This window comes from Bacillus sp. AFS053548 (assembly GCF_002575105.1).
GTDB lineage: Bacteria > Bacillota > Bacilli > Bacillales > Bacillaceae_G > Gottfriedia.
Genome location: NZ_NUHI01000026.1, coordinates 115344 through 173014, shown reverse-complemented (window position 1 = coordinate 173014; position 57671 = coordinate 115344). Strand labels below are relative to the sequence as shown.

Here is a 57671-nt window from a genome sequence, read left to right as displayed (position 1 = left end):
AATCGATCACGTTATCCCAGCAAACGACGATGCTATTAGAGCTGTAAAACTTCTTACATCAAAAATGGCAGATGCGATTCTTGAAGCGAAACAAGGCGAAGAAACAACTGCTTAATGAGAAATTGAAAGGTGATAAGAGGTTTTAGCCTTTTATCACCTTTTTTTAAGGTTAAAATAATCGAAAATTGTTTACCTTATAAAACGATTGAATAAAATAAACTTACATATAGGAGATGAAATATCATGGCAATTACTGCACAAATGGTAAAAGAATTACGTGAAAAAACTGGCGCTGGTATGATGGATTGCAAAAAAGCATTAACTGAAACTGAAGGTAACATGGACAAAGCAATCGACTACCTTCGTGAAAAAGGGATCGCAAAAGCTGCTAAAAAAGGTGACCGTATCGCTGCTGAAGGTTTAACTTTCGTTGAAGTAGCTGGAAACGATGCAGTATTAATCGAAGTAAACTCTGAAACTGATTTCGTTGCGAAAAACGAAGGTTTCAAAGAATTAGGTTCTGTTCTTGCAAAACATATCGTTGCTAACAAACCTGCAACTGTTGAAGAAGCTTTAACACAAACAATGGAAACTGGTGAAACTGTTGAAACATTCATCAACCATGCAATTGCTAAAATCGGAGAAAAACTCTCTTTACGTCGTTTTGAATTAGTTGCTAAAACAGATGCTGATGCATTTGGTGCTTACTTACACAGTGGCGGTCGTATCGGTGTTCTTTCAGTAGTAGAAGGAACAACTAAAGAAGATGTTGCTAAAGACGTATCTATGCACATCGCTGCAATCAACCCTAAATATATCTCTCGTGATGCTGTTTCTCAAGAAGAAGTTGAGCATGAGCGTGGAATTTTAACTCAACAAGCATTAAACGAAGGTAAACCTGAAAACATCGTTGCTAAAATGGTAGAAGGACGTATTGGTAAATACTTCGAAGAAATCTGCTTATTAGATCAATCTTTCGTTAAAAACCCAGACGTTAAAGTAGGTCAATTCGTAAAAGCTGCTAACGGAACTGTTAAATCATTCGTTCGTTATGAAGTTGGAGAAGGCTTAGAAAAACGTGAAGATAATTTTGCTGAAGAAGTAATGAATCAAGTAAAAGGTAACTAATTTAGTTACTTTGAATGAAAATAGGGGACACTATGTGTTCCCTATTTTTTAAAGAAACGTAAATACATAGATGTACGTAAATGGAGGGTATTATGAGTAAAGCAAAGTATAATCGCGTAGTATTAAAACTTAGTGGTGAAGCACTAGCAGGCGGACAAGGATTTGGAATTAATCCATCAGTTATTAAATCAATTGCTGAACAAGTGAAAGAAATTGCAGAACTAGATGTTGAAGTTGCAGTAGTAGTAGGTGCTGGTAACATTTGGCGTGGAAAGACAGGTAGCGAAATGGGTATGGACCGAGCTACAGCTGACTACATGGGAATGTTAGGTACTGTAATGAACTCATTAGCACTTCAAGATAGTCTTGAAACACTTGGTGTACAATCTCGTGTACAATCATCAATTGAAATGCGTCAAGTTGCAGAACCATATATCCGTCGTAAAGCAATTCGTCATTTAGAGAAAAAACGTGTTGTAATTTTTGCTGCTGGTACAGGAAATCCTTATTTCTCAACTGATACTACTGCTGCATTACGTGCTGCTGAAATTGAAGCAGATGTTATTTTAATGGCAAAAAATAATGTAGACGGAGTATATACAGCTGACCCATCAATCGATAAAACTGCTGTAAAATACGAAACTCTTACATATTTAGACGTATTAAAAGAAGGTTTAGGTGTAATGGATTCAACTGCATCTTCTTTATGTATGGACAATGATATTCCATTAATTGTATTCTCAATTATGGAAGAAGGTAATATTAAACGTGCCGTACTTGGCGAAAATATTGGAACAATAGTAAAGGGGAAATAAAAATGTCTAAACAAATCATTTCTTTAGCAAAAGAAAAAATGACAAAAGCTGTTTCTGCTTTCTCTAGAGAATTAGCAACAGTACGTGCTGGCCGTGCAAACCCAGCTATTTTAGATAGAGTTTTAGTTGAATATTATGGTGCTCCAACACCAATCAATCAAATGGCAAATATTTCAGTACCAGAAGCAAGATTATTATTAATTACTCCATACGATAAAACAGTCATTAATGATATGGATAAGGCGATTCAAAAAGCTGACTTAGGCTTAAATCCTTCAAATGATGGAACTGTAATTAGAATTAGTTTCCCACCATTAACAGAAGAGCGTCGTCGCGACTTAGTAAAAGTAGTTAAAAAATCTGCTGAAGATGCTAAAGTTGCAGTGCGTAACATCCGCCGTGATGCAAATGATGATCTGAAAAAAGCAGAAAAAAATGGTGAAATTACTGAAGATGAATTACGTGGTCTTGTAGAAGACATTCAAAAACAAACAGATTCACATATCGAAAAAATCGATGGAATCACAAAAGAAAAAGAAAAAGAGATAATGGAAGTTTAATACTGCATTGCAAGGTATATCTTACTAGCGCTTAGAAAAATAATGAATTTTTCACATTATGCTATTACATAATTTCATTATTGCATTATAATTAAATAAACTAAGCGCTTTGAGTAAAAAGACCCTCTGTTTAAGGGGGTTTTTTTACTCAATGCTTTAATTAGATATACTTAAACGGAGGATTAAAGATGTTTAAATTAATTTCTTTTTTTAAAAGAAATAAAGAAGAGAAAAATGTACCTCCAAGTTCGCAATTAAATGGGGTCGACGGAGTAATTCCTGAGCATGTTGCAATAATAATGGATGGTAATGGTAGATGGGCACAAAAGAGGAAACTACCAAGGGTTAAGGGACACTATGAGGGAATGAAAGTAGTTCGAAAAATTGCAAGAACTGCTAGTAAATTAGGTGTAAAGACTTTAACGTTATATGCTTTTTCAACTGAGAATTGGAAAAGACCTAAAACTGAAGTAGAATTCTTAATGAAGTTACCACAAGAATTTCTAGGGACATTTTTACCTGAATTAATCGAAGAAAATGTGCAGGTAAGATTAACTGGAAATAAAGAGCAATTACCAAGCTATACTACAGAAGCAGTATTAAGAGCAGTAGAGGAAACTAAAAATAATACAGGTATGGTATTAAATTTTGCCCTAAATTATGGATCTAGAGACGAAATTATTTCTGCAGTTAAAAAGATTTCTTCAGATGTATTGGATAATAAAATAATTAAAGAAGAAATTAATGAAGACTTGTTTAATCGATATTTAATGACTAGTGATTTTAAAGATCCAGATTTGTTAATTAGAACTAGTGGTGAATTAAGAATTAGTAATTTTATGCTTTGGCAAATTGCTTATTCTGAACTATATTTTACAGATGTTTTATGGCCCGATTTTACCGAAGAGTGTTTAATTGATGCGGTAAAAGAATATCAAAATCGAGCAAGAAGATATGGTGGTATTTAAGAAAGCGGTGAACGAACTTGAAACAGCGTATTATAACAGGAGTTATAGCTGGAGCATTATTTTTAGGATTAGTAATATTTGGTAGATGGCCGTTTGGATTACTTGTATTTGCACTTGGTACAATCGGTTATTTTGAATTGATTAGAATGAAAAAGTTTAATTTATTTAGTGCACAAACAGTACTTGGATTAATCTTAACATGGGTAGCGATTACACCAAATGATTTATCAAGTAGGATTTTTCCTATAGAAATCGGTAAAACGGAAATTTCAATTGTACTAATCCTATTACTTTTATCATATACGGTAATTACAAAGAATACATTTACTTTTGAAGATACTTCTTTTGTAGTACTAAGTAGTTTATATGTAGGATTCGGATTTCATTATATGTACGAAATGAGAAATATGGGAATTTCTTACTTCTTCTTCCCATTATTCGTAATTTGGGCAACTGATTCAGGTGCATATTTTATTGGGAAAGCCACAGGTAAAACTAAACTTTGGCCTGATATTAGTCCTAACAAAACGATTGAAGGTTCAATAGGTGGAATTATTTGTGCTGTAGTAGTTGCAGTAATTTTATCGATTATGTTAACTTTAAATCATTCAATACTATATTTAGTACTAGTAGCTGTTCTTGTTTCGATTTTTGGTCAATTAGGTGATCTCGTACAATCTGCATATAAAAGGTACTACGGTGTTAAAGACTCAGGAAATTTATTACCTGGTCATGGTGGAATTTTAGACAGATTTGATAGTATCATTTTCACATTGCCAATCGTCTATTTACTATTTGCGTTATAGTATTAGTTTTTGTATTTAAGGAGACATATGAAAATGAAGAAAATCAGCTTACTAGGAGCAACTGGTTCAATCGGTATACAAACACTCGATATTATTAGAAATCAATCAAATGATTTTGAATTAGTCGCGTGTTCAGCTGGAAGAAATATTGATGAATTATATAAGATTATTTTAGAATTTAACCCAAAACTAGTTTCAGTTGCAGGTAAAGAAGAAGCTGAAAAACTGGCGAGCTTAGGGATCACTTCGAAAACCAAAGTTTTATATGGTGAAGCAGGTCTGATCGAAGTTGCAGTACATGAAGAAAGTACAATACTTGTTAACGCTGTTGTTGGAAGTGTAGGTTTAGTTCCAACTATGAAAGCAATTCAAAATGGTAAAACAATCGCATTAGCGAATAAAGAAACATTAGTAACAGCTGGTCATATTGTAATGGCTGAAGCAGAAAAATTTGGTGTCTCAATTTTACCAGTAGATAGTGAGCATTCAGCAATCTATCAATGTTTAAATGGTGAAAACCCTAGTGAAATACATAAATTAATCATCACAGCTTCAGGTGGTAGTTTTAGAGATAAAACAAGAGATCAATTAAAGGATGTTACAATTGAAGATGCGTTAAACCATCCAAATTGGTCAATGGGTGCAAAGATTACAATTGATTCTGCTACAATGATGAATAAAGGATTAGAAGTGATAGAAGCACATTGGTTATTTAATATGCCATATGAAAAAATTGATGTAGTACTTCATAGAGAAAGTGTTATTCACTCTATGATTGAATTCGATGACGGAAGTGTAATGGCACAATTAGGAACACCTGATATGAGAGTACCAATCGCCTATGCACTTAACTATCCATCAAGAAAACCAGTTAAAAATCATAAGCCATTAGATTTAATTAAATTTGGGACACTTCATTTCCAAGAAATGGATTTTAACAGATTTAAATGTTTGGATTATGCTTATCAAGCAGGAAAAGTTGGCGGTAGTTTACCAACTGTATTAAATGCAGCAAATGAGGAAGCGGTAGCTGCTTTTCTACAGAATAAAATATCATTCTTACAAATTGAGAATTTAATAGAAAACGCTCTTGAAAAACACAATGTAATAAGTAAACCTTCATTAGAAGAAATTCGTAACATTGATGAACAAACAAGGCAATTCGTTTCATCACTAATAAAGTAAGGGTGGTAATTAGATGAATACAGTTATAGCGTTTGTTGTAATTTTTGGCGCACTTGTATTTTTTCATGAACTAGGACATCTATATTTTGCAAAACGTGCTGGTATATTATGTAGAGAATTTGCGATTGGATTTGGTCCAAAGGTTTTCTCATTTTATCGAAATGAAACTACATACACAATAAGATTATTACCGCTTGGTGGTTATGTTCGTTACGCTGGAGAAGATCCAGAAATGGTACAAGTAAAGCCTGGATCACATATCGGTTTACAATTTAACTCAATCGGGGAAGTTACTAAAATTGTAGTTGATCAGTTTGATCGTTTCCAAGATCTTCGTTTTGTTGAGGTTGATTCAATAGATTTAGAGCATAAGTTAGATATCATTGGTACTGAAGAAGGAACTGAAGGCGTATCAAAATTCAATGTAAATGAAAAAGCGTTCATTTATAGTGAAGGACAAGGTCACCAGATTGCTCCATATAACCGACAATTTAATAGTAAATCTGTAGGAAAAAGAGCGATTGCCATTTTTGCAGGCCCAATGATGAATTTTGTTCTAGCTTTAGTGATTTTTATATTATTGGGATTACTTCAAGGAACTCCCGTAAATGATGCTAAAATTGGTGAATTACTTCCAAAAGGTCCAGCACAAACTGCTGGTCTAAAAGAAGGCGACATTGTTTTATCAATTGATAATAAAGATGTTTCAAAATGGGAAGAAGTAGTTAAAATTGTTAGAGAAAGCCCAAGTAAAGAATTATTATTTAAAGTGAAAAGAGATAACAAAGTTATTTCGATTCCAATCACACCTAAATCAGAAACTATCGATCATAAAGTTAATGGTTTAATCGGTGTATATGCACCTGTTGAAAAAAATGTTTTTTCTTCGGTTAAATATGGTATAACTGAAACAGTTGGGTGGACAAAAGAAATTGTATTAGCAGTTGGCCATTTAGTATCTGGTCAATTCTCAATCAATAATCTTTCGGGTCCAGTTGGTATTTATCAAGTAACAGATCAAGCTGCACAATCAGGTATTTTCTACTTAATGAAATGGGCAGCGTTTTTAAGTATTAACCTTGGTATTATGAATTTATTACCATTACCAGCTCTTGATGGAGGAAGACTAACATTTTTTGCAATAGAAGCATTAAGAGGTCGTCCAATAGATCGCCAAAAAGAAGGTGTCGTTCACTTTATTGGTTTTGCGCTATTAATGTTATTAATGATCATCGTAACTTGGAACGATATTAAAAGATTTTTCTTATAAGAAGCTCTGTTTAATTTAATCGTGTAATTTCATGAATTTTGTTTAAAGAATCCGCGACTTACTTGCTTATAATACGGGCTTAGTGACATATTGTTTGTCAATTAGCCCGTTTTAAGTGGGAGCGGATTGTTATCTTACAAGGTCTTTTTAGAAATGTTGTTTGTATTGTATAGATGTAGCTTTTAAAACAATTACAAAATCTATTTTTAAAAATATTTATTAAAAAGAATATAAGAATAAAAGAAAAATATGAGGTGAATCCTTTTGAAACAAAGTATCGTATATAGTCCAACTCTTCGTGAAGTACCATCAGATGCAGATATAAAAAGCCATCAATTATTATTAAGAGCTGGTTTTATTAGACAAAATGCATCTGGTATTTATAGCTTCTTACCTTTAGGTAATAAAGTTCTTCAAAAAGTTGCAAATATCGTTCGAGAAGAAATGAATAATGCTGGTGCGATGGAAATGTTAATGCCATCAATGCAAGCGCAAGAATTATGGGAAGAATCAGGTCGTTGGGATAATTTTGGTCCAGAACTAATGCGTTTAAGAGATCGTCATGGTAGAGGATTTGCATTAGGAGCAACACATGAAGAAGTTGTTACTTCCATTATTCGTGATGAATTAAAATCATATAAAAAATTACCGATTACACTTTACCAAGTACAATCCAAATTCCGTGATGAAAAACGTCCTCGTTTTGGACTACTTCGCGGGCGTGAATTTTTAATGAAAGATGCATATTCTTTCCATGCATCACAAGAAAGCTTGGATGAAGTATATGATCGATTATTTACGGCTTATAGCAACGTATTTACTCGTTGTGGATTAAATTTCAGAGCGGTTGTTGCTGATTCAGGAGCGATGGGTGGAAAAGATACGCATGAATTCATGGTGTTATCTGATATTGGTGAAGATACAATCGCATTTTCTAATGAATCTAGCTATGCAGCAAATATTGAAATGGCACCAGTTATGACGAATTACGAGCCATCTGATGAGAAATTAGAAGAAGTTCAAAAAGTAGAAACGCCAAATCAAAAAACAATCGATGAAGTAATTGAATTCTTAAACTTACCGATTGAAAAAAGCATTAAATCAATTATTTTCAAAGCAGATGAAAGTTTTGTACTAGTGCTTGCTCGTGGTGACCACGAAATCAACGATATTAAATTAAAGAATTATTTAGGTGCACATACAGTAGAGCTTGCTTCTAAAGAAGAAGTAAAAGAACTAATGAACTGTGAAATAGGATCACTAGGTCCAATTGGAGTAAAATCTGATTTATTAGTATTAGCAGATAATGCAATTAAAGGTATTGTAAATGGTTGCTGTGGAGCAAATGAAGAAGGTTATCACTACATTAACGTAACTGTAAATAGAGACTATGATGTTAAAGATTTCGTAGACTTAAGATTTATTCAAGAAGGTGACTTATCACCAGACGGTAAAGGAACTATTTCATTCGCAAAAGGTATTGAAGTAGGTCATGTATTTAAATTAGGTACAAAATATTCTGAGTCTATGAATGCAACATTCCTTGATGAAAATGGGAAGTCGAACCCGATCATTATGGGATGCTATGGAATTGGTGTATCTCGTACATTAGCTGCAATTGTAGAGCAATATAATGACGAGAAAGGTATTGTCTGGCCTAAAAACCTAGCTCCTTTTGATGTACATGTCATTACTGTAAATACAAAGAATGAAGAGCAAGTAAATTTAGCAGACGATATTTATAAAACGTTAAAAGAGATTGGACAAGATGTATTATTAGATGACCGAAATGAACGTGTAGGCGTAAAATTTGCAGACGCAGATCTTTTCGGAATTCCTGTACGTGTAGTTGTTGGTAAAAAAGCCGCAGAAGGAATTGTAGAACTTAAAACAAGAGATGGACAAGTTAGTAAAGAAGTAGAAATTTCTAACCTTGTGAATGAAATAAATATGTTAAAATAAAATAAAAGTGGAAGCGACACCTTATGGGAATCGCACACAAATAAAAAGTACCTCTTATTTATGGAGGTACTTTCGATTTTTTTACACATATACTGCAATTTTAATAAGGTTGGTGAAAAAATGGGACAAACACGTCAGGAGCGGTTTCAGCTATTATTAGATCAGCTTCAATTTCCCGAAGATATGCGAGATCTGTATTTTAAAAATGGGGAAATCGTAAATCTTGAAGTAAATAAAAGCGAAAAAAAATGGCAGTTTACTTTTAAAATAGATAATGTTTTACCTTTTGCAACATTTCAAGTATTTGTAACAAGTTTATTAAGAACTTTTAAACATATAGCAGAGGTTTCAGTCGTTATTAATACAGAAAATCCAAAAATAGATGAACAAAAAGTAATTGATTATTGGTCATTTATGATTCAATCTGTTGAATCGAAATCCCCTATATTACAACATATTGAATCTGCCTTACCTTCAGTTGAAAATAATAAAGTAATGATCGATTTAAATAGTCTCATTGAAGAGAATGCTTTTACAAATCGATACGTTCCTCAGCTGCAAGATTTATATCAAAAAGTAGGTTTTCCTAAGTTGTTTTTTGAGAATACGATTAAAGACAATGTTGAAGAAAAAACTGAGTTTCTAGAGAAAAAAGCCGAAGAAGATCGCAAACGAGCGATGGAAGTACTTGTTGAATTAGAAAAGAAAGAGGCTGCTGAAGAAGCTGATGGAGATGAGCCTCAAGGTCCTCTTGTTGTTGGATATTATATTAAGGAAACTGAAATTAATACAATCTCTTCAATCATTGAAGAAGAAAAACGAGTAGTTCTCCAAGGCTATGTATTCGATTCTGAAATTCGTGAACTTAAGAGTGGCCGTGTTTTAATTACTTTCAAAATTACTGATTATACTAGCTCAATACTAGTTAAAATGTTCTCTAGAGATAAAGAAGATATCCCGATGTTAAATAAAATTAAAAAGGGTATGTGGGTAAAAGTTAGAGGGTCAGTACAAAACGATACATTTGTACGTGATTTAGTCATGATTGCAAATGATATAAATGAAATTACACCAGATGAACGCAAGGACGAAGCTCCAGAAGGAGAGCGTAGAATTGAGTTACATGCTCATACACATATGAGTCAAATGGATTCAGTCGTTTCAGCAGGTGATTTAGTCAAACAAGCAGGTAAGTTTGGACATGAAGCAATTGCAATAACGGATCATGCAGTTGTTCAATCTTTCCCTGAAGCATTTGGAGCAGGTAAAAAACACGGTGTAAAAATACTATATGGCGTTGAAATAAATTTAGTAAATGATGGTGTACCAACAGCATATAATCCATCTCATATTTCATTAGAGGAAGCAACCTATGTTGTATTTGACGTAGAGACAACAGGTCTTTCTGCTGTTTATGATACGATCATCGAGTTAGCTGCTGTAAAGATTCATAAAGGTGAAATCATTGACCGATTTGAACGATTTGCAAATCCACATCATCCACTATCTGCAACTACGATTGAATTGACGGGAATTACTGACGAAATGGTAAGAGATGCCCCAAATGTTGATGTGGTACTTCGTGAGTTTAAAGAGTGGATGGGTGACGATATATTAGTAGCTCATAATGCTTCATTTGATATGGGCTTTATTCAAATGGGCTTTAAAAAATATGAAATTGGTATTACAAATAACGGTGTAATTGATACGCTTGAATTAGCTAGAACTTTATATCCAGATTTTAAAAACTTTCGATTAAATACACTTTGTAAAAAATTCGATATTAACTTAACACAACATCATAGAGCGATTTACGATGCTGAGGCTACTGGGTTCTTACTCCTAAAAATGCTAAAAGATGCAGCAGAGCAGGATATGTATTATCATGATGAGCTAAATAATAACATGGGGAAAGGCGATGCTTATAAACGAGCAAGACCATCACATGCAACACTATTAGCTACGAATGAAACTGGATTAAAAAACTTGTTTAAAATTGTTTCATATTCTCATATCCATTATCATCATCGAGTTGCAAGGGTTCCTAGATCATTATTAGTGAAACATCGCGAAGGAATATTAGTCGGATCTGCATGTGATAAAGGTGAAGTTTTTGAGGCAAGTGTACAAAAATCTCCTGAAGAAGCAGAAAAGCTAATGGAGTTTTATGATTATATCGAAGTATTGCCGCCAGAGACACTTTTACATTTAGTGGAATTAGAAATTGTTCGAAATGAACAACATTTAAGAGAAGTAATTTCAAAGCTTGTAAAAATGGCTGAGAAGGTAGAGAAAATTGTAGTTGGTACTGGTAATGTTCATCACTTACAAAAAGAAGATCAAATTTATCGAAAAATTTTAGTTGGTTCTCAAGGTGGAGCAAATCCATTAAATCGACATCGATTACCAGACGTTCATTTTAGGACAACCAATGAGATGCTATCTGCATTCGCATTTTTAGGAGAAGAAAAAGCAAAAGAAATAGTCGTTACAAATACTCAAAAAATTGCTAGTTTAATTGAAGATATTAAACCAATTAAAGATGACTTATATACTCCAAAAATTGAAGGTGCCGAAGATGAAGTTCGTGATATGAGCTATCAAATGGCAAGATCTATTTACGGAGAGCAATTACCAGAACTTGTAGAAGCCCGTCTTGAAAAAGAGTTAAAAAGTATTATTGGACATGGTTTTGCCGTAATTTACTTGATTTCGCATAAACTCGTAAAAAAATCATTAGATGATGGGTATCTAGTAGGTTCAAGGGGATCTGTAGGTTCATCATTAGTAGCGACCATGACAGAAATAACGGAAGTAAATCCACTTCCTCCACATTATGTCTGTCCAAATTGTAAGCACTCAGAGTTTTTCAATGATGGATCAGTAGGTTCTGGATTCGATTTACCGAACAAAGATTGTCCAAAATGTGGTACTGCATATAAAAAAGATGGTCATGATATCCCTTTCGAAACCTTCCTTGGATTTAAAGGGGATAAGGTTCCTGACATCGATTTGAATTTCAGCGGTGAATATCAACCAACTGCTCATAACTATACAAAAGTACTTTTTGGTGAGGACTATGTCTATCGTGCAGGTACAATCGGTACTGTAGCTGACAAGACAGCATACGGTTATGTAAGAGGATATGCAAATGATCATAATCTAAATTTACGTGGTGCTGAATATGATCGATTAGCTATGGGATGTACAGGTGTAAAAAGAACAACTGGACAACATCCAGGTGGAATTATTGTAGTTCCAGATTATATGGACATTTATGATTTTTCACCGATTCAGTTCCCAGCTGATGATGTAAAGTCTGAATGGAAAACGACACATTTTGATTTCCATTCAATCCATGATAATTTATTAAAACTAGATATTCTTGGACATGATGATCCTACCGTTATCCGTATGCTTCAAGACTTAAGTGGAATCGATCCAAAAACGATTCCAACTGATGACCCTGAAGTTATGAAAATATTTGCTGGACCAGAACCTTTAGGTGTTTCAGGGGAACAAATAGGCTGTAAGACAGGTACTTATGGAATTCCTGAATTCGGAACAAAATTCGTTCGTCAAATGTTGGAAGATACGAAGCCATCTACCTTCTCAGAACTAGTTCAAATTTCTGGTTTATCACATGGTACAGATGTATGGCTAGGAAATGCTTCTGAATTAATTAACAGTGGAACTTGTACACTTTCTGAAGTAATTGGTTGTCGTGATGACATCATGGTTTATTTAATATATCAAGGATTAGAACCTTCATTAGCATTTAAAATAATGGAATCTGTTCGTAAAGGTAAGGGAGTACCAGCAGAGTGGGAAGAAGAAATGAGGAATAATAAAGTACCTGCTTGGTATATTGATTCTTGTAAAAAAATTAAGTACATGTTCCCAAAAGCCCACGCTGCAGCATATGTTTTGATGGCAGTACGAATTGCATATTTCAAAGTTCACCATCCAATTCTTTATTATGCTGCATATTTTACAGTACGAGCTGAAGATTTCGATATCGAAGCGATGATTGCTGGTCCAAGTACGATTAAAGCTAAAATAGAAGAAATTGCGATAAAAGGATTAGATGCATCAGTAAAAGAGCGAAGTTTAATGACTGTACTAGAGTTAGCATTGGAAATGTGTGAAAGAGGTTTTTCATTTGAAAAAATGGATTTATATCGATCTAGTGCAGATGAATTTTTAGTAAATGGTAACAAATTAATTCCACCGTTTAATTCGATTCCTGGATTAGGAACGAATGCGGCTAAAAATATTGTTGCGTCTAGAGAAGACGGAGAATTCCTTTCGAAAGAAGACTTACAACAAAGAAGTAAAATTTCAAAAACTGTATTAGAGTATTTAGATAAACAAGGCTGTTTACAAAACTTACCAGATCAAAACCAATTATCACTTTTCGATGGCTTTTAACAGTTTGCAAAACTTGGGAATTATGGTATAGTAGATACAGATGTAATTTAGCACGGGATTTTTCTTGAAGAGCAGGGGCAACCTGCTCTTTCTTATTACCCTTATGACCCAATTCATCTCTTTCGCAATTATTGTAACTTAAATTTTAAGTTACAATAATTGCGTAAATTGGAAATACTAAAGATAATTTCCCTGCTAAATAGCAGGGAATTTTCATCTTGTAATGTTTGGAAGGAGGATACTTCTTGAGTAAGAAGGTCACAGAGGTTGTATCAGAATTAGCACAACCAATAATTGAACAACTAGGATTAGAGTTAGTTGATGTAGAATACGTAAAAGAAGGAAAAGACTGGTTCCTTCGAGTATTTATAGATAGTGAGTCTGGAATTGATTTGGAGCAATGTGCTGCCGTAAGTGAAAAACTAAGTGAAGTCTTAGATGAAAAAGATCCAATTGAAAACCTATATTTTTTAGATGTTTCATCACCAGGTGCTGAACGTCCTTTAAAGAAAGAACAAGATTTTATTAAAGCAATTGGAAAACAAGTTTTCATTAAAACTTATGAACCAATCCTTGACGAAAAGAAATTTGAAGGGAAATTAATTTCATACACGTCAGAGGAAGTTCAGTTAGAGTTAACAATTAAAACAAGAAAAAAAATGATTACAATTCCAACACCAAAAATCGCAAGTGCAAGACTTGCTGTTACGTTTTTCTAAGTAGGGGGTACTTTTAATGAGTTCGGAGTTATTAACAGCATTAGAAATAATTGAAAGAGAAAAAGGAATTAGTAAAGATGTCGTAATTGAAGCGATTGAAGCAGCTTTAATTTCAGCATATAAACGTAATTTTAATCAAGCACAAAATGTTCGAGTTGATTTTAACCTACATAACGGTTCAATTCGTGTTTTCGCAAGAAAAGAAATAGTAAGCAATGTGTTTGATACACGTTTAGAAATTACAGTTGAAGAAGCACAACAACATAATCCAAACTTTATGGTAGGAGATATCATTGAATTAGAAGTAACACCTAAAGACTTTGGACGAGTTGCTGCAACTACTGCTAAACAAGTAGTAACACAAAGAGTTCGTGAAGCAGAACGCGGTGTAATTTATTCAGAATATATTGACCGTCAAGAAGATATGATGACAGGTACAGTTCAACGTATCGATTCACGCGCAATTTATGTTAACTTAGGTAAAATTGAAGCAGTACTTCCTGTAACAGAACAAATTCCAACTGAGAAATATAGAATCCATGATCGCATTAAAGTATTTGTTACAAAAGTTGAAAAAACATCAAAAGGTCCACAAATTTTTGTATCACGTACTCACCCTGGATTATTAAAGCGTTTATTTGAAACAGAAGTACCTGAAATTTATGATGGTGTTGTAGAAATTCGTTCAGTAGCGCGTGAAGCAGGTGACCGTTCTAAGATTTCAGTTTATACAAGCAACCCTGATTTAGATCCAGTAGGTGCTTGTGTAGGTCAAAAAGGTCAACGTGTACAATCAATTGTTAATGAACTAAAAGGTGAAAAAATTGATATTGTACGTTGGTCTTCAGATCCAGTTGAATTTGTTGCAAATGCATTAAGCCCATCTCAAGTTATTAGAGTTTTAGTAAATGAAGAAGAAAAAGCAACTACAGTAGTAGTACCAGATCACCAATTATCTCTTGCAATTGGAAAAAGAGGTCAAAATGCTAGATTAGCTGCGCGTTTAACAGGTTGGAAAATTGATATTAAATCACAGTCTGATGCAGATAAAATTGGTATTGACTATACATCTCCAGCGCAAGAAGTAACTGTATCTAATGATGATTTCGATGCTTACGCTGACGACTTTAATGAGGAGTGAGTAAACTCATGAATCGAAAAATTCCTTTACGTAAGTGTGTTGTAACACAAGAAATGAAACCAAAAAAAGAATTAATCAGAATTGTTCGTTCTAAAGAAGGAGAAGTATCCATTGATCCAAGTGGAAAAAAATCAGGTCGTGGAGCTTACTTAACAAAATCTGTTGAAGTTGTAAAACAAGCGCAGCAAAAAAATACTTTAGAACAGCAATTAAACGCTAAAATTGATGCTAGTTTATATGAAGAACTTTTAGCTTATATTGAAAAGGAAAAAGCATGACAAACAAAGGATTGTCTTTATTAGGACTTGCAGCTAGAGCTCGTAAAGTGGTTTCAGGCGAAGAGTTAGTTGTAAAAGAAGTCCAACAAAAAAGAGCAAAACTAGTTATTTTGTCAAAGGATGCTTCCGATTTAACCGCGAAGAAAATTAAAGACAAGACAACTTTTTACAATACTCCACTTTGTTATGTTGAAAATCGTTTTGAATTAGGGCACGCTATTGGGAAAGACGCTCGAGTGGTCGTTGCAATTACTGATCATGGATTTGCAACAAAACTTCAGACATTATTAAATTAATGGACTAATCTGGGGGTGAACGTATGACGAAAATTAGAATTTATGAGTATGCTAAAAAGCAAAATGTTTCAAGTAAGGAAATTATTGAAAGACTCAAGGATTTAAAAATCGAAGTAAAGAATCATATGGCCACAATTGCAGAGGATATTGTTGAAAAATTAAATAAGAGTTTTCAACCAAAGTCTGTAGAGATTAAGCAACCCCAAAAAGCTGTGTCCAAATCTTCTTTTAAGGTAATTCCTGCATTTAATGTAGAAGCTAGTGAAGAGCTTGATTATGAAGTAGACTATCAATTAGAAGATACGAAAGAAAAATCAAAAAAGAACAGTAATAAAAAGAAAAAGACTGATAGCCAAAAGCAAAGCAGTCAAATTGAAGATCGACAAACGACAGGGATAAAGAAAGGCAACCAAAATATGAATCATAAAAATAACTCAACCGAGAACACTTCGAATAAAATTATCTTCTCAGGTTCATTAAAAGTATCTGAGCTTGCAAAAAAATTAGGTAAAGAACCATCAGAATTAATTAAAAAATTATTTATGTTAGGCATTATGGCGACAATTAACCAAGACCTTGATAAAGACACGATTGAATTATTAGCAAGTGACTACGGAGTTGAAGTTGAAGAGGAAGTTATTGTTGATGAAAATGACTTCGAAAGCTTTATTGATGAAGCTGACGATGAAGCTAATCTACAAGAACGTCCACCAGTTGTAACGATTATGGGTCACGTTGACCACGGTAAAACAACTTTACTTGACTATATTCGTAAATCAAAGGTAACTGCTGGAGAAGCAGGTGGAATTACACAACATATCGGTGCTTACCAAGTAGAAATCGAAGGAAAGAAAATTACGTTCTTAGATACGCCTGGTCACGCCGCATTCACTACAATGCGTGCACGTGGAGCACAAGTTACTGATATTACAATTATCGTTGTAGCAGCTGATGACGGTGTTATGCCACAAACAGTTGAAGCGATCAATCACGCAAAAGCAGCAGAAGTACCTATTATTATTGCCGTGAATAAAATGGATAAAGAATCTGCAAACCCAGATCGCGTAATGCAGGAATTAACTGAACACGGTATTGTATCAGAAGCATGGGGTGGAGACACAATCTTCGTTCCTATTTCAGCATTAAACGGTAACGGTGTTGATCAGTTACTTGAAATGATTCTTTTAGTTAGTGAAGTGGAAGAATATAAAGCAAATCCTACACGTAAAGCACTAGGTACTGTAATTGAAGCTGAATTAGATAAAGGTAAAGGTTCAGTTGCAACTTTATTAGTTCAAAATGGTACATTAAAAGTTGGAGATCCAATTGTAGTTGGAACTTCATTTGGCCGTGTACGTGCGATGGTAAATGACTTAGGTCGTCGAATTAAAGAGGCTGGTCCATCAATGCCAGTTGAAATTACTGGTTTAAATGAAGTTCCTCAAGCAGGTGACCGTTTTATGGTATTTGCTGATGAGAAGCGTGCGCGTCAAGTTGGTGAAGCACGTGCTTCACAAGCAGTTCTTCAACAACGTAGCGAAAGCTCAAAATTATCTCTTGAAGATTTATTTGCTCAAATTCAAGAAGGTAATGTAAAAGAAATCAATCTAATTGTAAAAGCAGACGTTCAAGGTTCTGTTGAAGCAATGGCTGCTTCATTACAAAAAATTGAAGTAGAAGGCGTAAAAGTTAAAATCATCCACACAGGCGCTGGTGCGATTACTGAGTCTGATGTAATTTTAGCTTCTGCATCTAATGCGATTATTATTGGGTTCAACGTACGTCCTGATGTAAATGCAAAACGTACTGCAGATTTAGAAAATGTAGATATTCGATTACACCGTATTATTTACAAAGCAATTGAAGAAATTGAATCTGCGATGAAAGGTATGTTAGACCCAGAGTTTGAAGAAAAAGTAATCGGTCAAGCAGAAGTTCGTCAAGTATTCAAAGTATCAAAAGTTGGTACAATTGCTGGATGTTATGTAACTGATGGAAAAATTACTCGTGACAGCGGTGTTCGTTTAATTCGTGACGGTATTGTTGTATTCGAAGGTCAATTAGACACATTAAAACGTTTCAAAGATGACGTTAAAGAAGTAGCGACAAACTACGAATGTGGTATCACGATCGAGAAATACAATGATATTAAAGAAGGCGACGTAATCGAAGCTTACGTAATGGAAGAAATTAAACGTAAATAACGAAAAGTGGAAAAAGCTTGCCCAGCTCTGAAGGGAATATCTCCGACAACTTGAAGAAGTGGTGGTTTGTCCACTTCGAAAGTAGTTGGAATATTACCGAAGAGCTAGCTTTTGGAACTAGACATTATGAAAAGTGAAAGCGACTCGTTTAGCCCCGACAAGCATAAGACAAGGACCAGATAAGGTTGGTTTTTAACCTTAACTGGTCATTGACTTATGACCTCGAGGGGCAAGTCGCTGGAACTAGACATCACAATATCTTCTATTAAAAGTTGATTTTAAAACTGGAAATAAATAATGGACTTATCACAAATGAATAAGTTCAGCATAATAAATAATTATTTATACAATTAGTTAAACTAATCGTATGAAAGCACGAATTGTTTTGCTTTGTAAGATTGAGGTGAAAGTATGAAAGTAAGAGCACATCGTGTTGGAGAACAAATGAAGAAAGAACTTGGTGAGATTATCGGTAGAAAAATTAAAGATCCAAGAATCGGCTTTGTAACAGTTACTGATGTTCAAGTAACAGGTGACCTTCAACAAGCTAAAGTCTATATTTCAGTATTAGGTGACGATGAACAACGTCAAAATACATTAATTGGATTAGCGAAAGCAAAAGGATTTATTCGTTCTGAAATTGGTCAACGTATTCGTTTACGTAAGACACCAGAATTAATTTTTGAATTTGATGAATCAGTCGATTATGGTAATCGAATTGAGACATTGCTAACTCAAATTAATAAAGAGAATAACTGATAATGAATGGATAGGCGAGTGATTCGTCTATCCATTTTTCATCATGCTAAAAAATAAACGATAGGTGATAAGATGAATGGCGTAATTGCACTGAATAAACCAGCGGGTCTTACCTCTCATGATTGCGTCTTTAAAATAAGAAAGATTTTAAAGACAAAAAAAGTCGGTCATACAGGAACCCTTGATCCAGAAGTAACGGGCGTCTTGCCGATCTGTGTAGGTGAAGCTACAAAGCTAATACCATATTTAACCGATGATCGAAAAAAATATATTGGTGAAATTACTTTAGGATTTTCTACAACAACTGAGGATGCTCATGGAGAAATTATTGAGCAAAAGATGGTTGATCGAGTTATTATCCGTGAAGAGATTTTAAATGTACTAAATCAATTAACAGGAGATATTAGTCAAACTCCTCCTATGTACTCTGCTGTTAAAGTAAATGGTAAAAAGCTATATGAATACGCTAGGGCTGGAATAGAAGTAGAACGTCCAACTAGAACGGTTACAATATTTGAAATCATTTTACTTGATGATCGAGAAGTATTCGAAGGAGATACAATTTCTTTTAAATTTGAAGTTTTCTGTAGTAAAGGTACATATATTAGAACTTTAGCTGTTCAAATGGGTGAACTTTTAGGGTTCCCTGCTCATATGTCTTATTTAACTAGAACAAAAGCAGGCGCATTTACGATTGATGATTGCGTTACTTTTGCTGAATTAGAAGAAAATGCTAATGATTTTACTTTAGATCGTGTAATGTTATCGATGGAGCAGGCTCTTAATGAGTATCCACGTCTAACTGTGACACCTGAAGAAGAAGTAAGAGTATTTAATGGTGGATTTTTTCCGAATACGATGAACTGTAATGAAGGGGAATATATTGCAGTCTACAACGAAAATAATAGAATTATTGCAATGTATACTCCAAACCCTAAAAATAATAATGTAATTAAGCCAACAAGAGTATTTCATAACCAATAGAAAAAACTATATAAATTTTATTCATTGTTCTATAATGGGAAAAGAGACTTGATTATAGAAAAGGTGATATATATGACAAAAATAATAAAAATCACCCATCCTCATTCAATAAAAAAAGAAGATTGTAAAGAAACGGTCTTAGCACTTGGCTTTTTTGATGGAGTACATAAAGGTCATCAACAAGTCATAAAAACTGCCAAAGAAATTGCGGATGAAAAAGGATTATTATTATCAGTGATGACATTCGATCCACATCCATCTGCAATTCTCGGAAATCGTGATGATGCGATTTCTTATTTGACACCTTTGGAGCTAAAAGTGAAGTGGATGGAGAAACTTTGTGTAGACCAATTATTTGTTATTGAATTTTCAGAGGAATTTGCGGCACTACTACCACAAGAATTTGTCGATCAATACATTATTTCTTTAAATGCAAAACATGTTGTTGCTGGATTTGATTTTTCATTTGGAAAATATGGTAAAGGGAATATGGAATCATTACCATTTCATTCTAGAGGTGAATTTACTCAATCAACAATTTCAAAATTCGTTTTAGACGATGAGAAAGTAAGTTCAACACGAATTAGGGAAGCGATAAAAGCTGGTGAAATGGAAGAAGCTACCCACTTACTTGGCAGACAATATCAAATTAAAGGGATCGTTGTAGATGGTGACAAACGTGGCCGAACAATTGGATTTCCAACAGCTAATATTTCTGTTTCCATTCCGTATGCATTACCATCAGTAGGTGTATATGCTGTAAAATGTATTGTAAACGGTGAAATATATGAAGGTATGTGTAATATTGGATACAAACCAACTTTTTATCATGAGTTCCAAAAACAAACAATTGAAGTAAATATTTTTGAATTTAATGAAGATATATACGGAAAAGAAGTTGAAATTTTTTGGTATGCTAGAATACGTGATGAAAAGAAGTTTAATGGTATAAATGAGTTAATCGATCAATTACAAAAAGATCGTGAAACAGTAAAAAGTTATTTTCGAGAATAACTAATTTAGAATACTTGCTTTTATAATTAAAACAATGTAATATTATTAAAGTACTTGAAAAACCGTTGCTTGGCAAATCGATTCACCGACGACTGCTAGGTGATAGGTGTTCAACAATATTATTATGAGGTGAAAAAACATGGCATTAACTCAAGAACGTAAAAACGAAATTATCAGCACTTACAAAACTCATGCGAACGATACTGGTTCTCCAGAAGTTCAAATTGCAGTTTTAACTGAAAACATTAACTCTTTAAATGGGCACTTACGTACTCACAAAAAAGATCACCACTCTCGTCGTGGTTTATTAAAAATGGTTGGTAAGCGTCGTAACTTACTTAACTACTTACGTAACAAAGACATTACTCGTTACCGTGAATTAATTAACAAATTAGGTTTACGTCGTTAATTCGAGTATTAATTTGATACTTTAAGAAAAAGCGGGATTCTTCCCGCTTTTTCTTATACATATCGATTTAAAATTACTGATCAATTGAATTTTAAATTTATAAATATTTATTCTCTTTTTCTCGTTAGTTGATTTCTTTACTAAACATAGGAGATAATAGAGAATATACGATTTTTTTACATAATTAGTTTAGACTTTGAATTGTAAATTAGAGAGGGGTATTTATACCATATGGAACAACAAAAGCACGTTTTTTCCACGGAGCTTGCTGGTAAAACTCTTACTGTTGAAGTAGGACAATTAGCAAAGCAAGCAAATGGAGCAGTTTTAGTAAGATACGAAGATACAGTCGTATTATCATCAGCAACTGCATCAAAGGAACCTAAAAAAGTTAGCTTTTTCCCATTAACAGTAAACTACGAAGAGCGTTTATATGCAGTAGGTAAAATTCCTGGTGGATTTATTAAACGTGAAGGTAGACCGAGTGAAAAAGCAATATTAGCGAGTCGACTAATTGACCGCCCAATTCGACCATTATTTGCAGATGGATTCCGTAATGAAGTACAAGTAATCAGTATGGTAATGAGCGTTGATCAAGATTGTTCATCAGAAATGGCTGCTATGTTTGGTAGTTCACTAGCGCTATGCGTATCTGACATTCCTTTTAATGGACCTATTGCTGGAGTTGTAGTTGGTCGCATTAATGACGAATTTATTATTAATCCAACAGTTGAGCAAGCTGAAAACAGTGATATTCATTTAACAGTTGCTGGAACGAAAGATGCAATAAACATGGTTGAAGCTGGAGCTAATGAAGTGCCAGAAGAAGTTATGCTTGAAGCAATTATGTTTGGTCATGAAGAAATTAAAAAATTAATTGCATTCCAAGAAGAAATAGTAGCACAAATTGGAAAAGAAAAATTGGAAATTAAGCTTCATGAACTAGATGCTGAATTAGAAAAACAAATTCGTCAAATTTGTGAAATAGAATTAAATGCAGCTATTCAAGTTCATGAAAAACATGCTCGTGAAGCTGCGATCAATGAAGTAAAAGAACGTGTTGTTCTTCAGTTTGAAGAAAATGAAGCAGAAGAAGAGATCATTGGACAAGTTAAAGAAATCCTTTCAATGCTAGTAAAAGAAGAAGTGCGTCGTTTAATCACGGTTGAAAAAGTTCGTCCTGATGGAAGAAAATTAGATGAAATCCGTCCATTATCATCACAAGTTGGTTTACTACCTCGTACACATGGTTCTGGTTTATTCACTCGTGGACAAACTCAAGCGTTAAGCATTTGTACACTAGGGGCTCTTGGTGATGTGCAAATTCTTGATGGATTAGGCATAGAAGAATCAAAACGTTTTATGCATCATTATAATTTCCCACAATTTAGTGTTGGTGAAACAGGACCAATTCGTGGACCAGGTCGCCGTGAAATTGGACATGGAGCATTAGGTGAAAGAGCACTTGAGCCAAGTATTCCAGATCAAAAGGATTTCCCATACACAATCCGACTTGTATCAGAAGTACTTGAATCAAATGGTTCAACTTCACAAGCAAGTATTTGTGCAAGTACTCTAGCAATGATGGATGCTGGTGTACCAATTAAAGCACCAGTTGCTGGTATTGCAATGGGATTAATTAAATCTGGTGAACATTATTCAGTTCTTACAGACATTCAAGGTATGGAAGATCATTTAGGAGATATGGACTTTAAAGTTGCAGGAACAGCTAAAGGTGTAACTGCACTTCAAATGGACATTAAAATTGATGGTTTATCAGAACAAATTTTAAAAGAAGCATTAGAACAAGCAAAAATTGGACGTATGCAAATTCTTGATTCGATGCTTGCTACAATAAGCGAACCAAGAACGGCATTATCTGAGTTTGCTCCAAAAATCTTAATGATGACAATTAACCCAGATAAAATTAAAGATGTTATTGGACCAGGTGGAAAACAAATCAATAAAATTATTGAAGAAACTGGCGTAAAAATTGACATCGAACAAGATGGAACAGTATTTATTTCATCTGTAGACCAACCTATGAATGAACGTGCAAAACAAATTATCGAAGACCTTGTTCGTGAAGTAGAAGTAGGTCAATTATACATGGGTAAAGTAAAACGAATTGAAAAATTCGGCGCATTCGTTGAAATATTTGCAGGTAAAGATGGATTAGTCCATATTTCTGAACTTGCAGAAGAACGCATTGCTAAAGTTGAAGACGTAGTTTCACTGGGAGACGAAATCCTGGTAAAAGTAACTGAAATCGACAAACAAGGACGAGTAAACCTATCTCGCAAAGCTGTATTAAAAGAACAAAAAGAAAAAGCTGAGCAACAATGAAATGTGGAGCAAGCTCGTCCAGCTCTGAAAGGAATATCTCCATTCATCTGAAGAAGTGGCGATTTTTCCACTTCGAAGATTAATGGAATATTACCGAAGAGCTAGCTTGCGGAACTAGACATCATGAAAAGCGGAAGGCGTTCACTCTGCCCCGACAAGCTTAAGACAAGGACTAGTGAAGGTTGCTTTTTAACCTTTGCTGGTCCTTGGCTTATGACCTCGAGGGGCAAACGCCTGGAGCTAGACATCATGAAAAGCGGAAGGCGTTCGCTCTTTCTTAACCAAATAAAAACAACAGGCACATAGAAATGAGCCTGTTGTTTTTTATTTTTTTTACTTTCACACTCCTTCTTAATCCTCTCTTTTAATTTTCCAGAATTTCATGTGTGCCTAAAATTTTTTTGGTTACAATAAGAAAAGTAGAACTAGAAATTACCAGATAAATTAGTTATTGCTAATTTAATCGTACATAAGTTGTAGAAAGCTTGTTCTATTTTATTAAAAAATATCATATTCCTTCTAGTAGGAGGGCGTTTAGGAAATGAGTAGAAGTCGGTTAAAAGTCTTAGCATTCGTTATGGCATTATTTCTAGCAATTTTAGTAGTTAGAAATCAATATACTAATCAATACGTGAGGAATTTAACTTCAAAATCGTCAATTGTAACAGCAAAAACAAATGGGTTATTTGATGAAATCAAAACAAAAGCGCCAACTTTCGAGATACCTCCAAAAGATGCCTATGTGGACTCGGTTTGGAAAGCAATACCTGGCTATAACGGTTTAACAGTCGATGTTAATGCGTCATATAAGAAAATGAAGGCAAATGGTAAGTTTGATGAGAATAAACTAGTTTTTAAAGAGGTTTCTCCAAAAGTTCATTTAAAGGATTTACCACCATCACCAGTGTATAAAGGGAATCCTGAAAAACCAATGGTAGCATTTACAATCAATGTTGCATGGGGAAATGAATATATTCCGGAAATGTTAGAAGTATTAAAGAAGCACAATGCAAACGCAACTTTCTTTCTTGAGGGTAGATGGGTAAAAAATAATCCAACTGTCGCTCAACTAATCACTGCTGCGGATCAAGAAGTTGGGAACCATTCTTATACACATCCCGATATGGCAAGAATAGGTAGTCAGCAAATAAGAAATGAAATAACCCAAACTAATTCAGTCATACTAGCTACAACTGATCAAAAAGTTGTATGGTTTGCTCCTCCAAGCGGTAGTTATCGTGATGAGGTAGTTAAAATCGCTTCAAGTTTAGGCTTAAAAACAATTATGTGGACAGCAGATACGATTGATTGGCAGAAACCGCCAAGAGAAGTCATTATTAATCGTGTTATGAAAAAAGTAGGCAATGGTACAATCGTTCTTATGCATCCAACGAAACCGACAGCTGAGGCACTTGATGAACTAATCACAAAAATAGAGGCATCAGGTCGAAAAGTTGTAAATATTTCAACTTTATTAGATGAAAAAAGGTACGATACAATTAAAAAAGTTGAAAACAAATGACAATTACTTTCAGCTTTGTTAAGATGATTGTAAAATATAGTTAAATTTTTCAATCTTATTACAAAAGTGTAAATAGATGGTGTATACATAGGAGGCATTACATGATTGTACGACATACTTGCAAAAATGGAGTTAGAGTAGTTATTGAAAATATTTCAACTGTTCGTTCAGTTGCACTTGGAGTCTGGATTAAAACAGGTTCAAGCAATGAAACGTCAGAACTGAATGGTGTTTCACATTTTCTAGAGCATATGTTCTTTAAAGGTACTAAAACACGCAATGCGAAAGAAATCGCTGAAAGTTTCGATTCAATTGGTGGACAAGTAAATGCATTTACTTCAAAAGAATATACTTGTTATTACGCCAAAGTATTAGATACTCATGCGGATTACGCTTTAGAAGTGTTAGGAGATATGTTTTTTAATTCAACTTTTGATGAAGGTGAATTAGAAAAAGAAAAAAATGTAGTACTTGAAGAAATCAAAATGTATGATGATACACCAGATGATTTAGTACATGATTTATTAGGTAAAGTTATGTATGAAACTCATCCATTAGGTTATCCAATTTTAGGTACAGAAGAAACTTTAAAATCTTTTAACAGCGATACTTTACGTCAGTACATGAAGGATTTTTACACTCCAGATCAAGTAGTTATTTCAATTGCGGGTAATATTGATGAATCTTTTATTAAACGTGTTGAAGATTTATTTGGAAATTATGAGGGTAAAAAGAAAGATATAAACTTTGGAATCCCTACAATCCATTATGGACAAATTGCTCGCAAAAAAGAAACAGAGCAAGCACATCTTTGTGTTGGCTATAGAGGTCTTGAACTTGGACATAGCGATTTATATCCATTAATTGCTTTAAATAATATACTTGGTGGTAGTATGAGTAGTCGTTTATTCCAAGATGTTCGTGAGCAAAAAGGACTTGCATATTCAGTATTCTCTTATCACTCTGCATACCATGATAGTGGTACAGTTGCAATTTATGCAGGTACTGGAAAAAGCCAACTAAATCAATTATTTGAAACAATCCAAGAAACTTTAAAAGTATTAAATGCAGATGGAATAACAGAAAAAGAATTAAATAATTGTAAAGAGCAATTAAAAGGTAATTTAATGTTAGGATTAGAAAGTACAAATAGCAGAATGAGCCGAAATGGTAAAAATGAATTAATGCTAGGTAATCACCGTACTTTAGATGAAGTAATCCAACTAATTGATGGTGTAACAATTGATAAAGTAAATGATATTGCGAAGTTTGTTTTTACTGACGATTACGCAGTTTCATTAGTAAGTCCTGATGGAGTAATTCCAACAAATATTAAACAATAAGTTGATAAATTAGGGGGCCTTTATAGGGCTCTCTTTTTTATATTTCAAATGACCGAGAATAGAAATGCTCGGATTTAACCAGTTTTTTATTACTGCTCCTTAATTTTAGAAAGAATCTTCACCAATGCAATGGAAGATTCATAAGATATTTAGGAGAAAGATGTTAGGCGGTAGTCCTGCTTACAGAGATTAATTTCCATTTACCATAGTGAAGTAAAGAAGGTGAATGCTGCATGTTAACTGGCTTGCATATTGCTGTTATTGGTGGGGACGCCAGACAGCTAGAAGTTATTCGGAAGTTAACAGAGTTAGACGCAAAGGTAACATTAATAGGCTTTGAACAATTAGATAGTGGCTTTACCAGTGCATCAAAAGAATTAATGGCAGATGCAAATTTTGAAGATCTAGATGCAATCCTTCTACCTGTACCAGGTACGAATATTGAAGGAGTTGTCGATACAATTTTTTCAAATGAGAAAGTCGTGCTGACAAAAGAAATTTTAGACAGTACTCCTTCGCATTGTACGATTTACTCTGGAATAAGTAACTCTTACTTAGATAGTATAGTTACAGCTTCAAATCGAAAGTTAGTAAAATTATTTGAACGAGACGATGTAGCTATTTATAATAGTATTCCAACCGTTGAAGGTACGATTATGATGGTTATTCAACATACGGAATATACAATTCATAATTCGAAAGTAGCCGTATTAGGTTTAGGTCGTACAGGAATGAGTGTCGCAAGGACTTTTCATAATTTGGGTGCAAAAGTAAAAGTAGGGGCTCGTAAATCAGAACATATTGCTAGAGTTGTTGAAATGGGCTTAGAAGCTTTTGAATTTAAGAATATTGAAGAGGCCTTAAAGGATGTAGATGTTGTAATTAATACTGTTCCAGTTCAAATCGTGACAGCAAGTGTTATTTCAAAATTACAACCTCATTCATTAATCATTGATTTAGCCTCTAAACCTGGAGGAACAGATTTTCGTTATGCTGAAAAAAGAGGTATTAAGGCATTACTAGCACCAGGTTTACCAGGAATCGTTGCTCCTAAAACAGCAGGTCAAATAATTGGAAACGTACTAACGCAGCTATTAAAGGTAGATTTAGATAAAAGGAAGGAGCAACAAAAATGACGTTGAAAGGTAAGAAAATTGGATTTGGTATTACAGGATCACATTGTACGTATGAAGAGGTAGTACCAGAAATTCAAAAGTTAGTGGATGATGGAGCTGACGTATACCCTGTTGTTACATTTACTGTAAAAAGCACAACAACTCGATTTGGTGTAGGAGAAGACTGGATCGAAAAAATAGAAGAAATTACAGGGCGTAAAACAGTTGATTCAATTGTAGGAGCAGAACCATTTGGTCCAAAAGTACAATTAGATTGTATGGTAATTGCACCGTTAACAGGAAATTCAATGAGTAAGTTTGCTAATGCTCAAACTGATAGCCCTGTATTAATGGCAGCTAAGGCTACATTAAGAAATGGAAAACCAGTTGTTTTAGGTATTTCTACAAACGATGCTTTAGGTTTAAATGGAACTAATTTAATGTGACTTAGATGGTAATACCAAATTAGTCAACAAGATCACCTGGGGAGCTTTGGGTAAAGTATAAGTGTAAAGTCATCTAGTTTTTGATGTGGCTCTTTTTGATACTCAACTTTAAATAAAACTGATTTAAGGAGACGATTTTTAAGTTCTATATCGGTTGTTTTGTAATATAAATCTAACACTTTTTCAAAGGTTGGAATAAATTGTTCGTTTAGCAACTCTCTATTATGATATTTAGCTAGTTCATCCGAAATTAACGTCTTACTATTTGAAAGTTCTTCTAGTCGGTTAGAGAGGATTTCAGAACGTTCATTGTAAATCGATTCATCATAAACACCACGTTCTAGTAAATTAAATAAATTATTTTTTTGTTTTACTACTTCATTTAATTCATTTTCGATTTGTTTAAGTGCCTGTTTTTTTAAATTAATCACTTCAAAATCTTCCTCGTCGGTTTGATTTGTAAAACTTATTTTGTATTCTTTTAACCAAATTTCTAAGCCTTGTAAGAGTTTCTCTTCAATTAAATGAGTATAGGAAGAGCGGGTGTTACAACGGTTATTTGTACAAACAATTTGTCTAGGCTTGCCTTTTGGATAACGCTGCTGTAATTTTGATCCACATTTACTGCAAAACATTATTCCAGCTAGCTGATTACTTAATTTAGTATTATAAGGGGCATGGTATCGACTATTTAAAATATCTTGTGCTGAGTTGAATATATCAAGATCAATGATTGCTTCATGTTTTCCATCAACAATTAACCAGTCAGATTTTGGTTTTCTTATACCCTTACTTGATTTTTTATTCCAAGTCACCTTACCGATATAAATAAGATTTTTTATCATCTCCAAAATTGAATGGTAACTCCACTTTTTCCCTGTATAGGACGGGATATTCATTTGATTTAAACGGTTAGCAATTTCATTTGCACCAATCAAATCCTTCGTATACCATTCAAAAATACTTTTTACTACCTTTGCCTGATTGCTATTAATACGTAAAGAGCGGAATTCCTTTGTTTCATAAATCTCATATCCATAAGGTGCAAAGGTTCCTAAATAATTTCCTCTTTGGACTGATAATACTCGACCTCGTTGAAGCCTTCGAGTAATTATTTTTAATTCTTTTCGCGCCATAAATGCCTCAAATTCACTGTATTCCTCATCAAACTCATCATGTAGGTCATAGGTCTTTCTTGGTGTAATAATTTTTGTACTAGATGATTTAAACGTTTCTAAAATAATGCCCTGCTCCTTCATATTACCGCGTCCAAGACGGTCCATATCCATTACTAACACGCCATCATATTTAAATTCTTCAACTTCTTGTAAAAGCTTTAACATTTCTGGCCGGTAAACAAGCGATTCACCAGATGCAATTTCCTGTCGGATACAAATTATATTTAAATTATGGTCCTTAGCGAATTTTAAAAGCTGCTCCTTATGCTTTGATAAGGTCTCACCTTCACCTCTAGCCTCTGCATCTAGATCTGCTCGACTTTTACGCAAGTACAATGCAACTCGTTCCATTTAATCACCTCATAGACTATATATATGTCTAATTAAGGAATTAATTAATTTTTGAATCAATCGGCAACAAATGGTTGGTTAGTCCGTCATAAAACGAAACATACAATGAATTATGGGGGTGGTGATACTGAGTAAACAAACAGAATTTACTGCTACCTATCAATTTGGAAAAACAAAAGTGAATATAATTGCGCCAAATGATGTTACAGAAGAAAATAGAAAGAAAATTATTGAAGAAATTCATACGATTGGCTGGAAGATTGTTAAAGAAGAATTGTATAAGAAAGATGATCAGTAAGATGAATTTAGTAAGCACCTAAAAAGGTGCTTTTTTTATTTTATAGTTTCTATTGACCTAGAAAGAATTAGCTATTATTCCAATTGACAGGATACCCCAGGGAAACAATTTTTTTTGTACTTATACAACGGTAAAAAACTAAATATGCAATCAATTTAACTGTAGATATAATAGTGACCATATCAAGGTGATTCATGTATTTCAGAAAAATTCTGAGACAGATTACTCAAAAATCTGTCATTTTTTTTACATAACGATCGTAATTATAGTGATAGTGATTCTAAATATTCATCATAGAGAGGAATGTTGGTTATTATCGAATATCATTTAAAAAAACAATTTTTTTCAAAGGAAAAATTGATCGAACGTAAGCTTGCTGAACATTTAATATTAAATGTAAGAATAAAAGATGTCATTGAACTAGCTTATCATAACTGGGCTTTAGATTATGCTAAAGGTGTAGTTGCTTTTAATCTTACAAATGGTGAATTAATTGGTTATTCACTTAAGGGTGCAAATAATAGAACTAGAAACGACAATGAGATAATTATTTTTGAACTAGATGCAAATGTTGACGTGGAAGATGTTACTGTTTTAATGGGGAATATTGGTGTTCGAGCTGTACGGACATTTTTTGAAATCGACGATGAAACTTTTTCAAACAATATGGTATTTTGGACTGAAACCTATTTACGGTTTCATAATTTGACGATTAAATCAATTAGAGATCGGTTTTTAAAGATACTATATACTGATTATAAACAAACCTTTTATAATACTTGCATAAAAAAACAACTTGATACTGTTTACGCTAAATATATTGTTCATTACAATCATTAGGGTGAGATCTTAAAAATTACTTTACTAAGCTTAATTTTTTGTTTCAATCCCCTTTAAATCCTTTAATCGGCTCCTTTTAAAGTCAATTTTTTACTGTCCCAAACCAATGATATTCCGTTTAGATAGGTATTATCCTCTAAGTCATAATTTAATGCGTTTAATGAGTACAAAAAATATCTATTTTATTCCCTTTGGTCAAGATGATCCAATAAAAAAACCGAATTCTTTAGTGGCAAGAATGGATTCATTACTTGATACAGTGAAATCTTCTATTGAAGGAAAACAACTTCAACCTGTTTTAGTTGAAAAATATCGCGATCTCCAATAAATATTTTAGAAAAAATAGGACTGAATTATTTTTTCTATGTTAGAATGAAGAAAATTGAGTATGTGTCATTAGGATACATACTCGTTACTATGAAATCAATTATTCAAGCGAAAACCTTTGAATTTAAACTTTATTTGACGTAAACTATTTAATAAAAGTGAAAACAGGGATGGTGCAAAAAAAGTGGGGAATAAACAAAGTTATGTAGTAGCTGTAGTAGGCGCAACTGGAGCAGTTGGACAACAAATGATTGCAACATTAGAGAAAAGAAATTTACCAGTAAAAGAAATTAAATATTTATCTTCAAAACGTTCTGCAGGAACAAAGTTAACATATAAAGGTGAAGAAGTAATCGTACAAGAAGCTACTCCTGAAGCTTTTGAAGGTGTTGATATTGCTTTATTTAGTGCTGGTGGCTCAGTATCAAAAGATCTAGCTCCTGAAGCAGTTAAAAGAGGGGCAGTAGTAGTAGATAACACTAGTGCATTTAGAATGGCTGAAGATGTACCTTTAGTTGTACCTGAAGTAAATGACAAAGATTTATTTAATCATAAAGGTATTATTGCAAATCCTAACTGTTCAACAATCCAAATGGTTGTTGCCCTAGAACCAATTCGTCAATCAATTGGTTTAAATAAAGTAGTAGTTTCAACTTACCAAGCCGTTTCTGGTGCTGGAGTTACAGCAATTGAAGCATTAAAGGATCAGGCGCAAGCATTCTTAAATGGTGAAGAAGCAACTCCATCAGTATTACCGGTAAAAAGTGGTGAGAAACATTATCAAATTGCTTTTAACGCAATTCCACAAATCGATGTATTTACTGAGAATGGATATACTTATGAAGAAATGAAAATGATTAATGAAACGAAAAAAATCATGCATTTACCTGAATTACAAATTAGTGCAACTTGTGTAAGACTTCCTGTAATTTCTGGTCACTCAGAGTCAGTTTACATTGAAGTTGATAAGGAAGTATCGGTAGCTGAACTTAAATCACTTTTAAGTGATGCACCTGGAATCGTTTTACAAGATGATCCAGAACAACAACTATATCCAATGCCATTTTACAGTATTGGAAGTAATGAAGTGTTTGTAGGACGTATCCGTAAAGACCTAGATAATCCATTTGGATTCCATTTATGGATCGTTTCAGATAATCTATTAAAAGGTGCTGCTTGGAATTCAGTGCAAATTGCTGAAAGATTAATTGAGTTAAGCATCATTTAGTGAAAACTGCTAGAGAGGTGCAAGAATGAAAATATTAGTCCAAAAATTTGGAGGGACTTCAGTACGTGACGAAAATGGAAGAAAGCACGCACTTAAGCATATAAAAGAAGCATTAGAAAAAGGATATAAATTAGTAGTAGTTGTTTCTGCAATGGGACGAAAAGGTGAACCATATGCAACAGATACACTATTAAATTTAGTTGGCGCAAAAAAAAGTAAGGTAGCACAAAGAGAACTTGATTTATTAATGTCATGTGGTGAAACAATTTCATCAATTGTTTTTTCAAATTTATTGAATGAAAACGGTATTCATGCCATGGCAATGACAGGTGCATCTGCAGGTTTCCGAACAAATGATGAATTTGGAAATGCAAAAATTCTTGATATGAAATGTGGACGTCTAATTAAAGAGCTAGAAAACTATGATGTTGTAGTAGTCGCAGGATTCCAAGGATCAACATCTAATGGTGATATCACAACATTAGGTAGAGGTGGAAGTGATACTTCTGCATCTGCACTTGGGGTTGCTGTTGGTGCAGAAACAATCGAAATCTTTACTGACGTTGAAGGTGTAATGACAGCAGATCCAAGGATTGTAAAGGAAGCAAGACCTTTATCAGTTGTTACTTATGCAGAAATTTGTAATATGGCATATCAAGGAGCTAAAGTAATTCATCCTAGAGCTGTAGAAATCGCGATGCAAGGGAAGGTACCTATTCGAATTCGTTCAACTTATTCAAATAGTTTAGGTACACTAGTAACATCGAATCCTACACAACGAATTATTGGTGAAAATATTCATGATCGTTTAATTACAGGAATCGCACATGTACCGAATGTTACACAAATTAGAGTAACTTCAAAGGAACATACTTTTGATTTACATTCTCAAGTATTTAAAGCGATGGCAAATAAAGGAATAAGTGTAGACTTTATTAATATCTCACCTAATGGTGTAGTATACACTGTAAGTGATGAAGTTGCTTCAAAAGCGATAGAAGTATTAAAAGGTATTGGCTATGAGCCTTCATACACTATAGGGTGTGCAAAAGTATCAATTGTTGGAGCGGCAATTGCAGGAGTACCTGGTGTAACTTCAAAAATTGTAACTGCATTAGCTGAAAAAGGGATTCAGATTTTACAATCAGCTGACAGTCATACAACTATTTGGGTACTTGTCAAAAATGAAGATATGGTCGAAGCAGTTACTGCACTGCATGATGCATTTGAACTTAGTTCAGTTAAAATGGATTAATATTTGATCGGAGTGGAACAATGAGTAGATTTGGTAAAATTTCAACAGCGATGGTAACACCTTTTGATTCAAAAGGAAATATTGATTTCGCAAAAACAACAAAACTTGTGAACTACTTAATTGAGAATGGTACGGATTCAATCGTAGTTTGTGGAACAACTGGAGAATCTCCAACGTTAACTTCTGAAGAAAAGTTAGCATTAATTAGCCATGTTGTTTCAACTGCAGCTGGAAGAGTACCTGTAATTGCGGGTACAGGAAGTAATAATACTCGTGAAACAGTTGAATTAACGAAAAAGGTTTCTGCTTTAGGTGTAGATGCAATAATGGTAGTTGTACCTTATTATAATAAACCAAACCAAGAAGGACTATATCAACACTTTAAAGCGGCAGCAAAAAGTACTGAACTGCCTGTAATGTTATATAATGTACCAGGTAGAACAGTTGCTAGCCTTACTGTAGATACAGTTGTAAGATTAGCAGAAATTTCGAATGTAGTTGCAATTAAAGATGCGACTGGTAACTTAAGCATAATGACAGAAATTATTGACCGTACTCCTGAAGATTTTGAATTATACTGTGGTGACGACGGCCTAACACTTCCTGCATTTGCAATTGGCTCAAAGGGAACGGTTTCAGTTGCATCACACGTGTTAGGAAATGAAATGCAGCAATTAGCTGAAAGCTTCTTCACAGGAGATATGGCTAAAGCACAATTCTTACACCGTAAACTATTACCATTATTTGAAGGATTCTTCATGGCTCCAAGTCCAGGTCCAATCAAAACAGCTTTACAAATGAAAGGTTTAGATGTTGGTGGAGTTCGTTTACCGCTTGTACCACTTTCAGAAGCTGAACGCACAACGATCGGTATATTAATAAATAAATTAGACGAAGCATTACAAAGTAATTAATAACAAAACCACTTACAAATAATCCGATTAATTTGGATGCGTAAGTGGTTTTTATTAATGTATGGACTCATCCACAAAAACTGAATTCTCCTATTGAATCACAATAAATGGTCTCATCATTTCATAGTCCTCGTGTTCCAACATATGACAGTGCCAAACATATAATCCAGTGAATGGCCCAAACCTCATAATTATTCTAGTTACTTGATTTGGATTAGCTTGAACAGTATCCTTCCATCCACATTCTTGTGGCTTTGGTGGAGTCGGTGGATCAGTGTAATGAATGATCCTTTCCTTTTTATACTTTTCTACATCAAAGTTTCTACGATCTAAGATTTGGAAATTAATTAAGTGGAGATGGATAGGATGAGCATCTGGCGTTAAGTTAATTAAATACCATATTTCAGTCGTTCCCAATTTTGGATTTTCTGTAATGGGGGCATCCCAATGTTTATTATCCAATAACATAATTTCTCGTCCATACTGATCCATCCTGTGATCTAACGTTAAGTATCGCTTCATTGAAGCAGACTGTTCATTTATATTTGGAATCGTCACCATATTTGCTGGTATCATACTCGTATCCACGTTTGACAATTGCAATGAAACTAGAAATTGCATCACAGTTCTCGTATTTTCATCAACAGGTTTTCCAGATGGAAATGGAGTAGGAGCATCATTCTGCATAATAATCTTCTTACCTTCAAGATTAGTAAAATCGATGATTACTTCTGCCCGTTCTGCAGGTGATAACATGAGTTCATTTATTCCAATCGGATGTTGCATGAATCCACGCTCAGTTGCAATTTGATACATAAGTTGACCAGAATCAAGCTTAAACCGAAAAAAGCGTGAGTTAGATCCATTTAATAACCTGAATCGATATTTTCTTGGTTCAACTTTTATATAAGGATGAACTTTACCATTCACAATTATTGTATCACCAATAAATTCAGGGATAATAGACGTTTGTAGTTCTTTGATTGGTTGATCTGGTTGTTCTGGATAATAAAGTGAACCATCATGATTAAAACTTTTATCTTGTATCAATAGCGGGACATCAAATTTCCCATTCGGTAAATTGAATGAACTTTCCTTTTGATCACTAATTAGATAGAATCCTGCTAAACCAGCATAAATATTAAGCCTTGTAATACCAAGCGCATGATCATGGTACCAAAGCGTAGATGCACAATTGCAATTATCATATCGATATACTTGCTTTCTAAAATAACGACCAACTTGTTTATAATCTTTTGTAAACCAAGCTTCAGGATAGCCATCGCTTTCAGGTTCAACACAAGCACCATGTACATGTACAACTGTCCTTACATGAGGGACATCTTTATGAGCACCGTGAACAGTATAATCTATCGGAAACAGGTGTTTGTCTGGGAGATCATTGATCCATTTAATAAACACGATTTCACCTTGCTCTACTTTAATTGTAGGCCCAGGATAGCTTCCTTCATACCCCCAAACAGTTGAGTCATTTAACTCACTATGGAGCGATTGCTTAAACTCCGTCATCGTTACTTCATAATAAGTATAAAAATGATCTTTCCAGAGAGGTTTTAAAATTGGTGGAATAGGTAGTTCATCAACGAATTTAGAAAGATTCATTTTTGTAGGCTCTCTGTCATTAAAATTCATATCAGTCCTCCTTTTCTAACATATTCATATTCCAGCAATAAGCAATAATTGACCATTCATTTACTACAAAATAAAGAAATTCAATATAGACACTTTTTGAACAACACCCCTAGAGCTGACTTTGTCATTTTCTCATCATAGTAAGATTTATTAATTGGTTTATTAAGAAGACAATGGTAACCCATCTTTTTATCGCTTATTTCAAGAATCTTAACTCCTATCGCTAAGTAGAAAGATGAACTGAAAATAATAATTTTTCTTTTTAATGTTAGCTATAACAACTTGAGCGTTAAAAAATGATTAAAAATACATACCCAAATAATCCGATTTTCCTATTTAAGGAAGAATGTATCTTGTTTTACCTGTTCGGACTAGGATATAATGTTTGTAAGATTTTGAACGGTCTGTAAATTTAAAGAACTAACTAGGAGGAACAGGTTGTGGTGAAGGAAATGAAGGAACAAGTAAAAGTTTTTGCCCTTGGTGGGGTAGGTGAAATCGGAAAAAACATGTATATTGTCGAAGTTGGTGAATTGATTTACGTGTTAGATGCAGGATTAAAATTTCCTGACCAAGAAATGTACGGAATAGATCATGTCATACCGGATGTAAGTTATTTAGAGAAAAACGCACATAAAGTAGTAGGTGTTTTTATATCACATGGACATGAAGATCATATTGGTGCGATTCCATATATTATGAATAAACTTCCACAAGTAAAGTTTTACACGAATAAATTAGCTTATTTATTTATAAGAGAAAAATTAAGTGAAAAGGGTATTAAAAACCTTGAGCAATTTGAACTATATGACGAAACTACTTTTTTAACATTTGAAAATAGTTCAATTAGTTTTTTTAGGACTACTCACAGTATTCCTGATTCATTTGGATTTTGTGTAAATACACGACAAGGTGCGGTCGTTTTTACTGGAGACTTCAAATTTGATCAATCGAAAAGTCCTTATCCAGGTGCTGATTTAGGTAAACTAGCATTAATAGGAGATAAAGGTGTCTTATGTTTGCTATCTGATAGCACAAACGCAGAAAGACAAGGGTTTTCGGGTTCTGAGAAGAAAGTATCGGAAGAAATAAAAAAAGAAATAATGAATGCAAAAGGAAGAGTTTTAGTAGCTTGCTTTTCTTCAAATATATATCGGATCCAACAGGTTATTGATGCAAGTGTAGCTTCTGGTAGAAAGCTAGCAGTAGTCGGAAGTAGTATGATGAAATCGATTGAACTAGCGAAGGAGTTAGATTATTTATCGATTCCTGATGATTTAATGATTTCAGTTGTGGATACAGATAATTATAAAGAAAGAGATATTGTCATCCTTACAACAGGTACTCAAGGAGAACCGATGGCAGCCCTTTCAAAAATTGCTAAAGGTACGCATAAACAAGTTTCAATCCGAAAAGGTGATACTGTACTAATGGCGGCAACAGCTATTCCAGGAAATGAAATGTTAGTTTCAACTTCTGTTAATCTACTATTTAGAGCTGGCGCAAATGTTATTTATGGTTATAAGAAGGTACATGTATCTGGCCATGGCTATGAAGAAGAATTAAAATTAATGCTTGAATTGATGAAGCCAAAATATTTCATACCAGTTCATGGTGAATATCGAATGCAAAAAGCACATTCACATATTGCAGAAGAAGTAGGGATAGCAAAAGAAGATATTTTCATTATTGAAAAAGGGGACATCGTTTCGTTTAAAAATGGTCAAGCTTCTCGTACTGAAAAAATCGAAGTTGGCAACGTTTTAATTGACGGGCTTGGTGTCGGTGATGTTGGAAATATCGTATTACGTGATCGTAAGCTACTTTCTCAAGATGGAATACTAATCGTTGTGGTAACGTTTAACAAGCAAAAGAAAGCAATCATATCTGGTCCAGAAATTATCACTCGTGGCTTTGTATATGTTCGTGAGTCCGAAAAATTAATAACTAGATCAACTGAAATTGTAAAAGCCATTACAGAAAAAATGTTACAGAACGATCAAATTGAATGGACATTATTAAAAAATTCAATAAGAGATGGATTAAGCGCTTACTTATATGAAGAAACAAAAAGAAGACCAATGATTCTTCCAATATTAATGGAAGTATAATTTTAAATAGCGAGGTATTTCTTAATCCAGGATGGGTATGATTTCCTTATTATTTTCACATACTAACTTGTATGAAAAATGATAGGGGGAACCGTTTTGACAAATTCAAATAATGAAACACCTATTCCAAACGAAGATGCACCTCCAAAGCCAAGTGATCAAAAGGACATGAGCATTGTTGAAAAAATTCAGCAATTAGGACAAACAAATGTTCCAGCAAGCAATGATTCAAAAATCCATTGTCTAACGATAATTGGACAAATTGAAGGGCATGTGGCATTACCACCTCAAAATAAGACAACTAAATATGAGCATTTAATTCCGCAATTAGTGGCAATTGAACAAAATCCTAAGATTGAAGGATTATTGATTGTTCTAAATACTGTCGGTGGAGATGTGGAAGCAGGCCTTGCGATTTCAGAAATGATTGCAACATTAACGAAACCTACTGTATCAATCGTTTTAGGCGGTGGACATAGTATCGGAGTACCAATTGCAGTAAGTACTGACTTCTCATTTATTGCTGAAACGGCAACAATGACGATTCATCCAATTCGTCTAACTGGTTTAGTAATTGGTGTACCTCAAACATTTGAATATCTTGATAAAATGCAAGAAAGGGTAACTCGTTTTGTTACGAAGCATTCGAATATTACGGAAGAACGTTTCAAGGAATTAATGTTTACAAAAGGTAATTTAACAAGAGATATCGGCTCTAATGTAGTCGGTGGTGATGCAGTAAAATATGGACTAATTGATGATGTAGGTGGGATTGGGCAAGCACTAAGTAAGTTGCAGGAATTAATTGACGAACGAAAAGAAAAGTCTAATAAAGAGGAGAATGAATTTTGATTCTTTATACAATAATGCCAATTGAATCGATTTTTCCTGTTGATCAGCAAGAATACACATCGCAGCAGTTTTTGGAATACAATGGTGTTCCCATGTTGGTTGATAGTGTTGGGGGTACAGCTTTTGAAATTAAAAGAATTGTAAGTACCGATCCGCAGCATTTTATGCAATATACACCAGGCCAAAGAATTTTAGTTCTTCCAACTTGAGGTAATTATTAACAATACATGGTAAACATATGTTCTGATATGTTATAATAAATTCAATTTAAGAAAGCAGCCAAAAGGCTGCTTTCTTTGGCGAATCTGCAAATTTTGATGGGGGTGAATTACATGGCAAAGCAGAAGCAGCAAAAGTCAAAAGCTCGAAAATCAGTAAGTGGCAATGGTTCAATATGGTATGAAATTAGTGGATTAATATTTTTAGCACTATCAATCGTAACAATATTAAAGCTTGGTATTGTAGGTAAAGCCTTTGTATTATTCTTGAGATTCTTCTTTGGGGAATGGTACATGCTTAGTTTTCTTTTTATCATCGGTTTATCTGCATATAGCATAATTTATCGAAAAAGACCTCCATTTGTTTCGAGTATTACGATTGGTGGATTGTTAATCTTCTTTAGTATATTGATGTTTAGTCATGTTACTCTATTTGATTTATTAGCAAAAAATAATCAATTTCATGATCAATCTGTCATAAAAAGTACGCTAGATTTATTTTTAATTGAAGCCAAAGGCAAAATTAGTACGGTGGATCTTGGTGGAGGTATGATTGGTGCGATACTTTTTGCAGTTTTATATTTCTTATTTGATCGAACCGGTGCGATTCTATTCGGAATCATTGCAATTGTTGCGGGTGTTTTATTTGTTACTGGTAAGCCACTTGGTGGTTATGTATATCAATATATAATGCCAAAAGTTAGAAATTTAATTTCAGATACCTGGAAGGATTTTACAAATTTCTGGAAACGTGGTCGTGAACAAAAAACTACTAGTAGACGAGCTGAGGCTAAGCAAAAGAGAAAAACAAGGAAAGATTCATATGAAGACAATGATCATGAAGAAGTGTCTACTGGTAATAGTTTAAATTACCAAGTTAAAAATTCATTTGAAGATGAGATCATCGAGCCGAAAAAAGAAATTCAAATCGAATATTCTCCTACATACCAGCCACCTAAGGAACCAGAATTGATCATCGCAAATAATTCAAATCAAATCCAGGCTCGTTTTGCAGAGGAAGACGATCAGTCAATCGAATTGCCAGTTGCAGAGGTAGGAATTGATGATAAGGTAGATTACGTATTGCCATCAATGGATTTATTGGCCTACCCAAAGGGTGCTAAAAAACGTGAAAATGAATCCAAGCTAAAGGAAAATGCGGACAAGCTTGAAAGAACATTTCAGAGTTTTGGTGTAAAGGCTACAGTAACAAAAGTACATCATGGACCAGCGGTAACAAAATATGAAGTATACCCTGAAGCAGGGGTAAAAGTTAGTCGTATTGTAAATCTTAGTGATGATTTAGCACTTGCACTTGCAGCAAAAGACATTCGTATTGAAGCTCCAATTCCAGGTAAATCTGCTGTAGGAATTGAAGTGCCTAATACAAATATAACGACTGTATTACTTAGAGAAGTTCTCGAAGCAAAAAATCCGAAATTACAAAATCCATTAGCTGTATCGTTAGGAAAAGATATTGCCGGTGATGCTGTATTTGCTGAGCTTAATAAAATGCCGCATTTACTAGTTGCTGGGGCGACAGGTAGTGGAAAAAGTGTATGTATAAATGGAATCATTGTTAGTATCCTAATGAATGCAAAACCATCTGAAGTAAAGCTAATGCTAATCGATCCGAAGATGGTTGAATTGAATGTTTATAATGGTATTCCTCATTTGCTAACTCCGGTTGTAACTAACCCTAAAAAGGCTTCACAAGCGTTACGAAAAGTTGTTAGTGAAATGGAAAGAAGATATGAGCTTTTTTCTCATTCAGGTACTAGAAATATCGAAGCTTATAACGAATTAACTAAACAAAATAATACGATGACTAATTCGAAACAACCTTTATTACCATTTATCGTCGTGATTGTTGATGAGTTAGCGGACTTAATGATGGTAGCTTCGAGTGACGTGGAAGATTCAATCACTAGATTAGCTCAAATGGCTCGTGCAGCGGGTATCCACTTAATTATTGCTACACAACGACCGTCTGTTGACGTTATCACGGGTGTTATTAAAGCAAATATACCTTCTCGAATTGCTTTTAGTGTATCTTCCCAAACAGATTCTCGTACAATTCTTGATACTGGTGGAGCAGAAAAACTATTAGGAAGAGGAGATATGTTATATCAACCAATCGGTGCATCTAAACCAATCCGAGTACAAGGAGCATTTTTATCTGATGATGAAGTTGAAAGAGTAGTCGAGTTTTCAATCTCTCAACAAAAGGCTCAATACCAAGAAGAAATGATGGTAAAAGAGGAAAAAGATGGAAAATCCGAAGTGAATGATGATCTCTATAATGAAGCTGTTGAGTTAGTAACAAATATGCAATCAGCCTCAGTATCACTACTACAAAGAAGATTTAGAATTGGTTATACAAGAGCTGCCAGATTAATTGATGCGATGGAAGATAATGGTATAGTTGGTCCGTATGAAGGTAGTAAACCTAGGGAAGTATTAATTAGTAAACCAGTGGAAGATGAGCAAGCCTTGTCTTAAACAAAAAGAAAAAATTGTCGAAACATTATTGACAATTTTAGACATAGAATGATATTATTTCTTCAGATAAATTGATAGTCCTCATATAATATCGACATAATGGGTCGGAAGTTTCTACATTGCAACCAATATTTGCAATACTATGGGGAAAAAGCATTATTATGGAGAAATGATTTATATTTACGATAATCAAAAACTCTTATAATCTAGCTTTTTCACTAAGTGGAACGGTAGATTATAAGAGTTTTTTTTTGTTAAATATGAAGAAATGATTCATTAACGTAATAAAAAATAAAGCGTTTACAAAAAAGTGTTGAAATGAGTAAAAAATAACAGTATAGTAAAGAAGGATTATACGACAGATGTCTAACAACTGATGTCTGAAATCCGAAGTTTGGGGGATGGGAAATGAAGATTAAAACAGACACCAGATTACTTTATCTCCAAGTGATGGATCGAATAAAACAAGATATTGAGAATGGTATTTACTTGCCACATCATAAGTTACCATCAGAGTATGAGTTATCTAAAATCTTTGGAGTATCAAGAGCAACATTAAGAGAAGCATTAAGAGTCTTAGAAGAAGAAAATATCTTAGTTAGAAGACACGGAGTCGGTACATTTGTGAAACCGAAACCAATTTTTAGGACAGGCATTGAACAATTAAGTAGTGTCTCAGAAATGATTGTTGATGCAGGTAAAGAGCCTGGTACAATCTTTCTATCTTCTAAACTATTAGTTCCTACGAAAGAAGATTTAAAAAGTTTCACAATCACTGAAGATGATCGTATGCACGTAGTAGAAAGAATTCGAACAGCAAATGGTGAACCTGTAGTTTATTGCATTGATAAATTACCGACTAATTATTTTAAACAGGTTCCGTCATATGAAGATCATTCGTTCTTTTCATTCATCAAAAAAGAAACTGGTCGAAATATTGAATATTCAAGTGCAAGAATTGAACCTATAGGTTACCACGATAAAGTTTCTCCTTTATTACAGTGTGAACCAGATGTTTCATTATTATTAATCGAACAGTTACATTTTGACGATTTAAACCGTGCAGTTTTACATTCTTATAATTACTTCAGAGCGGATCAGTTCAGCTTTAATGTTTTAAGAAAAAGAAATTAAATTGTATAGCCAAAATAACATTTACGAAAAATAAGTTTTGGCTGGTTTTCAAATATTGTTTACTGAAATTTCATTAAATTATTAGGGAGGTGGATCGTTAAGATAACGATTATAAACCAAGCTAGTACAAATGTAAATAAAAATTTAAGGGGGCAAAATTTTTATGAAGATGAAAAAAGCTGGTCTTGTTCTTTCAATGGCCTTAGCAGCAGGTACAATTTTAGGTGCTTGTGGTAAAGGTGGAGATACAAAAGACGCAAAAGGCGCATTTAAAGTAGGTATGGTAACTGACTCTGGTACTATTGATGATAAGTCATTTAACCAAGGTACTTGGGAAGGGATCCAAGCTGGAGCTAAAGATTTAGGTTTCAATCTTAAGCAAGATACAAAATACTTAAAACCTGCAGGTGAAACTGAAGCAGATTACTTAAAAGAAATCGGAAACTTAAATGATGCAGGGTTTCAATTTATCATAACTCCTGGTTATAAATTTGAAACAGCAATTAATAAAGCGCAAGATAAATATAAAGATGACAAATTTGTAATTATCGATGGTACTCCACACACAGCTAAAGATTTTACTCCAAATGTAAAAGATAACACAGTTTCAATTTTCTTCTCAGAACATGAAGCTGGCTACTTAGCAGGTATTGCAACAGCGGTTCAATTAAAAACTGGTGATGTTGGATTTATCGGTGGTATGGAAATTCCAGCAGTTCAAAAATATAACTGGGGATTCCAACAAGGTATTAAATATGCAAACGAAAATCTTGGAACAAGCATTTCATTAAAAGCTAATAACGTAGTTTATTCTGGAAGCTTTACAGACAAAGCAGCAGGTCAACAAATTGCAGCTCAAATGTATGACCGCGGCGTTAAAGCGATTTTCGCTGCAGCAGGTGGGGTAGGACAAGGTGCTATTACTGAAGCTAAAAACAGAGTAGCTAGTGGTAAAGAAGTTTGGGTTGTTGGTGTTGACGTAGACCAGTACGCTGATGGTGTTTATAAAGATAACAAATCAGTAATTTTAACTTCAGCTATGAAAGGCGTTGCAAAAGCAGCTTCTGATATGGTAAAAGCTGAAAAAGATAAAAAATTCCCTGGTGGACAAACTTTAACTTATGATGCAAAAAATGATGGAATTGGTTTACCAAAAGAAAATCCAAACTTAAGTTCTGATACTATTACAAAAGTTAATGATGTATTTAACAAAATTAAGTCTGGTGAAGTTGTAGTAGCAAGTGAAAGAGGAAGTTTAATTAAGTAATTCTATTTCTAATTAATAAATGGTAGAAGAAGCATAGGAAAGGTGACCCTTTTATATGCTTCTTCTACCCTAAAAATGATTTAATCTTTCATGCTTTAATCAATTGTAAGCACTTATATTGGTAAAGCTTCCAATTGATTAGGGCATGACGATCGGGAGAGAGAGTTAAGCCCTCCTTAAAATAAAAAATATAGAAATATTTCGAAATCAAGTAAAACTTTAAAAATAAAAAATGACTTCGTAATATCAAGGAGGAAAATTATGGAATATGTAGTGGAGATGCTAAATATAACAAAAGAGTTTCCTGGCATTATAGCGAATGATAATATTACACTACGATTAAAAAAAGGGGAAGTTCATGCTTTATTAGGTGAAAACGGAGCAGGGAAATCAACTTTAATGTCCGTCCTTTTTGGAATGTACACACCCGAAAAAGGAATTATTAAAATAAAAGGTAAAGAAGTTAAAATTTCAAATCCAAATGTTGCAAATGAACTAGGAATAGGAATGGTTCACCAACATTTTAAATTAGTTTCAAATTTTACAGTAACAGAAAATATAATTCTAGGTCTTGAACCTAAAAAGGGTCTAGTAGTAGATATCAAGACTGCAGCAAAACGTATTGAAGAGCTTTCTAAAACTTACGGTTTAAATGTAGATCCATATGCAAAGATTGAAGATATTACAGTAGGGATGCAACAAAGAGTTGAAATTTTAAAAACTTTATACCGTAATGCAGAAGTATTAATCCTAGATGAACCAACTGCAGTACTTACTCCACAAGAAATACAAGATTTAATGAAGATTATTAAAAACTTGATTAATGAAGGCAAGTCAATCATTATCATTACTCATAAATTAAAAGAAATTAAAGCTGTTGCAGATCAATGCACAGTAATTCGTCATGGGAAGTACATTGGTACAGTTGATGTAAAACAAACATCTGAAGCTGAAATGGCATCTATGATGGTCGGACGTCAGGTGTCTTTCAAGGTAGATAAAGTAGAATCAAAACCTGGTGAAGTTGTACTAGATGTAAATAATTTAAGTGTCAAAAATAATAAAAAAGTTTTAGGTTTAAAAAATGCTACACTTCAAGTTCGAGCAGGTGAAATCGTTGGGATTGCCGGAGTTGAAGGAAATGGACAATCTGAACTTGTTGAAGCAATTACAGGGTTAAGACCGATTGAAGAGGGTTCTATTTTATTAAAAAATCAAGATATTACAAAAAACAGTATACGTGAGCGAATTAGAAGCGGTATTGCACATATTCCAGAGGATCGTCAAAAAAGAGGACTTGTTCTTGAATATACAATTGAAGAAAACGTTGTATTAGAGATTTATAATCAAGAACCATTCTCTAAATATGGAGTTTTAGATAAAGCTGCGATTGCCAAACATGCAAAGAAAATCATTGAAGAATTCGATGTACGCTCTGGTGAAGGTGCTAAAACAGTCGTTGAATCAATGTCTGGAGGAAACCAACAAAAAGCAATCATTGGTCGCGAAATCGAACTTAAACCTGAGTTATTAATTGCGTGTCAGCCAACACGTGGATTAGATGTTGGTTCGATAGAGTATATTCATAAGCGATTAATTGAGCAAAGAGATAGTGGAAAAGCTGTTCTATTAATCTCGTTAGAACTAGATGAAGTTCTTAATTTATCTGACCGCATTGCAATCGTAAATGCTGGAGAAATCGTTGATATCGTTAATGCCAAAGATACAAATGAAGATGAATTAGGATTAATGATGGCTGGTATAAGGAGAGGTGAAGGGGCATGAAAAAAGGAGGAATCATTTCTCTAATTGCCATATTATTAGGTTTACTAGCTGGAGCATTATTAATTTTAGTAACAGGTAATGATCCAGTAGAAGGGTTTACTTATTTATTCCAAGGTGGATTAAAAGATCCGGAGCGTATTGGTAATACATTTGCTACTGCTACTCCGTTAATTTTAACAGGACTTTCTGTTGCATTTGCATTCAGAACAGGGTTATTTAATATTGGTGCAGCTGGCCAAATGCTTTTCGCAGGATTTTGTGCTTCTGCAGTTGGTTTAACTGTCGATTTACCTACTCTTATCTTAGTTCCAATTATGGTAATTGTAGCCTTTATTGCAGGTGCAGCATGGGCATTTATTCCAGGGCTACTAAAAGCTAAGTTTAATGTTCACGAAGTAGTTTCTACGATTATGATGAACTGGATTTCATACTGGACTGTTTATTATTTAGTACCACAATATTTTAAAGGTAGCACTGAAACAGAGTCAAAAATGCTTGCAGATGCTGCAACATTAAAAATGCCATTTTTATCAAATTTATTTGGTGGTTCATATATTAACTTCGGTTTATTTATCGCCGTTATTATGGTAATCGTTATTTCATTTATTATTAATCGTACAGTATTAGGGTATGAATTAAAAGCTGTAGGTTACAACCGTAGTGCTGCTGAATACGCGGGTATTTCAGTAAATAGAAATGTTATTTTATCAATGATGATTTCAGGTGGACTTGCAGGGTTAGCAGGTGTTGTTCAATTCGCTGGTAATGCATCACTAATTCAAATAGGTGTTTTACCTACCGAAGGATTCGACGGAATTGCCGTGGCACTTTTAGGAATGAATACACCAGTAGGCGTATTTTTCTCAGCTATTTTCTTTGGACTATTGTATTCTGGTAAAGGTTTTATGAGTGCAATGACTTCAATTCCACCAGATATTGCTGATGTTATTATTGCAATCATTATTTATTTCTCTGCAACTAGTATTTTAATTAAGAAAGTTATAGATCGAGTATCGAAATCACGCAAATACAAAAACAGCAATGTAGGAGAGAAGGTGAAATAAGGCATGGATTTAATTATACAAATTTTCCCATATGCAATTGCCTATACGATTCCATTATTAATCGTAGCATTAGGTGGTTTATTTTCTGAGCGAAGCGGTGTCGTAAATATTGGTTTAGAAGGTTTAATGGTTGTTGGTGGTTTTGCTAGTGCCTTAACAATTTCAAAACTTCAAGAAACTCATCAAGGTGAAGTTTGGGTAATCTGGGTAGGAATTCTTGTTGCAGTTCTTACAGGTGCTTTATTTTCTTTACTACATGCGTTTGCAAGTATAAATTTACACGCAGATCAAGTAATTAGTGGTATCGCAATTAATATGATTGCAGGTGCTTTAACAATCTTCTTAGCAAGAAATATTACTGGATCAGGAAATATCAGTATTAACGGTATTACACGTACTGATATCCCAGTCTTAAAGAACATTCCAATTCTCGGAGATTTATTCTTTAAAAACACTTATTCTACAACATGGTTAGTAATCGGTATTCTAATCATTAGTACATTTATACTTTATAAAACTCGTTTAGGCTTACGTCTACGTGCATGTGGTGAATACCCTCAAGCAGCTGATGCAGCAGGTATTAACGTATACCGTATCCGTTACCTTGGCGTTATTATTTCTGGTGCATTCTCTGGACTAGGTGGAGCAATTATTTTAGTAACATACTCTGGCGAATTTACGGGTAGTGTTGCAGGTCTTGGTTTCTTAGCAATTGCTGCATTAATTTTTGGACAGTGGAAACCACTTGGAATTTTAGCAGCGACATTATTCTTTGGTGTAGCTACAACAATTGCCAATGTATCGCAAGTTATTCCAAGTTTAGCTCATATCCCACCATTAGCATTAAAGTTATTCCCATACGTAGTAACTTTAATCGCATTAGTAATTTTCTCAAAATCATCTCAAGCACCAAAATCAGTTGGTGTTGCATATGAAAAAGGTAAACGATAAATAATTGTTTAAGAAGCTTCCTATTTAATTAGGAAGCTTTTTTCATTTGCTGAAAAAACATTGATTCAACTAATTACGAATATTATCTTGTTAAGTAAGATTGCTTTGGTCGATCATCTCTCAACTATACCAAGAAATTAAATTATAATTCGTGTTTTGATCGATTTTACGTAGAAGAAGAATATCCTCAAGACATTCAAATAACTTCAGTTTGATTTCTATTGAATTCGTTAACCTCATGTCACCTGAGTTATTTGAGGATAAAATCACATCGGAAAAGAAGACTTAATCGTTTTAAAAGTATAAAAGAAAAGACAATGTTTAAAAAGTGTATTGGTTATAAGATTTTACAGTTATATTTTGGTAGTGATTGGAACGTAAGGTGCGAGACTCCTGTGGGAAAAGAGGGAAGGGTGAGACCCCGCAGGCGAGCCGAGGAGGCTCACCTCTCTCCCCACGGAAAGGGAGTATCCTGGAGAGGAAATCAACGAAGTACTTATTTTATAAGAACAGATAACGGAATTAAATGGCTTTTTCGACAGCTCTAGACGATTTTAAAATAAGAAGCTTCTTTTTATTTGAATTAATTATTTTGGGTAAACTAAGCAGTAGGTTTTATTTTTGGTAAAATTAGAGATACAATGAAGATATTGGAAATAAATATGAGTAAATAGTATTTGACTAAGGAGGGTTCAATTTGAATTTGTTACAGTACAAAAATAGTGATATAAACGGTATTAAACTACATGTGGTAACAACTGAAAAATTTAAAACAAATTCGATTACGTTAAAAGTACGTGGAAAACTTGAAGAAGATACAGTATCCTATCGCGGAATTTTACCTTATGTATTGCAAAGTGGAACAAAAGATCTTCCTACCAATGGTGAAATTCGAAGAAAATTAGAAGAATTATATGGGGCGACCTTCTTTGTAGACGTATCAAAAAAAGGTGATTATCATGTTATGTCATTTACAATTGACATTGCAAATGAAAAATACCTTTCAAATCAAGGTTCATTATTAAATGAAGCGCTCTTGCTTATTGCTTCAATTTGGCAAAATCCATTTTTAGAAAATGGTGTTTTTTCAGCTAAGCATGTTGAAACTCAAAAAAGAACACAAGTACAACGAATTCAATCAATTAATGATGATAAATTAAAATATGCAAATCAACGACTAGTGGAAGAAATGTTTAAGGATGAACCTTATGCGTTACTTGCAAATGGAAAAACAGAAGATGTCAATTCAATTACAGCTGAGTCACTTTATAAGTACTATGAAAAAGCTTTGCAACAAGATTTAATTGATCTTTATATAGTTGGAGATGTTGCATTTGACCAATGTAAACAATTAGTTGAAGAGAATTTTAGAAACACAACTAGTAGAAAATTAACAGTTGAGACAACAAAAGCAACACCAGTCGATTCTCCTAATGAAGTAATTGAAGAGCAAAAACTAAATCAGGCAAAACTACACATCGGTTATACTACTGGGATCTCGATTAAAGATCCAGATTACTTTGCACTTCAAGTATTTAATGGACTTTTTGGTGGATTCTCTCATTCAAAATTATTTATCAATGTACGAGAAAAAAATAGCTTAGCATACTATGCTGCTTCTCGTTTTGAAAGTCATAAATCAATTTTAATGGTCATGTCTGGTATAGCAAGTGAAAATTATGAAAAAGCAACAACAATTATTGCTGAACAACTTGAAGAGATGAAAAAGGGGAATTTCACTGAAGAGGAAATTGATCAAACAAAATTAGTGATTAAAAACAGTCTATTAGAAAGTATGGACACTGCTTATGGAATCATTGAAACATTATTCAATGACCAATCTGCAGGAAATGAACGTCCGATCGAGGACTGGTTCCCTGAAATCGAAAAAGTTACTAAAGATGAAATTGTAACTGTAGCTAATAAAATTAATCTTCACACAACTTATTTCTTAAAAGGTCAGGAGGGAGCATAATGGAAAAAAAGTATTTTGAACAATTAAATGAAACGCTTTATTTCGAGGAGCTTGAAAACGGATTAAAAGTCTATATTCTTCCTAAACAAGGCTACAACAAAACATATGCGACCTATACAACTAAATACGGTTCGATTGATTCTGAATTTATTCCATTAGGAAAAGATGAAAAATTAGTTGTACCAGATGGGATTGCTCATTTTTTAGAGCACAAATTGTTTGAAAAGAAAGATGGGGACGTATTCCAGGTTTTTAGTAAACAAGGCGCCTCTTCTAATGCGTTTACAAGTTTTACCCGAACTGCTTATTTATTTTCAGCAACGAATAATGTAGAACAAAATTTAATGACTTTAATTGATTTTGTTCAAGAACCCTATTTTTCTGATCAAAGTGTTGAAAAAGAAAAAGGGATCATTGGTCAAGAAATTAAAATGTACGAAGATAACCCTGATTGGAGACAATATTTTGGGATGATTGCAAATTTATATGGTAAACATCCTGTTAGAACTGATATTGCTGGTACGGTTGAATCAATTTCAAAAATTACAAAAGAATTACTTTATACTTGTTACGAAACTTTTTATCACCCAAGTAATATGTTGTTTTTTGTTGTAGGTCCAGTAGACCCTGATAAAACAATGAATTTAATTAGAGACAACCAAAGCAAAAAAACGTTCAAAGATGCAAATGAAATAAAGAGATTTTTCCCTGAAGAAAATCCTGAATCTGCAGAAAAGAAAAAAGTGTTACATATGAATGTCCAATCATCGAAAGTGCTGGTTGGCGTGAAAGATTTTTCTGCACCTAAAGGTGGAAGCGAATTATTAAAGCATGAATTATCAATTTCAGTATTACTTGATTATTTATTTGGTAAAGGCTCAAATACCTATCAACAAATGTATGAAGATGGTTTAATCGATGATACGTTCTCATATGATTACTCTGCAGAAAATGGTTTTGCTTTTGCGATCATCGGAGGGGATTCCACTTCACCTGAAAAACTTTCTGAAAAAATAAAAGAAGTGCTATTAGACTCAAAAAATCATCAGTGGGAAAAAGAAATTGTCGATCGCGTAATTAAAAAGAAAATTGGCGGATTCCTACGCTCATTAAATTCTCCTGAATATATCGCTAACCAATTTACGCGATATGCGTTCTTAGATATGCATTTATTTGACATCGTATCTGTGTTACAATCTATTTCTGTAGAGGATCTAAAAGAAAGTGCTAGTCATCTAATAAATGAAGACTATATGAGTGAATTTTTTGTTCTTCCTCATTGAGTGAATTAAAAGCATCCTTATGGATGCTTTTTGAAATTTAAAAAATTAAGGATTTATAAAGAATCTAAGTGTACTATTTATTAATAAAAATTTTTAAGAGAGCCTCCTCGCTTGCCTTTATATTTCTTAATACTCTTTAAACCTGCATTAAAACCTCGAAAAAATGGAGATTATAATAAATGAGAAAAAGAATTCTAGTAATTGGAGCTAGTGGTGACATTGGCTTTGCAATTTCGAAAAAGTTAATCAATGAAAAATATGATTTAGTTGTCCATTATAATAGTAATAAAGAACCACTTAGTGAACTGATTGAATTGGCTAATAAGATTGAAGTAAATTGCCAATTCGTTCAAGCGGACTTATCAGTTGAAAATGGAGTTGAAATTTTAACATCACAAATAAATGATAAAATTGATTCAATTGTGTATGCATCGGGTTTTTCAATCATTGGTTTGATTAACGATGTAAGTGATGAAGAAATCGATCGAATGACTCAATTACATATAAAAAGTTTGATGAAAGTAGTCAATCATTTTCTTCCTAATATGGTGGCTAAAAAATCTGGTAGCATCGTCGTTATTTCGTCCATATGGGGACAAATTGGTGCTTCATGTGAAGTATTATATTCAACTACTAAAGGTGCTCAAAACGCCTATGTAATGGCATTAGCTAAAGAATTAGGGCCAAGTGGAATAAAAGTAAATGCTGTTGCTCCGGGTGCCGTTAAAACGAATATGTTAAAATCCTTTAGTGAAGAAGATTTAAAAGAAATTGCAAATGAAATTCCAATGAATCGTTTAGCTCTTCCAAGTGAAATTGCGAATACTGTAAATTACCTAATTTCCGAACAATCTTCTTATATAACTGGCCAAATTCTTGGAGTAAACGGGGGTTGGCATACTTCATAGTAAAAATTCCCGTCGAAAGTTATTTATTTCACATATTTTACCTTTTATATTATGGCGAAATCGTTTATTATTAAATGTAGAGTTAAGTAGTTAACAAATAGGGGGTATAGGTATGGAGTTAATCGAATGGTATTTTGAGTATGAAATACATAAGAATCGCCCTGGACTACTTGGAGATATTGCATCGCTAATCGGTATGCTAGGGATTAATATTTTAACAATCAATGGTGTCGACACAATGAAACGCGGCATGTTACTTGGTTGCGATAACGATGATCAAATTACTAGATTTGAATCAATTTTAAATACTATGGACAATATAACAATAATTAAACTTAGAAAGCCAACTCTAAGAGATCGTTTAGCTGTAAGACATGGTACTTATATTCAACGAGACGTAGATGATAAAAAGACTTTTCGTTTTGTCCGCGATGATTTAGGAATGCTTGTTGATTTTATGGCAGAGTTATTTAAAATGCCAGGCCATAAGCTAATCGGAATTAGAGGGATGCCTCGTGTTGGTAAAACTGAATCAGTTGTAGCAGCAAGTGTATGTGCAAATAAACGTTGGTTATTTGTTTCATCAACATTAATTAAACAAACATTAAGAAGTCAATTAATAGAAGATGAATATAATTCAGATAATGTATTTATTATTGATGGCATTCTTTCTCATAGAAGAGCAAATGAGCAACATTGGCAATTGGTTCGCGAAATTATGGCAATGTCTTCTGTGAAAGTAGTAGAGCATCCTGATGTATTTGTACAGCAAACTGAATACTCTTTAGAAGATTTTGATTACATAATTGAATTAAGAAATGATGAAAATGAAGAAATTAAATATGAACTTGTAGACCAAATGGATAAAAATGGACACAACTCGTTCTCAATGTTTGATTTTTAAAGTTAGTTGGGGTGTAACTTGTGACAGAATTAGGAAAATATTTACGAGAAGCAAGAGAAGCGAAAGGCTTATCAATTGACGATGTACAAGAGTTAACGAAGATTCAGAAACGTTATCTTGAAGCAATTGAAGAAGGTAATTATGAAATATTGCCAGGGCAATTTTACGTTCGTGCATTTATTAGACAATATGCAGAAACAATTGGTGTTGACGTTTCTGGATTTCTAACTGAAAAGCCAGTATTAGAGGAATCAACTGTGGCAAATACAGTAGAAGAAGTAAAGCATGAAGAGATTCCTAGTAGAGCATCGAAGCTTAAAGAACCATTAAACAATGTTAAGACATCACGTATAATGGATTATTTACCAAGGATACTAGTAGCGGTTCTTATCATTGGAATCTGCATCGCTATTTATATGATGTTCCCATCAAAAAATGATGAAAAATCTGCGGATACGAATCAATCTCAATCTAACTCTAATTCTGAAATTGAAAAACCAAAAAATAATGCGCTAGATCAGGCAAAAGCTAATAATACGAAAAAAACAGAGAAACCGAAAATTGATGTGACTGAGCAAACACCAGCGCAAAAAATTACTGTTGACTCTGCAGCGGGTAAACGAACTACTATTTCTTTATCTGGTACGGATGTATTTAAATTAGAAGTAGTTGCAAATGGTGAAAGTTATGTGGATTTAAAAAATGCTGATGGAAAAATGTTCTATTCAGGAATTTTAAAACACGGACAAACTCAAAACTACGACTTAACAGCAGAAAATGAAGTAACTGTAAATATTGGTGCTTCTAATAATGTTGAGCTACGAATTAATGATGAGGTATTTAAATATCCAGTTAGTCCAACAAATGCTGTTCACCAAAAGATTACGATTAAAAATTTAAAAATGAATCAATAGTCATCTTTAAGATGGCTTTTATTCATTTATTATAAATGCTTCATTTTTAGAAAGTTTTGGAGGGTTTTACCATGAATTTACCAAATAAGATCACAGTGTCAAGGGTTTGTCTAATTCCATTATTTATGATTGCCGTTTTAATCGATTTTGGATGGGGAAAAGTTACATTAATGGGTGATTCAATACCAGTTAATCATTTAGTAGGAGCTGCAATTTTTATTATTGCCTCAGTTACTGATTTTATAGATGGTTATTACGCAAGGAAATATAATCTAGTTACTAATTTTGGAAAGTTTTTAGATCCACTTGCTGATAAATTACTTGTTTCTTCAGCATTAATTATCTTAACTGATTTTCATTATGTTCCTGCGTGGATTACGATTGTCATAATAAGTAGAGAGTTTGCTGTCACCGGTTTACGAATGATTTTAGCTGGCTCTGGAGAAGTACATGCTGCTGCAATGCTAGGTAAAATTAAAACTTGGGCTCAAATCGTTGCGATTTCTGCATATTTCTTACATGACTTCCCATTAAATTTCTTACCATTTTCGATTGCGGATGTATCACTTTGGGTCGCATTATTCTTTACAGTATATTCTGGTTGGGATTATTTTTATAAAAATAGAGATGTTCTTCTTAAATCTATGTAATTAATAATATAGGGGGAAATGATATGAAGCGTGCTGAAATCATCGCAGTAGGTACTGAGCTACTTTTAGGCCAAATTGCAAATACAAATGCTCAATTTTTAGCTAAACATTTATCTGCATTAGGATATCACCATCATTTCCAAACAGTTGTAGGAGACAATTCCGAACGACTTAAAAGTGCATTAGAAATTGCTTCATCAAGAAGTGATTTAGTCATCTTAACTGGTGGACTTGGACCAACAAAGGATGATTTAACGAAAGAAGTTGTCGCAGAATTTGTTAAAGAGTCACTTATTTACCATGATCAATCACTAGAGTATATTGAACAATATTTTATTAAAGTAAATCGACCAATGACTGAAAATAATAAAAAACAAGCATTAGTCATTAATAATGCACATGTTTTATTGAATAAAAACGGTATGGCACCTGGAATGGTTTATGAAGCGAAAGATAAACAATTTGTATTATTACCAGGACCACCTAAAGAAATGATTCCGATGGTTGAGAAAGAACTAATTCCTTATTTTTTAAAAGGAACGGAAGCAAGTACGATTATTTCGAAAGAGCTTAAGTTTTTTGGCATAGGGGAATCGATTTTAGAAACTGAAATTCTTGATTTACTTGAAAATCAATCAAATCCAACAATTGCTCCTTTAGCAAGTGAGGGAGAAGTAATGCTTCGAGTTACTGCAAGTGCTAGTAATCAACAAGAGGCAGAAAAACTAATTGGACAAGCTGAAGAAAAAATACGTGAGCGTGTTGGGCAGTTTATATATGGTACAAATAATGAAAACTTATTTACAGTTTTATCAAGTAAGCTAAAAGATTTTAAGCTGACTATTTCTGCTGCTGAAAGTTTAACTGGAGGTCTATTCAGTAAAAGAGTGACAGATATTCCTGGTAACTCGTCCATTTTTAAAGGTAGTGTTGTTTGTTATTCTAATGAAATGAAACAAAAACTTTTAAATGTGCCATCAGACATTCTTAATAAGAATGGTGCAGTAAGTGCAGAGTGTGCAAAATCACTAGTTGAAAATATTCAAAGATTAACAGGAAGTAATATTTCAATTAGTTTTACTGGTGAAGCAGGACCATCTACATTAGAAGATGTGCCGGTAGGAAAAGTATTTATCGGTATAAAAATTGGTGATTCTGATTCTATTGTAAAAGAGTTCCAATTCAGTGGGACTAGAGAACAAATAAGATTATCAAGTGTCAAAAATGGCGCGAACTTGTTGATTAAATTAATTAATTCAAGTTTTGAAAGTCAAGACTTATAAAATGAAATAGAATATTTTATAATATAAAAGCTCGGTTAATTTAGCCGAGTTTTTTAATTTTATAGTTTCGATATTAATAAAAATCTAGTTTTATAGACCGAAAAATACGAAACAAGCGTTTCTATTCTTTGAAAATTAAGTTTAAATACGAAAAATATCGAATAAACGTTCTATTTTTTTGTTGGCAAACGAACAAAAAACAGTTATTATATAGTTAAGAGATAAATGAATCCTTAAGGAGGAATCTAAATGAGTGATCGTCAAGCTGCATTAGATATGGCTTTAAAACAAATAGAAAAACAATTCGGTAAAGGTTCAATTATGAAACTTGGAGAACAAACAGACCGCCAAATTTCAACTATTTCTAGTGGATCGTTAGCACTAGATGTAGCATTAGGTGTAGGTGGATATCCAAGAGGCCGAATTATCGAAGTATATGGTCCTGAAAGTTCAGGTAAAACAACTGTAGCATTACATGCAATCGCTGAAGTTCAAGCAAATGGAGGACAAGCGGCGTTTATAGATGCTGAGCATGCATTAGATCCGGTTTATGCTCAAAAATTAGGTGTAAACATAGATGAGTTATTATTATCTCAACCAGATACAGGTGAACAAGCACTTGAAATCGCTGAAGCATTAGTGCGTAGTGGTGCAATTGATATTATCGTAATTGACTCAGTAGCTGCATTAGTTCCAAAAGCTGAAATTGAAGGTGATATGGGTGATGCTCACGTCGGTCTACAAGCTCGATTAATGTCTCAAGCATTACGTAAACTTTCAGGTGCAATTAACAAGTCAAAAACGATCGCATTTTTCATTAACCAAATTCGTGAAAAAGTTGGGGTTATGTTTGGTAATCCTGAAACGACTCCAGGTGGACGTGCGTTAAAATTCTATTCAACAATTCGTTTAGAAGTACGTCGTGCTGAACAATTAAAACAAGGTAATGATATTGTAGGTAACAAAACAAAGATTAAAGTAGTTAAAAATAAAGTAGCACCACCATTTAGACAAGCAGAAGTAGACATTATGTATGGAGAAGGTATTTCTAAAGAAGGAGAAATTCTTGATATTGGATCTGATTTAGATATCGTTCTTAAGAGTGGAGCATGGTATTCTTACAATGAAGAACGTCTTGGACAAGGTCGTGAGAATGCTAAGCAATTCTTAAAAGAAAATAAAGAAATACGTGATACGATAAAACAATCGATTCGTCTTCACCATGGTTTAGATAATCCTGTTACTGTAACTGAAACAGATGACGAAGAACAATTCTCTTTATTAAATGAGTAATCATTAGTTAGTTTAAAGCAACAAAAAATGCGGGCGCTTATTAAAAGTGCCTGCATTTTTTTATATTTATAATTTCATATTTCTTTGATTTTCTAAATAGCAGTAATAATTGATATTCAAATGGTTTTAAATGTAATATAGAAAAAAATTCACGAATATGAAAGAGTTGATTCAAATGGAAGGATTAAAGACTCCTATAAAAAATGCGAATTGAGACCCTAGAGGAACGACCATGAAGAGGCAATTCAAGTCACTCTTGGTAATTAGGTGTCCTGCATTGGTATCTCTCATAATTTTATTATCAGGAATTATCAAAAAACAGCCAATTTCTACTTTTTTTATATTTATAAGTAGTACTTTTTAAATGAAAAATTCTATTAATTTGCTTACTAATCAGATCTTAATAAAAAAATTAATGAATAAAATTTAGATTTTCATGTATGAAATCTAGTAAAAATGTAATAAATATTGATAAATCAAGTAAGTAAGCGATTTACAAGGCTTGACATCATTTGGTAAGAGATTTAATATTTAAGTGTATATTCTAAAAAAATATTACTATTTTGTTAAAAATTGAATTGAAGTGTGCTGTATGTTGATGCAATTATTTATACAATATAACAGCCGACAAAAATGAAACTAACTAAATAGCAAGAGGAGGTGAAATCATGGGTGCAAATACTATAATTTTGATCATCTTCGCATTGCTTGCCACATTCGGAGTCGGTTATGCTGTCGGATTTTTTGTCCGTAAGTCCATTGCAGAAGCTAAAATAAATGGCGCAACTAATCATGCAAATCAAATTATTGAAGATGCAAAACGTGATTCAGA

48 protein-coding genes, 2 pseudogenes and 1 riboswitch (2 of these 51 cut by a window edge) are annotated in these 57671 nt (G+C 33.6%); of the genes and pseudogenes, 48 read left to right on the top strand and 2 right to left on the bottom strand.

What is annotated here, in order from left to right; translation table 11 throughout:
- The 24 genes and pseudogenes from rpsB to dpaB all read left to right on the top strand — a co-directional run.
- A protein-coding gene (rpsB, locus tag CN946_RS14270; RefSeq protein ID WP_056470859.1) for a 30S ribosomal protein S2 crosses the window boundary here: on the top strand, positions 1-115 show its final stretch. Its footprint begins 584 nt before the window's first position; only the last 115 of its 699 coding nucleotides appear in the window; its start codon lies off the left edge, out of view; the stop codon is at positions 113-115.
- Positions 116-243: 128 nt separating this feature from the next.
- Complete coding sequence (gene tsf, locus CN946_RS14265) at positions 244-1128, top strand: translation elongation factor Ts (RefSeq protein WP_098861797.1); 885 nt, start codon at positions 244-246, stop codon at positions 1126-1128.
- A gap of 92 nt (positions 1129-1220) precedes the next feature.
- The gene (gene pyrH, locus CN946_RS14260) at positions 1221-1943 is read left to right on the top strand and encodes a UMP kinase (RefSeq protein WP_097975483.1); all 723 of its coding nucleotides are present in this window, start codon (positions 1221-1223) and stop codon (positions 1941-1943) included.
- Positions 1944-1945: 2 nt separating this feature from the next.
- A complete protein-coding gene (frr, locus tag CN946_RS14255; RefSeq protein WP_098861796.1) occupies positions 1946-2503 on the top strand; it encodes a ribosome recycling factor in 558 nt (185 codons plus the stop codon).
- A gap of 188 nt (positions 2504-2691) precedes the next feature.
- Positions 2692-3471 carry an undecaprenyl pyrophosphate synthase gene (locus CN946_RS14250; protein ID WP_098861795.1) on the top strand — a complete coding sequence of 260 codons (780 nt, stop codon included), beginning with the start codon at positions 2692-2694 and terminating at the stop codon, positions 3469-3471.
- A gap of 17 nt (positions 3472-3488) precedes the next feature.
- Positions 3489-4277, top strand: a complete 789-nt coding sequence (locus tag CN946_RS14245) for a phosphatidate cytidylyltransferase (protein ID WP_098861794.1) — start codon at positions 3489-3491, stop codon at positions 4275-4277.
- A 33-nt stretch (positions 4278-4310) separates the two neighbouring features.
- Positions 4311-5462 carry a 1-deoxy-D-xylulose-5-phosphate reductoisomerase gene (dxr, locus tag CN946_RS14240; protein ID WP_098861793.1) on the top strand — a complete coding sequence of 384 codons (1152 nt, stop codon included), beginning with the start codon at positions 4311-4313 and terminating at the stop codon, positions 5460-5462.
- Positions 5463-5475: 13 nt separating this feature from the next.
- Positions 5476-6732, top strand: a complete 1257-nt coding sequence (gene rseP, locus CN946_RS14235; RefSeq protein ID WP_098861792.1) for an RIP metalloprotease RseP — start codon at positions 5476-5478, stop codon at positions 6730-6732.
- A 264-nt stretch (positions 6733-6996) separates the two neighbouring features.
- Positions 6997-8694, top strand: coding sequence for a proline--tRNA ligase (locus CN946_RS14230; RefSeq protein ID WP_098861791.1), 1698 nt, complete (start codon positions 6997-6999; stop codon positions 8692-8694).
- 120 nt (positions 8695-8814) lie between these two features.
- A complete protein-coding gene (locus tag CN946_RS14225) occupies positions 8815-13125 on the top strand; it encodes a PolC-type DNA polymerase III (protein ID WP_098861790.1) in 4311 nt (1436 codons plus the stop codon).
- 245 nt (positions 13126-13370) lie between these two features.
- On the top strand, positions 13371-13844 hold the full coding sequence (gene rimP / locus CN946_RS14220; protein ID WP_056470832.1) for a ribosome maturation factor RimP: 474 nt from the start codon (positions 13371-13373) through the stop codon (positions 13842-13844).
- A 16-nt stretch (positions 13845-13860) separates the two neighbouring features.
- Complete coding sequence (nusA, locus tag CN946_RS14215) at positions 13861-14985, top strand: transcription termination factor NusA (protein WP_056470828.1); 1125 nt, start codon at positions 13861-13863, stop codon at positions 14983-14985.
- Between the two features lie 8 nt (positions 14986-14993).
- A complete protein-coding gene (gene rnpM, locus CN946_RS14210) occupies positions 14994-15263 on the top strand; it encodes an RNase P modulator RnpM (protein WP_056470825.1) in 270 nt (89 codons plus the stop codon).
- Positions 15260-15559 (top strand): YlxQ family RNA-binding protein, encoded by a 300-nt coding sequence (locus CN946_RS14205; RefSeq protein ID WP_098861789.1) that lies wholly within the window; start codon positions 15260-15262, stop codon positions 15557-15559. The genes rnpM and CN946_RS14205 overlap by 4 nt, the downstream gene beginning before the upstream one ends.
- A 23-nt stretch (positions 15560-15582) precedes the next feature.
- Positions 15583-17763 (top strand): translation initiation factor IF-2, encoded by a 2181-nt coding sequence (infB, locus tag CN946_RS14200; RefSeq protein WP_098861788.1) that lies wholly within the window; start codon positions 15583-15585, stop codon positions 17761-17763.
- A 411-nt stretch (positions 17764-18174) separates the two neighbouring features.
- A complete protein-coding gene (gene rbfA, locus CN946_RS14195; protein ID WP_025568543.1) occupies positions 18175-18522 on the top strand; it encodes a 30S ribosome-binding factor RbfA in 348 nt (115 codons plus the stop codon).
- A 72-nt stretch (positions 18523-18594) separates the two neighbouring features.
- A complete protein-coding gene (truB, locus tag CN946_RS14190; protein WP_098861787.1) occupies positions 18595-19506 on the top strand; it encodes a tRNA pseudouridine(55) synthase TruB in 912 nt (303 codons plus the stop codon).
- Positions 19507-19578: 72 nt separating this feature from the next.
- Positions 19579-20520: a bifunctional riboflavin kinase/FAD synthetase gene (gene ribF, locus CN946_RS14185; RefSeq protein WP_098861786.1), complete on the top strand. Its 942-nt coding sequence runs from the start codon at positions 19579-19581 to the stop codon at positions 20518-20520.
- Positions 20521-20659: 139 nt separating this feature from the next.
- The gene (rpsO, locus tag CN946_RS14180) at positions 20660-20929 is read left to right on the top strand and encodes a 30S ribosomal protein S15 (RefSeq protein WP_025568545.1); all 270 of its coding nucleotides are present in this window, start codon (positions 20660-20662) and stop codon (positions 20927-20929) included.
- 231 nt (positions 20930-21160) lie between these two features.
- The gene (gene pnp / locus CN946_RS14175) at positions 21161-23275 is read left to right on the top strand and encodes a polyribonucleotide nucleotidyltransferase (protein ID WP_098861784.1); all 2115 of its coding nucleotides are present in this window, start codon (positions 21161-21163) and stop codon (positions 23273-23275) included.
- 541 nt (positions 23276-23816) lie between these two features.
- Entirely contained in the window at positions 23817-24797 is a 981-nt protein-coding gene (locus CN946_RS14170) for a polysaccharide deacetylase family protein (protein ID WP_098861782.1), read from the top strand.
- 101 nt (positions 24798-24898) lie between these two features.
- Positions 24899-26140 (top strand): M16 family metallopeptidase, encoded by a 1242-nt coding sequence (locus tag CN946_RS14165; RefSeq protein ID WP_098426964.1) that lies wholly within the window; start codon positions 24899-24901, stop codon positions 26138-26140.
- 233 nt (positions 26141-26373) lie between these two features.
- Positions 26374-27276: a dipicolinic acid synthetase subunit A gene (gene dpaA / locus CN946_RS14160; protein WP_098861780.1), complete on the top strand. Its 903-nt coding sequence runs from the start codon at positions 26374-26376 to the stop codon at positions 27274-27276.
- Positions 27273-27698 (top strand): annotated as a pseudogene (gene dpaB, locus CN946_RS14155) (dipicolinate synthase subunit B); the annotation flags it as partial. The gene dpaA and the pseudogene dpaB, both read left to right, overlap by 4 nt.
- 35 nt (positions 27699-27733) lie before the next feature.
- Here the strand turns inward: dpaB and CN946_RS14150 are convergent.
- Entirely contained in the window at positions 27734-29230 is a 1497-nt protein-coding gene (locus CN946_RS14150) for a recombinase family protein (RefSeq protein WP_098861777.1), read from the bottom strand.
- 121 nt (positions 29231-29351) lie between these two features.
- On the opposite strand from CN946_RS14150, the gene CN946_RS14145 reads away from it, so the two are divergent.
- From CN946_RS14145 to dapA, 6 genes and pseudogenes are all read left to right on the top strand, one after another.
- Positions 29352-29528, top strand: a complete 177-nt coding sequence (locus tag CN946_RS14145) for a cell division protein FtsZ (RefSeq protein ID WP_098861775.1) — start codon at positions 29352-29354, stop codon at positions 29526-29528.
- Between the two features lie 306 nt (positions 29529-29834).
- Entirely contained in the window at positions 29835-30368 is a 534-nt protein-coding gene (locus CN946_RS14140) for a hypothetical protein (RefSeq protein WP_098861773.1), read from the top strand.
- 145 nt (positions 30369-30513) lie between these two features.
- A pseudogene (gene spoVFB / locus CN946_RS14135) lies at positions 30514-30696 on the top strand (dipicolinate synthase subunit B); the annotation flags it as partial.
- A 183-nt stretch (positions 30697-30879) separates the two neighbouring features.
- Complete coding sequence (asd, locus tag CN946_RS14130) at positions 30880-31923, top strand: aspartate-semialdehyde dehydrogenase (RefSeq protein ID WP_098861771.1); 1044 nt, start codon at positions 30880-30882, stop codon at positions 31921-31923.
- A gap of 25 nt (positions 31924-31948) precedes the next feature.
- Positions 31949-33178 (top strand): aspartate kinase, encoded by a 1230-nt coding sequence (gene dapG, locus CN946_RS14125; RefSeq protein WP_098861770.1) that lies wholly within the window; start codon positions 31949-31951, stop codon positions 33176-33178.
- A gap of 20 nt (positions 33179-33198) precedes the next feature.
- Positions 33199-34092, top strand: a complete 894-nt coding sequence (dapA, locus tag CN946_RS14120; RefSeq protein ID WP_098861768.1) for a 4-hydroxy-tetrahydrodipicolinate synthase — start codon at positions 33199-33201, stop codon at positions 34090-34092.
- A 90-nt stretch (positions 34093-34182) separates the two neighbouring features.
- Here dapA and CN946_RS14115 read toward each other — a convergent pair whose 3' ends face one another.
- On the bottom strand, positions 34183-35715 hold the full coding sequence (locus CN946_RS14115) for a multicopper oxidase family protein (RefSeq protein ID WP_098862054.1): 1533 nt from the start codon (positions 35713-35715) through the stop codon (positions 34183-34185).
- Positions 35716-36185: 470 nt separating this feature from the next.
- On the opposite strand from CN946_RS14115, the gene CN946_RS14110 reads away from it, so the two are divergent.
- The 18 genes from CN946_RS14110 to rny form a co-directional block, all read left to right on the top strand.
- Complete coding sequence (locus CN946_RS14110) at positions 36186-37856, top strand: ribonuclease J (RefSeq protein WP_098861767.1); 1671 nt, start codon at positions 36186-36188, stop codon at positions 37854-37856.
- A 168-nt stretch (positions 37857-38024) separates the two neighbouring features.
- Positions 38025-38708, top strand: coding sequence for a ClpP family protease (locus tag CN946_RS14105; RefSeq protein ID WP_286131700.1), 684 nt, complete (start codon positions 38025-38027; stop codon positions 38706-38708).
- On the top strand, positions 38705-38917 hold the full coding sequence (locus tag CN946_RS14100) for a YlzJ-like family protein (RefSeq protein WP_025568559.1): 213 nt from the start codon (positions 38705-38707) through the stop codon (positions 38915-38917). Before CN946_RS14105 ends, CN946_RS14100 begins: the two co-directional genes overlap by 4 nt.
- Before the next feature lie 123 nt (positions 38918-39040).
- Positions 39041-41428, top strand: a complete 2388-nt coding sequence (locus CN946_RS14095; RefSeq protein ID WP_098861764.1) for a DNA translocase FtsK — start codon at positions 39041-39043, stop codon at positions 41426-41428.
- Positions 41429-41489: 61 nt separating this feature from the next.
- A riboswitch (purine riboswitch) is annotated at positions 41490-41591 on the top strand.
- A 245-nt stretch (positions 41592-41836) separates the two neighbouring features.
- The gene (locus CN946_RS14090; protein ID WP_098861763.1) at positions 41837-42562 is read left to right on the top strand and encodes a GntR family transcriptional regulator; all 726 of its coding nucleotides are present in this window, start codon (positions 41837-41839) and stop codon (positions 42560-42562) included.
- 169 nt (positions 42563-42731) lie between these two features.
- The gene (locus CN946_RS14085; RefSeq protein WP_218012664.1) at positions 42732-43829 is read left to right on the top strand and encodes a BMP family lipoprotein; all 1098 of its coding nucleotides are present in this window, start codon (positions 42732-42734) and stop codon (positions 43827-43829) included.
- A 261-nt stretch (positions 43830-44090) separates the two neighbouring features.
- The gene (locus CN946_RS14080; RefSeq protein WP_098861760.1) at positions 44091-45614 is read left to right on the top strand and encodes an ABC transporter ATP-binding protein; all 1524 of its coding nucleotides are present in this window, start codon (positions 44091-44093) and stop codon (positions 45612-45614) included.
- Positions 45611-46678, top strand: a complete 1068-nt coding sequence (locus CN946_RS14075) for an ABC transporter permease (protein ID WP_098861758.1) — start codon at positions 45611-45613, stop codon at positions 46676-46678. The genes CN946_RS14080 and CN946_RS14075 overlap by 4 nt, the downstream gene beginning before the upstream one ends.
- 3 nt (positions 46679-46681) lie before the next feature.
- Positions 46682-47629 carry an ABC transporter permease gene (locus CN946_RS14070; protein ID WP_097975431.1) on the top strand — a complete coding sequence of 316 codons (948 nt, stop codon included), beginning with the start codon at positions 46682-46684 and terminating at the stop codon, positions 47627-47629.
- Between the two features lie 703 nt (positions 47630-48332).
- Positions 48333-49604 (top strand): EF-P 5-aminopentanol modification-associated protein YfmF, encoded by a 1272-nt coding sequence (gene yfmF / locus CN946_RS14065; protein WP_483295398.1) that lies wholly within the window; start codon positions 48333-48335, stop codon positions 49602-49604.
- On the top strand, positions 49604-50887 hold the full coding sequence (yfmH, locus tag CN946_RS14060) for an EF-P 5-aminopentanol modification-associated protein YfmH (RefSeq protein ID WP_098861755.1): 1284 nt from the start codon (positions 49604-49606) through the stop codon (positions 50885-50887). Before yfmF ends, yfmH begins: the two co-directional genes overlap by 1 nt.
- A 179-nt stretch (positions 50888-51066) precedes the next feature.
- A complete protein-coding gene (ymfI, locus tag CN946_RS14055) occupies positions 51067-51795 on the top strand; it encodes an elongation factor P 5-aminopentanone reductase (protein ID WP_098861753.1) in 729 nt (242 codons plus the stop codon).
- A 112-nt stretch (positions 51796-51907) separates the two neighbouring features.
- Positions 51908-52699, top strand: coding sequence for a DUF3388 domain-containing protein (locus tag CN946_RS14050; RefSeq protein WP_097975425.1), 792 nt, complete (start codon positions 51908-51910; stop codon positions 52697-52699).
- 20 nt (positions 52700-52719) lie between these two features.
- A complete protein-coding gene (locus tag CN946_RS14045; RefSeq protein ID WP_098861751.1) occupies positions 52720-53613 on the top strand; it encodes a helix-turn-helix domain-containing protein in 894 nt (297 codons plus the stop codon).
- Positions 53614-53684: 71 nt separating this feature from the next.
- Complete coding sequence (pgsA, locus tag CN946_RS14040; RefSeq protein WP_098861749.1) at positions 53685-54263, top strand: CDP-diacylglycerol--glycerol-3-phosphate 3-phosphatidyltransferase; 579 nt, start codon at positions 53685-53687, stop codon at positions 54261-54263.
- Between the two features lie 23 nt (positions 54264-54286).
- Positions 54287-55546, top strand: coding sequence for a competence/damage-inducible protein A (locus CN946_RS14035; RefSeq protein ID WP_098861747.1), 1260 nt, complete (start codon positions 54287-54289; stop codon positions 55544-55546).
- Between the two features lie 249 nt (positions 55547-55795).
- Positions 55796-56839, top strand: coding sequence for a recombinase RecA (gene recA, locus CN946_RS14030; RefSeq protein WP_098861746.1), 1044 nt, complete (start codon positions 55796-55798; stop codon positions 56837-56839).
- A gap of 668 nt (positions 56840-57507) precedes the next feature.
- Positions 57508-57671 carry the start of a ribonuclease Y gene (gene rny / locus CN946_RS14025; protein WP_098861745.1) on the top strand. 1408 nt of this gene lie beyond the right edge of the window, so the window shows 164 of its 1572 coding nt (coding positions 1-164); it begins with the start codon at positions 57508-57510; its stop codon lies beyond the right edge, outside the window.

Bases quoted from the DNA above. Each gene is read 5' to 3' on its own strand.
- tsf (WP_098861797.1), top strand. From the start codon at position 244: ATGGCAATTACTGCACAAATGGTAAAAGAATTACGTGAAAAAACTGGC.
- pyrH (WP_097975483.1), top strand. From the start codon at position 1,221: ATGAGTAAAGCAAAGTATAATCGCGTAGTATTAAAACTTAGTGGTGAA.
- frr (WP_098861796.1), top strand. From the start codon at position 1,946: ATGTCTAAACAAATCATTTCTTTAGCAAAAGAAAAAATGACAAAAGCT.
- CN946_RS14250 (WP_098861795.1), top strand. From the start codon at position 2,692: ATGTTTAAATTAATTTCTTTTTTTAAAAGAAATAAAGAAGAGAAAAAT.
- dxr (WP_098861793.1), top strand. From the start codon at position 4,311: ATGAAGAAAATCAGCTTACTAGGAGCAACTGGTTCAATCGGTATACAA.
- rseP (WP_098861792.1), top strand. From the start codon at position 5,476: ATGAATACAGTTATAGCGTTTGTTGTAATTTTTGGCGCACTTGTATTT.
- CN946_RS14225 (WP_098861790.1), top strand. From the start codon at position 8,815: ATGGGACAAACACGTCAGGAGCGGTTTCAGCTATTATTAGATCAGCTT.
- nusA (WP_056470828.1), top strand. From the start codon at position 13,861: ATGAGTTCGGAGTTATTAACAGCATTAGAAATAATTGAAAGAGAAAAA.
- rnpM (WP_056470825.1), top strand. From the start codon at position 14,994: ATGAATCGAAAAATTCCTTTACGTAAGTGTGTTGTAACACAAGAAATG.
- CN946_RS14205 (WP_098861789.1), top strand. From the start codon at position 15,260: ATGACAAACAAAGGATTGTCTTTATTAGGACTTGCAGCTAGAGCTCGT.
- infB (WP_098861788.1), top strand. From the start codon at position 15,583: ATGACGAAAATTAGAATTTATGAGTATGCTAAAAAGCAAAATGTTTCA.
- rbfA (WP_025568543.1), top strand. From the start codon at position 18,175: ATGAAAGTAAGAGCACATCGTGTTGGAGAACAAATGAAGAAAGAACTT.
- truB (WP_098861787.1), top strand. From the start codon at position 18,595: ATGAATGGCGTAATTGCACTGAATAAACCAGCGGGTCTTACCTCTCAT.
- ribF (WP_098861786.1), top strand. From the start codon at position 19,579: ATGACAAAAATAATAAAAATCACCCATCCTCATTCAATAAAAAAAGAA.
- rpsO (WP_025568545.1), top strand. From the start codon at position 20,660: ATGGCATTAACTCAAGAACGTAAAAACGAAATTATCAGCACTTACAAA.
- pnp (WP_098861784.1), top strand. From the start codon at position 21,161: ATGGAACAACAAAAGCACGTTTTTTCCACGGAGCTTGCTGGTAAAACT.
- CN946_RS14170 (WP_098861782.1), top strand. From the start codon at position 23,817: ATGAGTAGAAGTCGGTTAAAAGTCTTAGCATTCGTTATGGCATTATTT.
- CN946_RS14165 (WP_098426964.1), top strand. From the start codon at position 24,899: ATGATTGTACGACATACTTGCAAAAATGGAGTTAGAGTAGTTATTGAA.
- dpaA (WP_098861780.1), top strand. From the start codon at position 26,374: ATGTTAACTGGCTTGCATATTGCTGTTATTGGTGGGGACGCCAGACAG.
- CN946_RS14150 (WP_098861777.1), bottom strand. From the start codon at position 29,230: ATGGAACGAGTTGCATTGTACTTGCGTAAAAGTCGAGCAGATCTAGAT.
- dapG (WP_098861770.1), top strand. From the start codon at position 31,949: ATGAAAATATTAGTCCAAAAATTTGGAGGGACTTCAGTACGTGACGAA.
- dapA (WP_098861768.1), top strand. From the start codon at position 33,199: ATGAGTAGATTTGGTAAAATTTCAACAGCGATGGTAACACCTTTTGAT.
- CN946_RS14115 (WP_098862054.1), bottom strand. From the start codon at position 35,715: ATGAATCTTTCTAAATTCGTTGATGAACTACCTATTCCACCAATTTTA.
- CN946_RS14105 (WP_286131700.1), top strand. From the start codon at position 38,025: ATGAGCATTGTTGAAAAAATTCAGCAATTAGGACAAACAAATGTTCCA.
- CN946_RS14095 (WP_098861764.1), top strand. From the start codon at position 39,041: ATGGCAAAGCAGAAGCAGCAAAAGTCAAAAGCTCGAAAATCAGTAAGT.
- CN946_RS14090 (WP_098861763.1), top strand. From the start codon at position 41,837: ATGAAGATTAAAACAGACACCAGATTACTTTATCTCCAAGTGATGGAT.
- CN946_RS14085 (WP_218012664.1), top strand. From the start codon at position 42,732: ATGAAAAAAGCTGGTCTTGTTCTTTCAATGGCCTTAGCAGCAGGTACA.
- CN946_RS14080 (WP_098861760.1), top strand. From the start codon at position 44,091: ATGGAATATGTAGTGGAGATGCTAAATATAACAAAAGAGTTTCCTGGC.
- CN946_RS14075 (WP_098861758.1), top strand. From the start codon at position 45,611: ATGAAAAAAGGAGGAATCATTTCTCTAATTGCCATATTATTAGGTTTA.
- CN946_RS14070 (WP_097975431.1), top strand. From the start codon at position 46,682: ATGGATTTAATTATACAAATTTTCCCATATGCAATTGCCTATACGATT.
- yfmH (WP_098861755.1), top strand. From the start codon at position 49,604: ATGGAAAAAAAGTATTTTGAACAATTAAATGAAACGCTTTATTTCGAG.
- ymfI (WP_098861753.1), top strand. From the start codon at position 51,067: ATGAGAAAAAGAATTCTAGTAATTGGAGCTAGTGGTGACATTGGCTTT.
- CN946_RS14050 (WP_097975425.1), top strand. From the start codon at position 51,908: ATGGAGTTAATCGAATGGTATTTTGAGTATGAAATACATAAGAATCGC.
- pgsA (WP_098861749.1), top strand. From the start codon at position 53,685: ATGAATTTACCAAATAAGATCACAGTGTCAAGGGTTTGTCTAATTCCA.
- CN946_RS14035 (WP_098861747.1), top strand. From the start codon at position 54,287: ATGAAGCGTGCTGAAATCATCGCAGTAGGTACTGAGCTACTTTTAGGC.
- recA (WP_098861746.1), top strand. From the start codon at position 55,796: ATGAGTGATCGTCAAGCTGCATTAGATATGGCTTTAAAACAAATAGAA.